Raw genomic sequence first — 42,158 nt, forward strand, 5'->3', positions numbered from 1 at the left:
CGTGAGCTGATCAAGCAGATGGGCGCGATCACTGCGTCAGTGGCCGACGAACTGGCAAACCCTGCCAGCGCGAGTCTGGACATCGACCGCAAGGTGGCTGATGCGATGCGCGGCGAGGGTTTCCCCACCGAGAACTTCGGCGTGCCGCTGGCGGGCAGTCTGATTCCGTGGATCGACAAGGAGCTGCCGAACGGTCAGAGCCGCGAGGAGTGGAAAGGGCAGGCGGAGACGAACAAGATTCTGGGCCGCTTCAAGAGCCCGATTCCGGTCGACGGCATTTGCGTGCGCATCGGTGCGATGCGGTGCCACAGCCAGGCGCTGACCATCAAGCTGAACAAGGATGTACCGATTGCGGACATCGAAGGGATGATCAGTCAGCACAACCCGTGGGTGAAGCTGGTGCCGAACAACCGCGAGGCCAGCATTCAGGAGCTGAGCCCGACGTCGGTGACCGGCACACTGAACATTCCGGTAGGGCGTCTGCGCAAGTTGAACATGGGTTCGCAATACCTGGGCGCCTTCACCGTGGGCGATCAGCTGTTGTGGGGCGCTGCCGAACCCTTGCGGCGGATGCTGCGGATCCTGCTGGAGCGTTAAGCCTGGCGAGGTTGCGGGTCCTGCTCGAACGGGGCGCCCTTATCTGACGGGCTGGATTGCCTGGGCGGCGGCACGCGGGTACAGTGCGTGCCCGCTTTCCTCCAAGGTTGTGTCCATGAATCCGCTCTTCGATATCGCCGTGATCGGCGCCACCGGCACGGTGGGGGAAACCCTGGTGCAGGTGCTTGAAGAGCGCGAGTTTCCCATCGGTACGCTGCATGTGCTGGCCAGCCTCGAGTCAGCCGGGCAATCGCTGCCGTTCAAGGGCAAGAACTTGCGGGTGCGCGAGGTCGATACGTTCGATTTCGCTCAGGTGCGCCTGGTTTTTCTTGCCGCGGGTGAGGGCGCGACGCGCGCCTATGCCGCCAAAGCTCGAGCGGCCGGCTGTTCGGTGATCGACTTGGCCGGCGTTTTGTCCGCCGAACAAGCGCCGCGCATCGTGCCCGAAGCCAATGCGAAGCGTCTGGACAGCTTGCACGCCCCTTATACACTTACCAGTCCGAGTGCCAGCGCTGTGGCCCTGGCGGTGGTGCTCGCGCCCTTGCGCGCCTTGATCGACGTGCAACGGCTGACGGTCACCGCCTGTTTGGCAGTATCCAGCCAGGGTCGGGAAGGGGTGGTGGAGTTGGCCCGGCAAACCACCGAGTTGCTGAACGTGCGACCCCTGGAGCCGCGATTCTTCGATCGGCAAATTGCCTTTAATTTGTTGGGGCAGGTGGGCGCCGCCGACGACTCTGGCCATACTGCGCTGGAGCGACGCTTGGGCGAGGAGCTTAAAGAGATCCTGGCCTTACCAGACCTGAAGGTGGCGGCGACCTGTATTCAGGTGCCGGTTTTCTTTGGCGACAGCTTCAGTCTGTCGTTACAAGCCAAGGCTGCTGTCGACCTGGCGGCGCTGGAGAAGGTGCTGGACGCCGCGGACGGCCTGGAATGGGTCGAAAAAGGCGATTACCCCACCGCAGTCGGTGACGCCGTGGGGCAGGATGTGGTTTATGTGGGGCGGGTACGCGCCGGGTTGGACGATCCAGCCCAGGTCAATTTGTGGATTGCGTCTGATAACGTGCGAAAAGGCGCCGCTCTGAATGCTGTGCAACTCGCTGAGTTATTGATAAAACACTATCTGTAAAAGATACTTACCCGGAAATTTGAAGAATCATTCTAGCTTGGCAATACTGGCTGAGCTGATTGCTGAATGGGGAACCACCGCAAGGTGGAGCAGGCAGCAACTATAAGACCCTCTCGCACGCCGAGAAAAAAAGATAAAACAAGGGATAACGCTATGGTTCGGGTTCGCAAACTGGTGCTGGCAATCGCGGCTGCTTCGGCGCTGACCTCCGGTATGGCGCATGCGCTTGGCCTCGGGGAAGTCACCCTGAAGTCTTCGCTGAACCAGCCGTTGGTGGCGGAAATCGAGTTGTTGGAGGTGCGCGACCTGGGCTCCGCCGAGCTGATCCCGACCCTCGCCACTCCCGAAGAGTTCACCAAGGCGGGTGTTGATCGTCAGTATTTCCTGACTGATTTGAAGTTCACGCCGGTGCTCAAGCCCAGCGGTAAGAGCGTCATTCGCGTCACCTCGAGCAAGCCGGTGCGTGAGCCCTACCTGAATTTCCTGGTGGAAGTGCTCTGGCCCAACGGCCGTCTGCTGCGCGAATACACCCTGTTACTGGATCCGCCCCTTTATTCCACGCCGACCTCGGTGGCCGTGGCGCCGCAAATGCCAGTGGCCGCGCCGCGGACTCAGGCCGGTAGCACGCCTCGGGCGCCGACTGCCGCTACTCCTGCATCGCGGCCTGCTACGCCCGCCGTGGCCAGCACGGCCGGCAAGCTCGAGGGTAACGAGTACAAGACCACGTCCAGCGATACGCTTTGGGAAATTGCCGAACGTGTCAACACCGGTGGCAGCGTTCATCAAACCATGTTGGCGATTCAGGATCTCAATCCCGATGCCTTCCTCGGTGGCAATATCAACCGTCTGAAAAACGGCCAAGTACTGCGTATCCCCGATGCCCAGCAAACCAAGGTCCGTTCGCAGACCGAAGCGCTGGCCCAGGTGGCCGGCCAAAACAGCGCCTGGCGTGAAGGCCGTGGTGTGGCTGGTACAGACAGTCGCCAGATCGATGCGACCAAACGCACCACCGCCGGTGCGGCCCCTGCCGAGGCAACTGCTGCTGATAACCTGAAGCTGGTCTCTGCCGAGTCGGGTAAATCGACTACCGGTAGCGACAAGGGCAACGTGGCTGAGAGCAAGGCGCTCAACGATAAATTGGCCGTCACCAAGGAAAGCCTGGATTCGACCCGTCGTGAAAACGAAGAGTTGAAAGGCCGCATGGGCGACCTGCAGAGCCAGCTGGACAAGCTGCAGCGCCTGATTCAGTTGAAGGACGATCAGCTTGCCAAGCTGCAGGCCGACATGGCCGCGCAGGGCAGCAAACCGACTGAGCAGACACCGGCTGAAACTCCGGCGGCCGTACCCGTGACCCCTGAACCGACAGCGACCCCGGCGGTGGAACCGGGGGCTTCGGCAGAGCCGCCGGCGGCGACCCCGCCGGGTGCTCCGGATTACAACTACGAGGAGCCGGCCGCTAACGCGGCCGACAACACCAACAACCAGCAGCCGGCCAGTGAGCCGGCTGCCGCCGTGCCGCCTGTTGCCCCGGTTGCCGAGCAGCCGGCAGCCGTAGAGCCTGCGCCTGCGCCTGCAACGCCTCCGGCAGCCGCTCAATTGAGCTTGGTGGACGAACTGCTGGCCAACCCGATGATGCTGGGTATCATCGGTGGCGGCGCGCTGTTGTTGTTGTTGGTGGTGTTGATGGTGCTTTCGCGGCGTAATGCCCTGAAAGAAGCCGAGTTGCAAAACAGCTTGTCCGGCCACGACGAAAGCAGCCACTTCGACAATGATATGACGCTGCACGGTGGCGATCATTTCGACGAACTCGACAGCCCGGCGGCGCCCGCCATTGCCGCAGCGGACGAGCGTGTCACTGCCCAGACCGGTGATGCCTTGGGCGAGGCGGATATCTATATCGCCTACGGCCGTTTCAATCAGGCTGCGGAACTGCTGCATAACGCCATTAACGACGAACCTCAGCGCGGTGATCTGCGCGTCAAGTTGATGGAGGTCTATGCCGAACTCGGTGACCGCGACGGCTTCGTCCGTCAGGAGAACGAGTTGCGTGAAATTGGCGGTTCCAGCGCCGCAATCGAATCCCTCAAGGCCAAGTACCCGGCAATGGTGGTGATGGGCGCCGCGGGTGGCTTCGCCGCCGCGGCGGCCACGGATGATCTGGACGCATTCAGCCTGGATGATCTGACCCTGGATGAGCCCGCGTCGCCGCATCTGGCCAAAGCCGACGATTCCTTCGATCTGAGCCTGGATGACCTGGAGGCCGATCTGGATCGTGATCTGCAGGCCGCGGCCACGTCTCAACCTGCCGGTAACCTGGGGGCTGAGCTCGACTTCTCCAAACCCGCGGCGAGCAGCGATGTTCAGGATTTCGACTTCGATCTGGATGCCCCGGGTCAGTCCCTGAGCGATGACCTGTCGGATTTCAGCCTTGATCTTGACGATGGCGCCAAGACCACCAGCTATGAGGAAGACAGCTTCCTGCTCAGTTTGGACGACGAACCTGTTGCCGCCGGTGGCAGTGAATTCTCCTCGGCCCAGCCTGCTGCTCAAGCCGCTGATACTGATTTCGACCTGCCTGCAGACTTCGATCTGTCGCTGGGCGAGGAAACGCCGAAAGCCCCATCGGCCGACAGCTTCTCCGCTCAGTTGGATGATGTGACCGCCGAGCTCGATCAGTTGTCCGACCGGCTGGATCAGCCCGTCGAGCTCGATCCCTTCGATTCCGTGCCGGCGACCGCTTCTTCGGAGCTCGATGGGGATGACGATTTTGACTTCCTCTCGGGTACCGATGAAACCGCGACCAAGCTGGATCTGGCGCGGGCTTATATCGATATGGGCGACACCGAAGGTGCCCGTGACATCCTCGATGAAGTGATGAGCGAAGGCAGCGAGGGCCAGCAAGGCGAAGCGCGCGAGTTGCTTGCCCGCCTTGCCTGATCGGCAGCAGTAGTGATGCGACGGCAGCCAATAGGCTGCCGTTTTTGTTTCTGTGATCGACGCAGCGGCGCGCCCCACGACTGCGGTACGCTGCGTTGTGAGGCTCTGCGGCCCTGACTGCAGGCTTGCTAGGAGTGATGTCGCCGGGGAGAACGGAATGCCTCGTCCAGGGTCAAGTCGTTATGGGGACTGCCTGAATGGCGCCGCGTTTGCCCCGGTACGACTCGAGAGGATGGGATCATGGATACGGAAATCCGCCGGCGCTTGCTGATCAAGGCCGTTCAACACTACCTGCTCCATGCGGTATCACCCGTCCCCCAGGATCCTGATCTGGCGGGAGAGGCTATCTTTGCGGCGTTGCTGGAGGATTGGGAGCGGATGAGCCGTTTCGCTCAAGGCCAGTTGCTGTATGCCGTGGCGATTCTGGCTCGCCATCGGGGTGCCGAAGTGCGGGCCCAGCAGGCCACCCAGCGCATCCTCGAGAGACTGCAAGGTAACGCACGTCGCGCCCGATAAGCCGCCACGACGAACGTCGAGGGGCAGGAGGTGCCGGCGCGCTCGAGCACACTGGGCATGGCGGCCGGGGTGTCGCGCCGTATAATGGGCGTTATCGCAGACGACTTAGGGTCCTTACTCCTTGAATGCTCCAGTCCCAACGGCAGACGAAGTGGCTGCCGCCGGTTTCCATCGAATCGCCCTGGGTGTCGAATACAAGGGCTCGCGTTACCGGGGTTGGCAGCGCCAGGCTTCCGGCGTGCCGACGGTGCAGGAGGTGTTGGAAAAAGCCTTGTCGAGGGTCGCGGATTCGCCGGTTTCCCTGCTCTGCGCCGGGCGTACCGATGCCGGCGTGCATGCCAGCGGGCAGGTGGTGCACTTCGACACCCGGGCTGAGCGTTCGCTCAAGGCCTGGGTGATGGGCGCCAACATCAACTTGCCGCCGGACATCAGCGTGGCCTGGGCCCAAGTGATGCCGGCGCATTTTCATGCCCGCTTCAAGGCTGTCGCCCGGCGCTACCGCTACGTGATCTACAACGATCAGATCCGCCCGGCGCACCTGGCCGAGGAGATCACCTGGAATCATCGGCCGCTGGATGTCGAGCGGATGCAGCAGGCCGCCCGCTATCTGGTGGGTACCCATGATTTCACGGCGTTCCGCGCCGGTCAGTGTCAGGCCAAGTCGCCGATCAAGAAGCTGCATCATCTGCACCTGACACGGCATGGCAAGATGATCGTACTGGATATTCGCGCCAACGCCTTCCTGCACCATATGGTGCGTAATATTGCCGGCGTGCTGATGACCATCGGTAGCGGTGAGCGGCCCGTGGAGTGGATTCAGGAGGTGCTCGAAGGGCGCTGTCGGCGTGCCGGTGGCGTAACGGCGCATCCCTTTGGGTTGTACCTGGTGCAAGTCGAGTATCCGTCGGAGTTCAGCCTGCCGCAGCGGTTTATCGGTCCACATTTTCTCTCGGCCTTGCCGGACTTCATGCCGACCGAGCCGGGTGCGGAGGGGCATGCGGGAGGCCTCGATTTTTAAGGCGCGAGGTGCCGGCGCATTTGCTACCATTCAAGGCCTTTCCCGGTAGGTGCCTGCAACGTGTCAGTGGTTCGGAGCAAGATTTGCGGCATTACCCGTATCGAGGATGCCCTGGCAGCCGCAGCGGCCGGTGCCGATGCGATCGGTCTGGTGTTCTATGCGCCCAGCCCGCGTGCCGTGACCCTGGCCCAGGCGCGGGCCATAGTCGCGGCCTTGCCGCCCTTCGTGACCACGGTCGGCTTGTTCGTCGATGCCAGTCGCTGCGAATTGGGTGAAATCCTGGACGCGGTTCCCCTCGATCTGCTGCAGTTTCACGGTGATGAAACCCCGGCCGATTGCGCCGGCCACGGCCGACGGTACTTGAAGGCGCTGCGGGTGGCGCCCGGTGATGACATTGCCGCGCGCTGCCGTGCCTATCCTGAGGCGGCGGGGATCCTGCTCGATACCTATGTCCCAGGCGTACCGGGCGGTACCGGCGAAGCCTTCGACTGGTCGCTGGTTCCGGCGGATCTGCCGGTGCCCCTTATTCTCGCCGGCGGCTTGACGCCCGCCAACGTCGCCCAGGCCATTCGCCAGGTCCGCCCCTATGGGGTCGACGTCAGCGGTGGCGTCGAGGCCGGCAAGGGCATCAAGGATGCCGACAAGATCCGCGCGTTCCTGCGCGAGGTGCGCGGTGCCTGAGCCATGTGACGGTCGGCGCCCGGTGGCCGTCCATTCACCTATTGCAGTCGCTGCGCTCAGCGCTGGTATTGACCGCGGTCACGGCCGTGGCGCTGCATCCGTGAATTCGCTCGAGGGGCCCGCGCGGTTTAGTCCGCTGGCGGGCCCGGATCAACTGTTCTGGGAGAACTAAGCATGAGTAACTGGCTGGTCGATAAGCTGATTCCTTCGATCATGCGTTCCGAGACGCAGAAAAGTTCGGTGCCCGAAGGGCTCTGGCACAAGTGCCCCTCGTGCGAGGCGGTGCTCTATCGTCCCGAATTGGAAAAGACCCTGGATGTCTGCCCCAAATGCCATCATCACATGCGCATTGGTGCCCGTGCCCGGCTCGATATCTTCCTTGATGTGGACGGCCGTGAAGAAATTGCCGCCGAGCTGGAGCCGGTCGACCGGCTGAAATTTCGTGACAGCAAGAAATACAAGGACCGCTTGAGCGCCGCGCAAAAGCAGACCGGCGAAAAGGATGCCTTGATCGCCATGCGTGGCACCCTGCTGGCGATGCCGGTGGTCGCCTGTGCCTTCGAGTTCTCCTTTATGGGCGGCTCGATGGGGGCGATCGTCGGCGAGCGCTTTGTACGGGCGGCCAACGTGGCCCTCGAACAGCGTTGTCCCTTGGTCTGTTTCGCCGCCTCGGGTGGCGCGCGCATGCAGGAGGCGCTGATTTCCCTGATGCAGATGGCCAAGACCTCGGCGGTGCTGGCCCGTTTACGCGAGGAAGGTGTGCCCTTTATTTCGGTGCTGACCGACCCGGTCTATGGCGGCGTATCGGCCAGCCTGGCCATGCTTGGCGACCTGATCGTCGCCGAGCCCCGTGCGCTGATCGGTTTCGCTGGGCCACGGGTGATCGAGCAGACCGTGCGTGAGAAATTGCCCGAAGGCTTCCAGCGCAGCGAATTTCTGCTCGAGCATGGCGCCATCGACATGATCGTTCATCGCGAGGAGCTGCGCCCGCGCCTGGCCCGGGTACTGGCGCAGATGCAGCACCTGCCGTCGCCGCAACAGGCACCGGCGCTGGCATGACCGCCAGGAGCCTGGCCGAGTGGTTGGCCTACCTGGAGCAGTTGCACCCGTCGGCCATCGACATGGGGCTGGAGCGTTCCCGCCAGGTCGCCGAACGATTGGGTCTGGGACGGCCGGCGCCGCGGGTGATCACGGTCACCGGGACCAATGGCAAGGGTTCCACCTGTGCCTTTCTGGCGGCCTTGCTACAGACCCAGGGCCTGAGTGTCGGGGTCTACAGCTCGCCACACCTGTTGCGTTACAACGAGCGGGTGCAGATCCGCGGTGAGCAGGCCAGTGACGCGGCACTCTGTACCGCGTTCGAGGCCGTGCAGGCGGCGCGCGGCGACATCTCCCTGACCTATTTTGAAATGGGCACCCTGGCGGCGTTCTGGCTGTTTGAGCGGGCGGCGCTGGATGCGGTGGTGCTGGAGGTGGGCTTGGGTGGTCGGTTGGACGCCGTCAACCTGATCGACGCCGATTTGGCGCTGGTCACCAGTATCGGCCTGGATCATGCCGAGTGGCTCGGCGACAGCCGCGAGTCCGTGGCCACCGAAAAAGCCGGTATCTTTCGCGCCGGCAAGCCGGCTTTTTGTGGCGACCTGGACCCGCCCTTGCCCTTGCTCGAGCAAGTGGCGCGGCTCGATTGCCCGTTCCTGCTACGCGGTCGTGACTACGACCTGGCGATCGACAGCCAGGCCTGGCACTGGCGAGGCCTGTCACCCGCGGGCGCGGTACTGGAGTTGCACGGCTTGCCGTTGTTGGACCTGCCGCTGGAAAATGCCGCCTTGGCCTTGCAGGCCTATGCCTGGCTCGACCTGCCCTGGCAGCCGGCAGTCCTGGCCGAGGCGCTGTGCGGCACCCGGATTGCCGGGCGGCTGGACCGGCGCCAGGTAAATTGGTGCGGCAAGTCCCTCACTTTGTTGCTCGATGTTGGGCATAATCCCCACGCGGCCGAGTACCTGGCGCAGCGACTGGCCGAGCGGGTCGAACGGGGCCGTTGCCTGGCGGTCTTCGGGCTGCTGGCCGACAAGGACCTGGCGGGCGTGGTCGGCGCCTTGTGCGGCGAGGTGCAGCACTGGGCTGTGGCACCCTTACCGACCCCGCGCACGCGGCCGGCGGTGGAGCTGCAGACGACCTTGCTGAACCTGGGGGCGTCCGTCACGGTCTATGCCGATGTCGCGGCGGCTTTGCAGGGGCAGTGCGAGCAGGCGACGCCCTATGATGAAATTCTGGTGTTCGGATCTTTTTACTGCGTGGCTGAGGCCCTGGATTGGCTGACTCGGCACGCCAATGGGGACGCGGCGGATGGCTTTGCTGGATAAAGGGCTTAAACAACGTATCGTCGGCGCCCTGGTGCTGGTGGCCTTGGCGGTGATTTTCCTGCCGATGATCCTGTCACGTGAGGATGAGTCGCGTCGGGTGGTGGTCGAGGCGCCGGCCATGCCGGCGGCGCCGAGCATGCCCGAAGTGCAGGTCACTCCAGTTGCGGTGCCCGAGCCGCAGTTATTGCCGGAAGAACCGGTGCCGCTCGATACCGGCGAAGCGGTTGCCGCGACGCCGGCCGCGGACAGTGTCGCGACCCCTGCCGCCACGCCCGCTGTCCCGGCCGCACCAGCGTCGACAGCCAAGCCGGTCACAACCCCGGTCGCGCAGGCTGTACCGAACCCGGTGGCCGTTCCCCCCGCCACACCCGCCGTCACCGCGGCCAGTCGACTGGACCCCAATGGCCTGCCGGTCAGTTGGTCGGTCCAGCTGGCCAGCCTGTCCAGTCGGGCCAGCGCCGAAAAACTGCAGAAAGAATTGCGCAGCCAGGGCTACAACGCCTATATCCGTTCGGTCGACAGCATGAACCGGGTGTTCGTCGGGCCGCTGGTCGAGCGTGCCGAGGCGGAGCGCCTGCGCGATCAACTGACCCGTCAGCAGAAGCTCAAGGGATTTGTCGTGCGTTTCCAGCCCGAACGCGGATGATCGGGTGGGGCTGACGCAGCCTGTGCTTACCCGATGGCACCGGCTCTGTTAAAATACAGCGCCTTTTCCGTCGGTAGGCCGCACCGTGGTATTTAGCTGGGTCGATTGGGCGATCATCGCCATCATCGCCATTTCCTGTCTGATCAGCCTGAAGCGCGGTTTCGTCAAGGAAGCCCTGTCCCTGGTCACCTGGATCATCGCCGGCGTTGTGGCCTGGATGTTCGGTGGTGCGCTGTCGCAGCACCTCACCGAATACATCCAGATGCCCTCGGCGCGAGTCATCGCCGCCTGTGCGCTGCTGTTCGTCGCCAGCCTGATGGTCGGCGCCCTGGTCAATTTTCTGATCAGCGAGCTGGTGCGGGTCACCGGCCTGTCCGGTACCGACCGTCTGCTGGGCATGGTCTTCGGCGCGGCGCGGGGCGGGTTGCTGGTGGTGGTGCTGGTCGGACTGATCAGCCTGGCCCCGGTACAACAGGATCCCTGGTGGCAGGAGTCGAGCCTGGTGCCGCATTTTCTGATGGTCGCCGACTGGTCGAAGAACCTGATTCTCGGCCTCACCAGCCAATGGCTCGCCAGCGGTATTACCGCGCCTGCCGAGTTGCCGTTTCAAGACGCGTTGTTGCCGCCTAAACTGGCGCAATAGACGTTTCGCAAGTTTTGCATTTAGCCGGATTCATTGAGTAGGGGTTGCGCCAGATGTGTGGCATCGTCGGTATCGTCGGTAAGTCGAACGTTAATCAGGCGCTGTATGACGCGCTTACCGTCCTCCAGCACCGCGGCCAGGACGCTGCCGGTATCGTGACCAGCCATGAAGGCCGGTTATTCCTGCGCAAGGACAATGGCCTGGTGCGTGACGTGTTCCATCAGCGTCATATGCAGCGCCTGGTCGGGCGCATGGGCATCGGTCATGTGCGCTACCCCACGGCGGGCAGTTCCAGCTCGGCGGAGGCCCAACCCTTCTACGTCAACTCGCCGTATGGCATCACCCTGGCGCACAACGGCAACCTGACCAACGTCGAGCAGTTGGCCAAGGAGATCTACGAATCGGATCTGCGGCATGTCAACACCAACTCCGACTCGGAGGTGCTGCTCAACGTGTTCGCCCACGAGTTGGCCATGCGCGGCAAACTGCAGCCCACCGAGGAAGACGTGTTCGCCGCAGTCAGCGACGTGCACCAACGCTGCCGCGGTGGCTACGCGGTGGTGGCGATGATCACCGGCTATGGCATCGTGGGTTTTCGCGATCCGAACGGCATTCGGCCGATCGTCTTTGGCCAGCGCCATACCGACGAGGGCGTGGAGTACATGATCGCCTCGGAAAGCGTGTCCCTGGATGTGCTGGGCTTTACCCTGATCCGCGACCTCGCCCCTGGCGAGGCGGTGTACATCACCCAGGATGGCAAGTTGCACACCCGCCAGTGCGCGAGCAACCCGTTTTATGCCCCCTGCATTTTCGAGCATGTCTACCTGGCCCGTCCGGACTCGATCATGGACGGCATCTCGGTGTACAAGGCCCGCCTGCGCATGGGCGAGAAGCTGGCGGAGAAGATTCTCCGCGAGCGCCCCGAGCACGGCATCGACGTGGTCATCCCGATTCCCGACACCAGCCGCACCGCGGCCCTGGAGTTGGCGAATCACCTGGGGGTGAAGTTCCGCGAAGGCTTCGTCAAGAACCGCTATATCGGCCGTACCTTTATCATGCCCGGCCAGGCGGCACGCAAGAAATCGGTGCGGCAAAAACTCAACGCCATCGAGTTGGAGTTCCGCGGCAAGAACGTGATGCTGGTGGACGACTCCATCGTGCGCGGCACCACTTGCAAGCAGATCATCCAGATGGCCCGTGAGGCCGGCGCGAAGAACGTCTACTTCTGTTCGGCGGCACCCGCGGTGCGTTTCCCCAACGTCTATGGCATCGATATGCCCAGCGCTCATGAGCTGATCGCGCATAACCGCACCACCCAGGAAGTGGCCGACCTGATCGGCGCCGACTGGTTGATCTACCAGGACCTTGCCGACCTGGTGGAGGCCGTGCGTGAAGGCAATCCGAGCATCCAGGGATTCGACAACTCGGTGTTCGACGGCCAGTACATCACGGGCGATATCAACGAGGCCTACCTGAACCGGATCGAGCGTGCGCGCAACGACGCGACCAAGTTCAAGGACCAGACTGCCAACACGGTGATCGGCCTGTATAACGATTGACCCTGAGACGCGGCGACGCTGCTGCACTGTCGCCGCGGATGGGGCCGCGCCGTGCAAAGTGGCCGCCGCGGCCCCGATGCTGCAAGGAGTGACGCCTTGGCGACTCCTTCGATCAATCTAACCGCTGGTACTGGAGTAGGGCGCATGACGCAGGAGTGGGATGCCGGTCGGCTGGACAGCGACCTCGAAGGCGTGGGGTTCGACACCCTGGCGGTACGCGCGGGTCAGCACCGTAGCCCGGAGGGCGAGCATGGCGAAGCCTTGTTCCTGACCTCCAGCTATGTGTTTCGCACCGCGGCCGACGCCGCCGCGCGCTTTGCCGGCGAAGTGCCGGGCAATGTCTATTCCCGTTACACCAACCCGACGGTGCGTGCGTTCGAAGAGCGCATGGCGGCCCTGGAAGGCGCCGAGCAGGCGGTGGCCACCGCCACCGGCATGTCGGCGATCCTGGCCATTGTCATGAGCCTGTGCAGCGCCGGCGATCATGTGCTGGTGTCGCGCAGCGTGTTCGGCTCGACCATCAGCCTGTTCGAAAAGTACCTCAAGCGCTTTGGGGTGCAGGTCGACTATGTCGCCCTGTCCGAGCTGGACGGCTGGGCGACGGCTTGCCGGCCGAATACCCGGTTGTTTTTCGTCGAATCGCCGTCCAACCCACTGGCCGAGCTGGTGGATATCGCTGCGCTGGCCGAGGTGGCCCACGCCCAGGGCGCCTTGCTGGTGGTCGACAACTGCTTCTGCACCCCGGCGCTGCAGCAGCCGCTGAAACTGGGGGCCGATATCGTCATGCATTCGGCGACCAAGTTTATCGACGGCCAGGGGCGTGCCATGGGCGGTGTGGTGGCGGGCAAGGCCGAGCTGATGAAGGAAGTGGTGGGCTTTTTACGCACCGCGGGTCCCACCCTGAGCCCGTTTAACGCCTGGCTGTTTCTCAAGGGCCTGGAAACCCTGCGGGTGCGCATGCAGGCCCATTGCGCCAGCGCCCAACGGCTGGCCGAGTGGCTGGAGCGGCAACCAGGCATCGAACGGGTGCACTACGCCGGCTTGCCCAGCCATCCGCAACACGCCCTGGCCCTGCGCCAGCAAAGCGGCTTCGGCGCGGTGGTGAGTTTCGAGGTGAGCGGTGGGCGCGACGCCGCCTGGCGCTTTATCGACGCCACCCGGGTGGTATCGATCACCACCAACCTGGGTGACACCAAGACCACCATTGCCCATCCGGCCACCACCTCCCATGGCCGTTTGTCGCCGGCCGAGCGCGCCGCGGCGGGCATTGGCGACAACCTGATCCGCCTGGCCGTCGGCCTGGAAGACGTGGTCGACCTGCAGGCCGACCTGGCACGGGGGCTGGCTGCGCTGTGAGCGAGTGGGCACTGTCGCCAGCCCCCGAACATAACGGCAAGGTGGCGCTGGTCACCGGGGCTGCCCGTGGCATTGGCTTGGGCATCGCGGCCTGGCTGATCACCGAAGGCTGGCAGGTGGTGCTTGGCGATATCGATCGTGAACGTGGCTCGCGGGTGGCCAAGGCGCTGGGGCCCAACGCCTGGTTCGTCAGCCTGGACGTGGCGCACGAGAGTCAGGTGGTGGTGGGCGTCGCCGAAGTGCTCGGGCAGTTCGGCCGCCTCGACGCGCTGGTCAGCAACGCGGCGGTCGCCGATCCACACAACCCGCCCCTGGACAGCCTGACGCTGGCGCAGTGGAACCGTACCCTGGCGGTAAACCTCAGCGGTCCACTGCTGTTGGCCAAGTACTGTGCTCCGTACCTGCGCGCCCATCACGGCGCCATCGTCAACCTCTGCTCCACCCGCGCCCACCAGTCCGAGCCGGATTGCGAGGCCTATGCGGCGAGCAAGGGCGGGCTGCTGGCCCTCAGTCATGCCCTGGCCATCAGCCTCGGCCCGGACATCCGGGTCAACGCGGTCAGTCCGGGCTGGATCGATGCCCGCGACCCGGGCGCGCGCGGCGAAGCCCCGCTGTCCGCGGCGGAGCATGCCCAGCATCCCGCTGGTCGGGTGGGTGAGGTGGAAGACGTTGCCGCCCTGGTGGCCTGGCTGCTGTCGGACCGTGCGGCCTTCGTCACCGGACAGGAGTTCGTGGTCGATGGCGGCATGAGCCGCAGGATGCTTTATCCGGGCTAAACGCTGGCCGTTCCATCCCTCGCTGAACTCGCGCAGGAGCTGCTGTGCAGGCGTCGCCGGCGAGTTTGCCGGGGGTATCGGCGTTCTCGGGGCTGGCGAGCACGGCTGCGCACCAGACTTTCGATGGGTGACGATCAGAGGGTGCGCGAATCGCCAGGGCGAGGGCTGCCCCGGCGCTATCCTTGGCGTCGCTGGGCGGACCGACCCTAACAATAAAAATAAGCCACAAGGTGTCTGCGCATGGACAGCCGAGAACCGGCCGCAGGATTTCCCGCAGGCGTGCTGCGCGAAGACCTGCTGCACTTGCTTTGCCGCTGTGAGCTGTACCCCCTGACCCTGCTGCTGGCGCCGGCGGGCTCGGGTAAATCGACCCTGCTGGAGCACTGGCGTGCCGGCCATGCCCGGCGCACGGTGGTGTATTACGCGGTGCAGGCGCGGGACAACGAGCCGCTGCGGTTCTTCCGCCGGTTGATCGAGCACATCCGTGCCCAGGTCGCCGATTTCGATTTTTCCTGGTTCAACCCCGTGGCCGCCGACCTCTCGCCACGCGTGGTGGGCGAGTACCTGGCCGAAGCCCTGGAACGTATCGACCCAGGCCTGTGCCTGGTGCTGGACGACTTCCAGCACCTGCGTGACCCGGCCATTCTCGACGTGCTGGCCTGCCTGCTGGAGTGTCTGCCACCCGGCGTCCGGGTGATCATTTCCAGTCGCAATCACCCGGGTTTTTCCCTGGCCCGGCAGAAACTGGCCAATCAGCTGCTCAGCCTGGACCAGCACGATCTGCGCATGTCGGCTCTCGAGGTGCAGCAACTCAATGCCCACTTGGGCGGTCCGCAGCTGTCGGACGGTTATGTCAGCAGCCTGCTGGCGATGACCGAGGGCTGGGTCGCTGGGGTCAAGGTGGCGCTACTGGCCTATGCGCGGTTCGGCACCATCGCGCTTGAGCGCTTCAACGGTACTCAGCCGGAAATCGTCGATTATTTTGGCCACGTGGTCCTGAAGGGGCTGTCCCCCTCGCTGCGGGCGTTCTTTCTGTGCAGTGCCATCTTCGAGAAATTCGACGGTGCGATCTGCGATCACGTGCTGCAACGCAGCGGCTCGGCACTGTTGCTCGAAGAGCTGTCGGCCCGTGAGCTGTTTATGCTGCCGGTGGAAAGCCAGCCGGGCTGGTACCGTTATCACGCCCTGCTGCACGACTTTCTCAGCAGTCGCCTGGCCATCGAGCAACCGGCGCTGATCGGTCCGTTGAATGCGCGAGCGGCGCGTTACTGCCTGGCGCAGCAGGAATACGAGACGGCCTTGCTGCATGCCCAGCGCGGTGCCGAGCCGGGGTTGTTCGAGGCGCTGCTGGAACAGAGCTGCGCGGCCTGGATGCCCAACGGCCAGTTTGCCGAGATCCTCAAGTGGGTCGAGCCGCTGGCCGAGTCGGTGCTGCTGGCCGCGCCGCGCCTGCTGGTGCCCTTGATCGGTGCCCTGACCCTGTCGCGGCATTTTCACCAGGCCCGCTACTACCTGGAAACCCTGCGCCAGCGGGCGGACCAGGGAGACGCTGTGCTGGAGCCGCTGACCCAGCAATTTCTCTGGTTGAACCTGGAGTTGTTCCAACACGACCAGGCGTTCGCCTTCGACCACCGCTGGCAGGCCCTGCTGGAGCCGGGGGTGGCGGGTAATATCCGCGCCATCAGCCTGACCATTATCGCCTACCACCACCTGATGGACGCCCGTCTCGAATCGGCGATCCGTTGCGCCAGACAGGGCAAGGCCCTCCTGGCCCAGGCCGGGCAGAGCTTTTTCGAGAGCTACGCCGACCTGATAATCGCCCTGTGCAACCGCAACGCCGGTCGCGCCACCAGCGCGCGCAAGGATGTCTACAGCGACTACCAGCGTACCGACCCCGCGTCGCCGGCCTGGGTCAACCGGGCCACGGCGATGGTGGTAGCACTCTACGAGCAGAACCAGCTGGCCGCAGCCCAGCAACTGTGTGAGGACCTGATGGCGGTGGTCAACAGCTCCTCGGCCACTGAAGCCATCGCCACGGTCTATATCACCCTGTCGCGGCTGTTGCATCGGCGTCAGCTGGCGGTGCGCGCCAGTCGCCTGCTCGACCAGCTGTCGAGCATCCTGCAACTGGGCAACTACGGCCGCTTCGTCAGCCAGCTGGCCCAGGAACGCATGCGCCAGGCCTATGTCGGCGGCAAGCTGGCGGTGATGGCCAGTTTGGCCCAGCACTACCGCCTGGGCGCGCGGCTGGCGGAGGGCGAGTGGGACAGCGCCCGGCGTTATGACGAGGCCTGGGAGCGTTACGGCCTGGCCACCGTGCACTGGCTGCTGGCGCGCGGCGCGCGGGTGCGGGCCTGTCGCCTGTTGAGTGTACTGGTCGAGTCGGTGCGCCACAGCGAGATGAAGGCGCGGGCGTTGGTCATCGAAGCCAACCTGTTGGTGGCCCGCAGCCCGCAGCTGGACAAGGCGGCCCAGCGTCAGGAACTGGGGCGGCTGGTCGATGCCTACGGGCTGGTCAATATCAGCCGTTCGGTGTTCGACGAAGCCCCCGGTTTTGGTGCCGGGGTACTGGGGCTGACCCTGGCCGACCTGCAGGACGTACCGGAAAAATACCGCGCGTCCTACGCCGAATTTATCTCCGGCGAGCCCCTTGAGGGGCCGGCGGGCCTGGACCTGTCGGTGCTGCTGACCGACAAGGAACTGCAGATTTTCGCCTTCCTGCTCGATGGCCTGTCCAATACCCAGATCAGTGCCCGGACCGGCGTGGCGCTGTCGACCACCAAATGGCACCTGAAGAATATCTACTCGAAACTCAACGTCTCGAACCGCACCGAAGCCATCCTCCGCGTGCAGCCGCGCACCTCCCGGGCCTGACGAACGGAAGGCTTTTCCGTCCCTTGCCCCTCCCCAGGAGGGGGGGCAGGGGGGCATCGACTCCTTAAGCTCCCGACTGCCGTCGTTTGGCAATTCCGGGTGTACAACAATAAAAAAGGAGAAAATGCCATGTCTATCTGGGTTACTTGGCCAGCGTTGACCAAGCTGGGAACCTTGGGCGTCGTCGCCGGGCTGCTTGCACTGAGCATGGAGCGTGAGGCGCTGCTGAAGAACAACCTGTTCGATGTCGATGATTATCCGCGGGCCAACCGCGATATCGTCTGCGACGCACGCAGCCTCACGGCCCGTACCGAAGATGGTACCTGCAATATTCTCAGTAACCCGGCCGAAGGCTCGGTGTACCGGCGTTTTGGCCGCAACGTCAATCCGGCCGTGACCCAGGGCGAGACCGAGGCCGATACCCTGCTCACCCCCAACCCACGGGACGTCAGCAACAGCCTGATGGCCCGCGGTGAATTCAAGCCCGCCACCAGCCTCAATTTTATCGCCGCCGCCTGGATCCAATTTATGATCCACGACTGGGTGGACCATGGCCCGAACGCCACGGGCGATCCGATTCAAGTGCCGTTGCCGGCCGGCGACGTGCTCGGCTCGGGCAGCCTGTCGATCCAGCGGACCCAGCCGGACCCGACCCGTACCGGCGCCGAGGCCGGCCGCCCGGCGACCTACCGTAACCACAACACCCATTGGTGGGACGGCTCGCAGCTGTATGGCAGCAACAAGGAAACCAACGACAAGGTGCGCGCCTTCGTCGATGGCAAGCTGAAGATCAATGCCGACAACAGCCTGCCGACCGAGCTGCTCAGCGGCAAGCCGGTCACCGGTTTCAACGAGAACTGGTGGGTGGGGCTGAGCATGCTGCATCAGCTGTTCACCTTGGAACACAACGCCATCGCCACCCGGCTCAAGCAAAAATACCCCGGGCAAAGCGACCAGTGGCTGTACGACCATGCGCGCCTGGTGAATGCCGCGCTGATGGCCAAGATCCACACGGTGGAATGGACCCCGGCGATCATCGCCAACCCGGTGACCGAGCGCGCCATGTACGCCAACTGGTGGGGCCTGCTCGGCTCGCGCGGCCCGCGCGATCAGTACCAGGCGGAGGTGCGCCAGCTGCTCGAGGACCTGGAGAAGTCGGACTCCTTTATCAAACGCGTGCTTGGCTTCGACCCGCGCCTGTCCAACGGTGTCGGTGGCTCGACCCTCGACCATGCCCTGGCCGGGCTGGTCGGTTCGGCCAAGTCGAACAACCATGGCGTGCCCTATACCCTCACCGAGGAGTTCGTCGCGGTTTACCGTATGCACCCCCTGCTGCGGGACAAGGTGGATGTCTACGACATCGGCTCGAACCTGGTGTCGCGCGCGATCCCACTGCAGGACACCCGCGATCGGGATGCGCAGAACGTGCTCAGCGACGAGCGCCCCGACCGCCTCTGGTACTCCTTCGGCATCACCAACCCGGGCTCGCTGACCCTGCACAACTACCCCAATTTCCTGCGCAACCTGTCGGTGCCGCTGGCGGGGAATATCGACCTGGCGACTATCGACGTGGTCCGCGACCGTGAGCGTGGAGTGCCGCGCTACAACGAGTTTCGCCGGCAGATCGGTCTGAACCCGATCACCAAATTCGAGGACCTGACCAAGGACGCGGCCACCCTGGCCCAGCTCAAGCGCCTGTACAACAACGACATCGAGCAGATCGACACCCTGGTCGGGCAATTGGCCGAAACGGTGCGTCCGGAGGGCTTCGGGTTCGGTGAAACGGCATTCCAGGTATTTATCCTCAATGCCTCCCGGCGGCTGATGACCGACCGCTTCTTCACCAAGGACTACCGTCCGGAAATCTACACCGCCGAAGGCCTGGACTGGGTGGAAAATACCACCATGGTCGATGTGCTCCAACGTCATAACCCGCAACTGTCGGCCAGCCTGGTCGGGGTGGAAAACGCCTTCAAGCCCTGGGGGCTGAACATTCCCGCCGATTATGAGAGCTGGCCGGGGGCCAATAAGCTGGAGAACCTTTGGGTCAATGGCGCCTTGCGCACCCAGTTTGCCCCGGCTCAACTGCCGGCCCTGGAGAAGGTGGATGTCGGTGGGCTGATCGGTGCGATCCTCTGGAAGAAAGTCAAGGAACGTAACGACGTCGCGCCGCCCGGGTACCAGAAGCCGTTGCACGCCCATGGCGCGATGGCCAAGGTACGTTTTCTGCCGTTGGCCGGCCATGCTTACACCGGGTTGTTCCAGGGCGCCGACAGCGGCTTGCTGCGCCTGTCGCTGACCGAGGATCCGAGCAGCCGTGGCTTCGCCCCCGGCCTGGCCTGGAAGGCCTTCGTCGACGGCAAGCCCTCGGAAAACGTCTCGGCGCTCTACACCCTCAGTGGCCAGGGCAGCAATTACAATTTCTTCGCCAACGAGCTGTCGCAGTACGTGGTGCCGGAGGTGAACGACACCCTGGGCACCACCATCCTGTTTTCTGCGGTAAGCCTCAAGCCGACCCTGCTGCGCGTGGACGACCTGGCCAAGGTGGCCCAGAACGGCACCCCGGTGGCCAAGCCCAAGGCACCGACCCAGCTGTATTTCGTGCCGCGCAGCGAGCTCAGGACGCGCTTCTCCAGTGCCCCGCACGATTTTCGTACGGACCTGCTGAGCCTGACCGCGGGTACCACGCTGTATGACGTGTACGCGACCTCGATGGAGATCAAGACCTCGCTGATCCCCTCCATCAGCCGCGGCTATGCCAGCCAACGGCGCAGCAGTGCGCAGAAGATCGGCGAACTGCAGCTGACCTCGCCACTGATCGCCTCGGCCTTTGGCGACAACGGGGTGTTTTTCAAACACCAGCGCAACGAGGATAAATAGAGACTGGTCTTGCTAGCGTGTTTCGCGTCACGTCACGCAATGCCGGCCTGAGGCGTGGGGCGCAACGCGCTGCAGGCCCACCTGCAACGCCAGTCTTCACCGTTGTTCCCCCAGGCGGGAGCAACGGTGCGACAAGGACCCTGGATACCCGCCTGCGCGGGTATGACGGCTGTCTGAGGGCGGCGTGAGGGTCGTATGCCTTTCGGCCCGAGGGTGCTCGGCGCTGTAGGTTCACCAATAGCGCCAGTCTTCACCGTTGTTCTCGCAGGCGGGAACCCAGAACCGCCAACGCTGCAGCCCCGGCCCAGGCCGGGGCTTTTTTGTACCTGTCGTGCGCGGGGCCGGGTGTCGTCATCCTCGTCATAAAAAAAGCGGCGGGCCGTCAGGCGCGCCGCTCCGGAAGCTGGCGTCCTTCACTCGCGCAGATCGACCTCCGGGCCGGGCAGGCCGGGGCGCTCGAACAGCAGCTCACGGTTCGCCGGCAGCAGGTTCTTGTCGCCCGCCAAGTCGTTGAGAATGCGAATGTCGCTGTATTTTTTCCCGGACAGCGCGGCCAGGCCGGCAGCGTCGCGCACCACGCTGGGGCGCAGGAACACCATCAGGTTGCGTTTGACGTGGGATTCGGTGGTGGAGCGAAACAGCCTGCCTAACCAGGGAAGATCCCCCAGCCATGGAACCTTGGAGACCGAGGAGGTGACGTCGTCCTGGATCAGCCCGCCCAGCACTATGACCTGGCCGTCTTCGGCGAGAATGGTGCTTTTGATCGAGCGTTTGTTGGTCACCAGGTCCACGGCCGAGGCGCTGAGCGAGGCGGTGGGCGCGATGGAGGAAATTTCCTGTTCGATTTCCAGGCGCAGGGTGGCACCTTCGTTGATATGCGGCGTGACCTTGAGGGTGACGCCGATGTCCTTGCGCTCGATGGTGGTGAAAGGGTTGCCGGCACCCGCCGAATCGGTGGTGTAGGAGCCGGTCTGGAACGGCACGTTCTGGCCCACCAGCATCTCGGCTTTCTGGTTGTCCAGGGTCAGCAGGCTGGGGGTGGACAGCAGGTTGCTCTTGCCGTTTTTCGACAGGGCGGTGATCAGGGCACCAAAACTGTCGGTACCCACGCCGATGATGGCGCCGTCCGGCAGCTTGTCCGGAATCTTTTCGGCCTGGGCGGCCTGGAGCAGAGTACCCACCGACAATCCGGTGCCGGCGAAGTTGACGCCACCCAGGCCGCCCTTGCCGCCTCGGGCATCGATGGCCCACTGAACGCCCAGGGCATCGCTGATATCACCGGAGACTTCGACGATGGCGGCTTCGACCATCACCTGCGCCCGAGGCACATCGAGTTGGCGGACGATATCTTCCAGGGTCGCCACGGTGTCCGGCTCGGCCAGCAGCACCAGGGCGTTGAGGCTTTCATCCGCGCGAATCAGGATGTTCTGCTGCGGTTTGCCGGCGGCGGCCGCTTCGCCTCCGCCCTCCGGCGTCTTCAGGCCCTCGGAGATCTCGCCGAGGGTTTCCGCCAGTGCCTTGGCATCGTTGTGCCGCAGACGGATCACCCGGGTATTGGCCGAGCGGGTGGTCGGGGTGTCGATGGACTGGGCCAGGGCCACCAGTTTGGCCCGGGCGTCCGGAGGGCCGAGCAGGATCAGCCGGTTGGTCCGCGCATCGGCGATCACCTGGGTACCGCTGCCGCCTTTGGCCTGGCCACGGGCGAGGGCATTGTTCAACACCTCCGCGGCGTCCATGACCCAGGCGTACTGCAGGTTCAGCACGCTGTAGTCGCGATCGCCCTTCTGGTCGAGCTGGCGCACCAGGTCCTCGATACGGGCGATATTGGCACTGCGGTCGCTGATGATCAGCGCGTTGGCTGAGGTCACCGCGGCCAGGTGGCCGTACTGCGGCACCAGCGGGCGAATCAGCGGAATCAGTTCGGCCACGGCACTGTGCTGCACCTGGATCAAGCGGGTTTCCAGGCGATCCGGTGCGGCGGGGCCGTCACCTGCGTCGGCCTTGGCTTCGGCGTTGGGAATAATGCGCGCCTGCTCGCCCTGGGTGATCAGGGTAAAACCGTGGGTGGCCATCACCGACAGAAACAGCTGGTAGACCTCACTGAGGGTCAGCGGGGTTTTCGACACCACGCTGACCTGGCCCTTGACCCGCGGATCGACCACGAAGGTTTCGCCGGTGATCTCGGCCACCTGGTCGATAAACTCGCGGATGTCGGCATCCTTGAGGTTGATGGTCCAGCTGTCTTCCTGCTGGTTGGCGCCGGCGGGCGTGGGGGTGATCGCCGCGTGCAGGGTCAGGGGAGTCACCACGAGGCCGGCGGCCAGCAGGGCAAGGGTCAGGCGCGAGAAAATGGGGAACATCAGTCAGTCGCTTTCCATGGGCTGATCGGTGGGTTCGGCGCCTGGCATGCTGCCGGCGGCCTCCATCTGTTGACGCAAGGCGTCCATGCGTTCACGCAGCAGCGCGGCGTTTTCTTCTTCCAGGCTGTCCATTTGGCCGACGGGCATCTCGTAGGCGTTCGGGTCGGAATAACTGGTCTGCGCCGGGTTCGAGCTGCGCGTCGGGAAGGGCAGGGTTTCCAGTCGCCCGTCACGCTCCAGCTCGATGCGATCGCGGTAGACCGCGTGCAGACGAATGCCGTCCTGCAGTTCGGCGCCCACGGCGAAGCGCTGGGGTTTGCTGCCCTCGAGTTGCACCAGGGCGCTGGAGCGCTGGGGGTCGGCATTGACGAAACTGCCATTGAGCGTCAAGCGCAGGTTGGTGGCCGGCGGTGCGCTGTCGCCGGCGGCCGGAGCGCCTGCGCCAAATAACGGGGTTACCTGGCCGCTGGTGGGTGTGGCCTGGGTGGGCGGGCTGTCGACACTGACAGTCGGTGTCGGGGCGCTTACGAGGCGCATCCAGTCCACGGTCTGCCAGGCCAGGCTGACGCTCATAAGGACAATCAGCAGCAAGCCGATCAGTAGCGGCGCATGCCGCTGGAGTCTGCGTGGGGCGACGGAAAGGAGCAAAAGCGTGACTCCGGTAAAATCTTGTAATTATGGTGCTGCACAATGCGCCGCCGATCATAACAGTTAGCGGGTAGCCGGCCGCAACCTGTCTAGATGGTTCGTTTCTGGGTTATTCAGCGCCACGGGCAGGGTTCAGCACGGGCCCTTCAGGTCATCCGGGTCCACGCCACGCCTTCGTCTACCGGTAACTAACCGCCAAACGGTCGTTATCCACGGCGCCCTTGCGCAGCGCGTCTGGCCTGGGGCCTGCCAGCGGCCCCGAGTATGCCTGATTGTCGTTTCATGCAAGTTATCGGTGGTTCGGACCGACCCCGAACTTTGGACTGGCGTGCATTGTGTGACGTCGCTCGCCTTATTGCATACAAAGCCGCTCAGCCCCCTGGCCAGGCCGCGCAAATGTGACCTGCGCAGCGAAATTCCCAGGGCCGCTCCCTACACTGCGGGCTGATTGAAACGCGGCAATCATGCCGGCAATGAGGAGATGTTATGTCCAAGCTTTGGTGGATGGGCGGCGCGGTTGCCCTGACCGGTGCGGTCGTCGGGTTTGTGCTGTTGCCGTCGATATCGGCGCCCGTCGTCGCCCCGGCAACGGCCGCGGCGCCGACCCCGCCGGTGCTGAACCAGCCAGTGGTAGCGCCCGCCGTGGCCATGCCAAGCCCCGCCAAGGTCCCCGTCAGCCAGGGATTGCAGCCAGCGCCGGTGGCGGCTGCGACGCCCGCGGCCGAGGTCAGCCTGTGGCGTGACGACCAGCTCAGTGAAGGCACGGAAGATGGTGTGGCGGTGCACTATGCGACGCTGCAACCCGAGGCGTTGCACGACTTGAATGTCGGTCAGACCCTCGAATTGGCTTTGCCTGGCCGCAGTCAACCGCTGCGCGCGCGGCTGGGTGAAACCCGCAACGGTGACGGTGTGGCCATTTGGCAAGGGTCGCTGATCGACGGCGACCCGGCGGAGACCCTGACCGTGGTACGCGGTGCGATCGAGACTCACCTGACCGTAGCGACCCTGCAAGGCAGCTACTCGGTGATCGTCGATAACCAGACCGGCAAGGCGGTGATTACCGATGAAAACGACCTGGCCGCGCGGGCCAACCCCCATGGCGACACCGTGAATTTCCAGGACGGCGAACAGCCGCGGCCGCCGATTCCGGGCTGACCCCCACTTCATTAACGACTTTTGCCTCGGCCCCACCCCGTGTGAGGGCTGTCAGGCCCGTTTTGCTTCATTATTCAAGGTGACCCCATGCGTAACACCCTTTTGCTCACCGGCCTGACACTCGGTCTGGCCAGTCAGGCCGTCCAGGCCGCCCCGCAGACCGTCGATATCATGGTGCTCTACACCCAGGGCGCAACGGCCAATCGCAGTGGCAAGGACATCGATGCGCGGATTGCCAGCTACATCGAATATGCCAACACCGCCTATGCCAAGAGTGGCGTCGACTTGCGTCTGCGTCTGGTGCACAAGCAGCTGCTGAACTGGGCCCAGTACCCGGACGTGACCGACAGCAACCTGGACCGCTTCAAGAGCGATACCCAGGTGCAGCGCCTGCGTGAGCAGTACGGTGCGGACGTGGTTAGCCTGATCAACCTGGCGGCCGACGCCGGCAATGGCTACATCACCTGTGGCATCGGCTACATGGGCTCGGGCGACAAGAACACCGATCGCTTCTACAGCTGGGCCAAAGACGTGCCCTACAACCTGGTCGGCGTCGACTGTGGGCTGAATACCTTCGCTCACGAGGCGGGGCACAACATGGGCCTGCGCCACTCCTACGAGCAGGACCAGCAGGAAGGCTATGGCAGCGGTGGCGGTCACAGTGGCACCCACGAGTGGAGCCGCGGTTACGGCGTCAACGGCCAGTTCAGCACCATCATGGCCTACCCGCACGTGTTTAACGCGCGCACCCAGGCACCGTTCTTTTCCAGTCCCAAACTGGTGAATGCCGAGTGCTCTAATCAACCGTGCGGCATGAATGGACGGGCCGACGCGGTCCGTGCGTTGAACAGCATGGCGGTGCAAATTGCCGGTTTCCGCGCGACCAAGGTGCCCGATACCAGCAACCCGAACACGCCCGGCACCACCCCGCCGGTGATCCCGCCGGTCACACCGACCCTGCCTTGGTGTGCCAAGACGGCGGCGGGCGGCTTGCTGGCCAATGGCGAATTCAAGACCCTGGACGGTTGGCGTGCGCTGTTCAATCAGGCCGATTTGAGCCTGGTCAACGTCGCCACGGCCTGTCGGGATAACGCCGTGCAACTGGACAGCCGCGGGTTCGACCTGCTGGCCACACCGGTCTCGGGCCTGAGAAGCGGTGCGCAGTACCGTCTCAGCGGCAAGGTGATGCTGAAAGCCAAGGGCAGTCGCGAGAATGTGCGCCTGGCGATTCTGACGGAAAGCAGCACCGGTGGTTTTGCCTATGCCGCCGATCAGACGGTCAGCCTGTCGGTGACCGGCAATGAATTCAGCCGTCTGGAAAAAAGCTTCACCTTCAAGCCGGCCGCCGATACCCGCACCCTGTATGTCGCGGTGTGGAGCGACAGCGGCAGCAGCCTGCTGGCGGATGAGCTGAGCCTGACCGAAGTGACCGCCACGCCGCCGACCGTACCGCCGGTTCCCCCGGTGCCGACCCGGGTGATGTCTGATTTCGAGAATGGCATCGCCGGCTGGGCGGGTATGCATGGCAGCGTGCGTCCCAGCAGCTTCGCCCGTGGCGGTCGTCAGGCACTGGAAAGCTACAACCGGGTCTACGACGGCAGCGGTGTGACCACCAGCCTGGTGGGCAATGTTACCGCGGGTCAGCGTTATCGCATGAACGCCGACGTGGCCCTGGGCCGTGACAACCGCGTCAGTGGCCTGGTTTACGCCTACCTCTATGTGGAAACTGCCGGCAGCCCCGGTCGTTACCTGTCACTGGGCCAGCGCACGGTGCAGGGCGGTACCTGGGTCAACCTGCAGGCCGACGTGCAGTTGCCAACCGGTACCCTCAAGCGTGTCGATCTGTTGATCCTGGGCAACCAGCGTGCGCAATCGTTGTTTATCGACAACGTGGCCTTCAGCAAGCAGTAGCCGCGCCCTGGGGCTGCCCCGCCAGGGGTGAGCCGCTCGCCTGAAACCGGCAACGCCTTGAGGCGTTGCCGGTTTTTTTGTGCCTGGGGAAACTGTGAGCGGCCCCTCACCCTGGCCCTCTTCCCAAGGAGAGGGAACAAAGTCGCCTCGTCTGGGTACAGGGGCCAGTAATGAGGGTCTGGATCCTCAGGGACTCAGGTCCAACGCAAACTGCCCCCTCTCCTCAGGGGGAGGGAACAAAACAGTTTGTCCGGGAGGGGGGGGCGAGGGTAAGGGTCTGGATTGTCCTGGCCTCAGGCCCGCCACAGTCTGCACCCTCTCCCTTTGGGAGAGGGTTGGGGTGAGGGTGGTGCAGGGCGATCGCGAAGAGCCCCCTCACCTTGGCCCTCTCCCCAGGGAGAGGGGACAAAGCCGCCTCGTCTGGGAAAGGGAGCCAGCAGTGAGGGTCTGGATCCTCAGGGACTCAGGCCCAACGCAAACTGCCCCCTCTCCCTCCGGGAGAGGGTTTGGGGTGAGGGCAAGGCCCGCGGTTATCGCGACTGGGGGATCACGCTGGCGGTGCGTTGCGGCAATTCGGCCGGCAGCTGCGTCAGGGCTTGCTGGGCCGCCTGTTTGTCGACGAAGTCGCCAAACACCAGGGTGAACCAGGGCTGGCCGTCTTTTTCGCCGCGTAGCAGGCGCAGGGAGTGCTGCGGATTGCGACTGATCAACGCTTGCATAAAGGCTTCGCTGCTGCCATCGACCAGGCGGATGCTGTGGCGGACAGCGGGCGCCGCAGGGGCGGCGACCGTCGGGGCAGAGGCCAGCAGGAGCGGCGCCACGGCCGGATCCTCGCCGCCCTGGCCATTGCCCAGTTGCTCGGCGGGCACCGGCTTGGGTTTTTCGATCAGGGTCTTGCTCGGCGCGGCATGCACCTGCACGGCCGGGGGCGCCGCCGGCACCGCGGGTGCCGGGACGAATGCCGGCTCCGGGGTGGCAGTGGCCAGTTGGGTGGGCGCGGCACGCAAGTCGATGCCCGCCACCGGTACCTGCTGTGAGTCGAACAGCTGACCCGGTGTTTCGGGCAGGCTGTTGGGCAGGTCCGGATCGGGTTGGCCGAGCACGCGGATATCGTTGAACTTGCGCTGGCTGAGGGCGTGCATGCCATTGGCATCGCGCACCACGGTGGGTCGCAGGAACACCATCAGGTTGCGTTTGACCTTGGTGTCCTGGGTGGAGCGGAACAGCCGGCCCAGGAACGGAATGTCCCCCAGCAGCGGCACCTTGCTGTCGCTGCTGCTGACGTCGTCCTGGATCAGGCCGCCGAGCACTATGACCTGGCCGTTGTCAGCGAGGATGGTGCTTTTGATCGAGCGTTTGTTGGTGACCAGGTCCACCGCCTTGGAGGCCGCGCTGGTGGCGGCGGTCGGGGCCAGGGAAGAGATCTCCTGCTCGATTTCCAGGCGCAGGGTGGCGCCTTCGTTGATATGCGGCGTGACCTTCAGGCTGACCCCGATGTCCTTGCGTTCGATGGTGTTGAAGGGGTTGCTGGCCCCGGCGGCATCGGTGCTGTAGGAGCCAGTCTGGAAGGGCACGTTTTGCCCCACCAGGATTTCCGCTTTCTGATTGTCCAGGGTCAGCAAGCTGGGCGTGGACAGCAGGTTGTTCTTGCTGTTGCTCGACAGGGCGGTGATCAGCGCGCCGAAATTGCCGTTGCCGATGCCGATGATCGCGCCGTTGGGCAGGTTGGTCGGTACCTTTTCGTCCTGCAGGGCGGTCAGCAGGGTGCCGACCGACAGGCCGGTATTGCCGAAGTTGACCCCGGCGACGCCGCCGCTGGAGCCGGTGGCGTCGACCGCCCACTGCACGCCGAGGGCATCGTTGATATCGCCGGAGATCTCGACGATGGCGGCTTCCACCAGTACTTGCGCGCGGGGCACGTCGAGCTGGCGAATGATGTCCTCCAGCAGGTTGACCGTCTCCGGGTCAGCCATCAATACCAGGGCATTGAGGCTTTCGTCGGCGCGGATCATCAGTTGCCGGGGTTTGCCGCCGGCCTTTTCACCGTCGGCGGCCTGGATCGTCTCGCTGACCTCGCTGAGGGTTTCGGCCAGGGCTTTGGCGTCGTTGTAGCGCAGGCGGATGACCCGGGTATTGGCCGAGCGCGACGAAGGAATGTCCAGCGATTGCGCCAGTTTCATCAGTTTATTGCGGGCGTCGGCCGGCCCCAGCAGGATCAGCCGGTTGGTGCGGCTGTCGGCAATCACCTGGGTGCTGCTGGTGGCCCCCTGGGCCTGGCCGCGGCTAAGGGTGTGGTTCAGCGCCTCCGCGGCGTCCTGCACCCAGGCATGTTTCATGTCGTAAACGCTGTAATCGTCCTGGCTGGCCTGGTCCAGCTGGCGCAGGATGGTTTCGATGCGTTCGATATTGGCGCTGCGGTCACTGATGATCAGGGCATTGGCCGAGACCACGGCGGCCAGGTGGCCGTATTGCGGTACCAGAGGTCGAATCAGCGGGATCAGTTCGGTAACGGCGTTGTGCTGCACCTGGATCAGGCGGGTTTCCAGCGCATCGGGTCCGGTTCGCGGGCCACCTGTGGCGCCCTCGGACTTGGCATCGGCGTTGGGCACGATACGCGCCTGGTCACCCTGGGGGATCACCGAAAACCCATGGGTGGCCATGACGGAGAGGAACAGCTGGTACACCTCCGACAGACTCAGCGACGCTTGCGACACCACGTTGACCTGGCCCTTGACCCGCGGGTCGACGACAAAGGTCTGGCCGCTGATGCTCGACACCTGTTCGATAAAGTCACCGATATCGGCGTCCTTCATATTGATGGTCCAGCGTTCTTCCTGTTGCGGCGCCGTGGCCACCGGCGCGGCGGCCTGCACGTAAGGGGGCGCCACGGGAAGGCTGGCGATGGCCAGCAGCAGCGCGAGGCACAGGCGGGTCGGTATTGCGAAAGGCAACTGCATCATGGTGTTCTCGGTGTGTCGGTGGCCGACGTCCCGGTCTGGGTGGCTCCCGTCAAGGCAAAGGAGGAGGGCGTGGACTGCCAATGTGCTGCCGCGGCCGCGTCGTCGGCCAGCGTATGGTTGGCTTCGGCCGTGCTGACGAAGGTGGCCGGTCGACTCGCGCGAGTGAATTGCAGGCGTTCTTCGTGGCCGTCGCGCAGCAACAGCACATGGTCCTTGTGCACGGCTTGCAGGCTCACCCCGGGGCTGATTTCAGCGCCGACCGTGACCCGTCTGGCCTTGCTGCCCAAGGCCGCGATCAGGGCGGCGGACTGCTCCGCTTGAGGGTTGACGAAACTGGCCAGCAGGCTCAATTGCAGGTCGGTGTCCGGTGTGACCTGGCCCTGGGCCACCGCGGCTGGATTGCCAAACAGGTAACTCAGGTACGGGCTGGTCGGTACTGGTACTACGGGCGCCTGAGGCGCCGGCGCTTCCTGGGGCGCCGCGTTGACCAGGGCGATGGCTTGGGACGCTTGCCACGCCAGGCTCAAGCTCATGGCCAGTACCGCCAGAAAAAACAGGGCGATGGCCGCTTGCTGCTGCAGACGCTGCGTGTGCAGGCTAACGGTGGCTGGCACGGCTGAGCTCCAGTACGAAAGATTCAATGAAGGGGGCGGCGAGCTCACGCGGGCCCAGTGGCACCAGCGTACAACGCGTGCGCAGCATACCCGCTGAATCTGGCCTGTGCTTGTCCGGGCAGTGGAAGTGTTAAGGCAGTCAAAGAATAAATAAGGCTTTTTGCCATCAGATGAGGCGGGTGAGCACGCCGAGTGCCGGATCGAGCCGGTAGCGGCGGTGGCCCGTGACCGTTCGGCAGTAATCTGGTACATCAGTGCTAAAAAATGCCGCTGCTGGGCAAGCTGAGTAGAAACCACGACTAGAGTACGGCGCGACGCCACATTCGAGGTATCGCACATGTCTCCATTTTCCCCGCTACGCCCCTGGTTGTCCTGCGCGCTGGTCGTTGCCCTGGCCCCTTGTGGCCTAACGCTGGCCCAAGCCAACCAAGCCAACCAAGCCAACCAAGCCAACCAGGCCCCCGAGGTCCGCGGCCACAGCGAGCAGATCGCCGCTGGCCAGCCGCACAGCAGTTGGCTCTGGGCCCGTGACGCCGAGAGCGATCACATTACTTTCGCCATCACCCGTGCGCCGCGCTTTGGGCGCATCGACCTGAACTGGAACACGGGCCGTTTCGACTACCGGCCCACGGCGGGCGCCACGGCAGCCGAGGACGTTTTCGAATACCGTGCCACCGACGGCCAGGGCTGGTCCGGGGTCGCTCGGGTGAGCCTGCGCTTGCTGCCCGCCGACGGCAGTGCGGGCAATCGCGCGCCCGTGGCGGCGGGGGGGCAGCAGGCCATCGATGCCCGCGTGGAGCAGGTCGGCCAGTTGGCGGGGCGGGACGCCGACGGCGACCGGCTGACCTATTCGATCATCGATTGGCCACGCCTGGGCCGGCTGGACCTGGATGCAGGTACCGGCCAGTACCGCTACCGGGCGTACCGCAATGAAAACGCGAGCGACAGCTTCGCCTATCGGGTGCGCGATGCCAGCGCCCATTCGAGTATCGCCCGGGTGCAACTGAGCCTGCATGCCGACGGCCTGGGTATGGAGCCGCCTGCCGATCCGCCGCTGGACCCCAACCTGGGCAGCAAGGCGGATTTCTCGCCGCTGGTCACCGAAGTGCTGGAGAGCGAGTTTTTCGTTGAGGATTTCGACCACCGCAAGGCAGGACGCCTGGAAGCGGTACTGGCCGCCATCGATTTTCTGGCGCGCCAGCAGGCGTTGCAGGACCCGGACCTGGACCGGTTGTTGTATTTCCTGCGGGCCTACAACTATTACCACGGCCTGGGCCGGACCAGTCCGGTACAACAGCTGATGACCGAACAGGCCCTCTTCCGGGTAGCCCTGATGGAGCAGTTGCTGGTCTACCAGCCGGCCGCGGGGGCCGTGATCGAAGGCTACGTAGTCGCCCTGGGCGGTTTGCTGCAAGCCCCGGACGTGGGTGGACGCATCGTGCGTCATTTGCCGCGGGTGCTGCAGCTGGTGCAAAGCCTGGATGCTGCCGAGCAACTGAGCCAGGCTGCCAGTTATGGCGATGCGGTGTTCGAGACGCTGAACCTGTTCGATCGCTTGGGGTATGTCCAGGGCGAACTGCGCCAGGCGGTGGCCGCCACGCCGGCCCTGCTCGATGCCATCGGTCAACTGGGCAGCGGGCGTAACGCACTGTGGCGCGACAAGGACGGCTTTATCGTGTTCAACGCCATCGAGGCCCTCGGCAAGCTGGCCCCCTTGGGCGACGGGGCCTGGCGTGCCCAGGCCGACCGTAATGCGTTGCGCGTGATCGACGCGCACCTGGGTCAGGGACGCCTGGATGACCTGGAGCTCAAAAGCAATTTCCGCCAGTACTACGTCGAATACGCCTACCGTGCCGACCCGGAGAGCGCCTGCAGCGGCCCGTTCAATGGCTATTGCCATAAGTTCGAGATCGGCAGCGTGCTGCCGCAGACCCACAGCTGCGGACCGACCCTGGGTATTCGCAGCTTTGGCTTGCCGGCGGCGCGCCTGGAGGCCATCTGCAGCAGCCTGGGCCAGCAGGAACAGGATTTTCACCGGCTCCTGCAGACGGATTGGCAACCGGTGGCCGACGACCATAACGAGCGCCTGGAGCTGGTGATCTTTGCCAGTCCCGAGCACTACCGCAAGTTCGGCGGCCTGCTCTATGGCATCAGCACCGACAATGGCGGCATCTATATGGAAGGCGATCCCAGCCGTTTGGGCAATCAGGCGCGTTTTTTCGCCTATGTGCGCGAAACGCCGACCTGGCAGGTGTGGAACCTGCGCCATGAGTACGTGCATTACCTGGACGGGCGCTTCAACCAGTACGGGCCCTTCGCGCATTACCCGCTCGATCGCACCACCTGGTGGGCGGAAGGCCTGGCGGAGTACCTGGCCTGGGGCACGGACTTCCCGCGCGGGCTGGACGATATCAGTGCAGTTCCGCAGGGTCAGCGGCCCAGCCTGCTGTCGATCGTGCGGCTGTCCTATGACAGCGGCAGCAGCATGGTCTACCACTGGTCCTACAGCCTGCACCGCTACCTGCACGAGCGTGATCCGTCCCGTGAGCTGGCCTTGGCCCGGCACCTGCGCGGCAACGACCTGGCCGGTTACAGCGCCGCACTGGACGACCTGCAGGCAGCCCATGGTCGGGCGTACCCGGGCTGGCGCGACCAGTTGATCGCGGACTGGCTGGCGCGTCCGCGTAGCCCGCTGCAGCGGCATCACAGTGCCAGCCAGACCCAGGAGCTGAGGCATGCCAGTGCCGAGCAGCGCCGCCAGGACCCGGGCTTGAGCCTGGCGCGTCCGCCACAGCGCTGAGAGGAGGGGCTCGGGACGGCGCGTTCGACGACGTTCCGAGCGCCGGTCGGCGCTGTCGGTGCCGGGCCAATCCATTGCATTTCAGAATAAAACCAAGTTTTTTATGCCTTAGTTAGGGGTGCCGGTCGGCGGATCCTGTTCCACTGAAGGGTCATCGCCGCCGCCGGTACGGCGCAGGTCGATGATAAAAATTATGAATAGGTTTTGAGAACCCGAGGTGCCCCGCCTGCGGCGTTCGCGGTTAGTATGTGGCCCGGCCCTGGTGCCATGTTTACCGGTGTTTTCTTTATCGCTGTTGCGGATCCAAGCCCATGTCTTCTGCCGAACTGAACGAAATGGACGTCGTGTTAGCCGAGCCTCCGGGGCTGCGTCGCGTGCCCTTTGCCTTTGCCAAACGCCATGGTGTGCTGGTGCGCGAGCACCTCGGCCAGCTGCAGCTGTGCGCGCGGGAAGGCGCGTCGTTGACCGCGGTGCAGGAAGCCCAGCGTTTCTCCGGTAGCCTGCTGCCCGTCAGCTGGCTGGCCGTCGAGGCCTTTGAGCAGGCGCTGAGCCTGACCTATCAGCACGACTCGTCTGCCGCCATGCTGATGGTCGAGGGCCTGGGCAACGACATGGACCTGGCCAGCCTGGCCGACCAGATCCATGAAACCGAAGACTTGCTGGAGCAGGAGGACGACGCACCGATCATCCGCCTGATCAACGCCATCCTCGGCGAGGCGATCAAGGAAAACGCCTCCGATATCCATGTCGAGACCTTCGAAAAGCGCCTGGTGATCCGCTTTCGCATCGACGGCATCCTGCGCGAGGTGGTGCAGCCCAAGCGCGAGCTGGCGGCCCTGCTGGTTTCGCGGATCAAGGTCATGGCCAAGCTGGATATCGCCGAAAAACGGGTTCCCCAGGACGGGCGTATCTCCCTGCGGGTCGGTGGCCGTGAGGTCGATGTGCGGGTCTCGACCCTGCCGTCGGCCAATGGCGAGCGGGTGGTGCTGCGTTTGCTCGACAAACAGGCCGGCCGCCTGACCTTGACCCACCTGGGCATGAGCGCCCGCGATCGCGGTCTGATGCAGGAAACGGTCAAGAAGCCCCACGGCATCATCCTGGTCACCGGGCCTACCGGGTCGGGTAAGACCACCACCCTGTATGCCAGCCTGGTGACCCTGAACGACCGCACGCGCAATATCCTTACGGTCGAAGATCCCATCGAGTATCACCTGGAAGGCATCGGCCAGACCCAGGTCAACACCAAGGTCGACATGACCTTCGCCCGCGGCCTGCGCGCGATCCTGCGCCAGGACCCGGACGTGGTGATGGTCGGTGAGATCCGCGACCAGGAAACCGCGGAAATCGCCGTGCAGGCCTCGCTCACCGGTCACCTGGTGCTGTCGACGCTGCACACCAACAGCGCCATCGGCGCGGTGACCCGCCTGGTGGACATGGGCATCGAGCCGTTTCTGCTGTCCTCCTCGCTGCTCGGCGTGCTGGCCCAGCGGCTGGTGCGGGTGCTGTGCTCGGCCTGCAAACAACCCTACCTGGCCGATGCGGCAGAGTGCGCGCTGCTGGGCATCGCGCCGCAGAGCCCACCGCCGACCCTCTACCACGCCATCGGCTGCGAGGAGTGCCGCAGCCTGGGCTACCGCGGCCGTACCGGTATCTACGAACTGGTGGTGTTCAACGACGCGCTGCGCTCCCTGATCCATAACCGTGCTTCGGAGCAGGAGATGACGCGCCAAGCGCGCCAGCTGGGGCCGAGCATCCGCGATGACGGCATGCGCAAAGTGCTGGAAGGGGCGACCACCCTGGAAGAAGTGCTGCGCGTGACCCGGGAAGAATAAGCATGGCCGCCTTCGAATACGTCGCGCTGGATGCCGGTGGGCATCAGCGCAAGGGCCTGATCGAGGCCGACAGCGCCCGCCTGGCACGCCAGTTGCTACGTGACAAGCACTGGTCGCCGCTGGAGGTCAAACAGGCCAAGGCTCGCGAGGAGAAAGGCGCCGGCGGCTTCAGTTTCGGCCAGGGCTTGTCCGCCCGCGACCTGGCGTTGGTCACCCGGCAACTGGCGACCCTGGTGCAGGCGGCGTTGCCGATCGAAGAGGCGCTGCGCGCCGCCGCCGCGCAATCCACCTCGCAGAAGATCAAGTCCATGCTATTGGCCGTGCGGGCGCGGGTCATGGAAGGCCACAGCCTGGCCGCGGCGCTCAAGGAGTATCCCTCGGCGTTTCCCGACCTGTACCGGGCCACCGTGGCGGCCGGTGAGCATGCCGGGCACCTGGGCCTGGTGCTCGACCAGCTGGCCGACTACACCGACCAGCGTCAGCAATCGCGCCAGAAAATCCAGCTGGCCCTGCTGTACCCGGTGATCCTGATGGTCGCCTCCCTGACCATCGTCGGTTTCCTGCTGGGCTACGTGGTGCCGGACGTGGTCAAGGTGTTCGTCAACACCGGCCAGGAGCTGCCGGCCCTGACCCGCGGCCTGATCGCCACCAGCGACGTGGTGAAGAACTGGGGCTGGCTGATGGTGCTGGGTGGCATCGCCGGCGTCATGGGCTTGCGCCTGGCGCTACGCGACGAAAAGCGCCTGCGCCTGTGGCACAGTTTTGTCCTGCGCGTGCCGCTGGTGGGCGGGCTGGCACGGGCCACCAACACCGCACGCTTTGCTTCGACCCTGGCGATCCTCAACCGCAGCGGCGTGCCGTTGGTGGAGGCCTTGGGCATTTCCGCGGCGGTGATCGCCAACCTGCGCATTCGCGACAAGGTCATCGAAGCGTCGCAGAAGGTGCGCGAGGGTAGCAGCCTGACCCGTGCCCTGGACGCCACCCAGGAATTTCCGCCGATGATGCTGCACATGATCGCCAGCGGAGAAAAATCCGGTGAACTGGATCAAATGCTGGCGCGCACGGCACGCAATCAGGAAAACGACCTGGGTGCCCAGGTGGCGCTGCTGGTCGGGTTGTTCGAGCCCTTTATGCTGGTCTTTATGGGGGCGGTGGTGCTGGTCATAGTCTTGGCCATCCTGCTGCCGATTCTGTCTCTTAACCAATTGGTGGGGTAAACAAGTGAAGCAACGTCAGGCAGGTTTTACGCTGATCGAAATCATGGTGGTGGTGGTGATCCTGGGCATTCTCGCGGCCCTGGTCGTGCCGCAGGTGATGAGCCGGCCGGATCAGGCCAAGGTGACCGTGGCCAAGGGCGATATCCGCGCGGTGGGCGCGGCGCTGGACATGTACAAGCTGGACAACTTCGCTTACCCGAGCACCCAGCAAGGCCTCGATGCCTTGGTGCAGAAGCCCAGTGGCAACCCGCAGCCGAAGAACTGGAACCGCGACGGCTACTTGAAAAAGCTGCCGCTGGATCCCTGGGGCAATGCCTATCAATTCCTTTCGCCGGGCAGCAAGGGACCGTTCGACCTGTACTCCTTCGGTGCCGATGGCAAGGAAGGCGGGGCCGACCTGGATGCCGATATCGGCAACTGGGACCAGTAAGCCTCCATGCAACGGATGCGCGGTTTCACCTTGATCGAGCTGCTGGTGGTCATGGTGATCCTCGGCTGCCTGATCAGTCTGGCCGTGTTTTCCACCGGCAGTGCCAGCACCTCCCGCGAGCTGCGGGAAGAAGCCCAGCAGCTGGCCGCCGTGATCGGCCTGCTGACCGACGAAGCGGTGCTGGAAAACCGCGAGTACGGCTTGTTGATCCGTGCCGAGGGCTACCGGGTGCTCAGCTACGACGAGCTGAACAACAGCTGGGCACCGTTCAACGACCAGCCCGAGCACAAGGTGCCGGCCTGGGCGCGCCTGGAACTGGAACTCGACGGGCAACCGCTGAAGCTGGCCGTGCCGGTGAAAAAGAACGATGACGAGCCCGGTCTGAACACGGCCGCGTCCGACGAAAAGAAACAACAGAAGACCCTTTTGGAGCCGCAGTTGCTGATCCTCTCCAGTGGCGAGCTGTCGCCCTTTCGCCTGCGCCTGAGCGAGCGGCTGCCCAAGGGCAGTGCCTTCGAACTGGCCAGCGATGGCTTCCAGTTGCCCAAGGCCGAAGTGCCCAAGGACCAGCGATGAAACGGCGGGCCGCCGCGCGCGGTTTTACCCTGCTGGAAGTGCTGGTGGCACTGGGCATCTTCGCCACCGTCGCCGCGGTGGTGCTGACCGCCGCCGCGCGCAGCCTGAGCAACGCGGCGCGCCTGGAAGAAAAAACCCTGGCCGGCTGGATGGCCGACAACCGCATCACCGAATTGCAGCTGGCGCGGCCGACGGCCAGCGAAGGGCGTGACACCCAGGAACTGGAGTTCGCCGGGCGGCGCTGGGAAACCGAAAGCCAGGTCGAGGCCACCAGTGACCCCGCCTTGCGTCGCGTCACCCTGTGGGTGGCGCTGCGGCCCACGCGCGGCGACAGCGCGCCGGTGCGCGAGCGCGCGGTGCTGAGCCTCACCGGCTTTCTGATGGTGCGCGAATGAGGACCCTGCGCATGGCGCCCCTGGTTGCGCAGGCCCGGGCCAGTCGCGGCTTTACCTTGCTCGAGTTGCTGATCGCCATCTCCATTTTCGCCCTGCTGGGCTTGGGCACCTACCGCATGCTCGACAGCGTGCTGCGCACCGACGAGGCCACCCGTAACCAGGAGCAAGTGTTGCGGGAAGTGGCGCGAGCGGTCTGGACCTTGGAGCGCGACCTGCTGCAGGTGGTGGCGCGGCCGATCCGCGACGGTTATGCCGAGCCGCGCCAGGCCTTTCTCGGGGAAAGCGAGGCGCTGGAAGGCGGTGCCGCCTTCGAGCTGACCCGCAGTGGTTGGCGCAACCCCACCGGGATCACCCGTTCGCAGCTGCAGCGGGTGCGTTGGCGCTTGTCCGGGGAAACCCTGGAGCGGGTCTACTGGGTGGTGCTGGACCAGGCGGTCGACAGCCAGCCGCGGGTGCAGAAGGTGCTGACCGGGGTCAGCGCATTGACCGTGCGCTATATGGATAAAGAGAACACCTGGCTCAACGACTGGCCGCCCGAGGGCGGCAACAGTCCAGGCAACAGCGACGGCAGCGGCGGCGAGCAGAAACCATTGTTGCCCCAGGCCGTGGAAGTGACGCTGGAGCACCAGCGCTATGGCAAGATCGTGCGCCTGCTGCGCCTGCCGGACGGTCCCGCCGAGGCCGCGCCAACGCCGGGGGGGGGCGAGGACGGGGAAACCCCGCCTCCCGCGGATGGCGAAACTGACACCCCGCCGCCGGAACAGCCGCCCCGGGAGGGTCTGTGAACGGGCGGCAGCGGGGCGTGGCCCTGATCACCGTATTGCTGGTGGTGGCAATCGTCACCGTGGTTTGCGCCGGGCTGATCGCTCGCCAGCAGCTGGCCATTCGCGCCTCGTCCAACCAGGCCCAGGCGCGCCAGGCCTATCAGTACGCCCTGGGCGGCGAAGCACTGGCCCAGGGCATCCTGACCCGCGACCTGAAAACGCCCAGTGCCGGCGGCAGCGACAGCGAGGGCTCGGCGGACGAGGCGGGCGGTGGCGTCACAGGCGGGCTGGGTGCCCAGGTCGACCACCTGCAGGAAGCCTGGGCCAAACCCCTGCCGACCTTCCCCATCGACGAAGGGGCGATCACCGTGCGCATCGAGGACCTCTCGGGGCGCTTTAACCTTAACAGCCTGGTAAAGACGCGCGCCGCTGGGCAGCCGCAGATCGATCCGGACAACCCGGGTGGTGCCAAGGCCAATGGTAAGGCCAAGGTACGTTTCGAACGTCTGCTGACCTTTCTGGAAATCAAAAACAACGGCTATGCCGACCGCCTGATCGACTGGCTGGACACCCAGCCCGAACGTACTGGCGACAACGGCGCCGAAGACAACGAATACCTGTTGGCCGATCCACCGTACCGCGCCGGCAATCGGCGCCTGGAGGATGTGTCCGAGCTGCGCCTGCTGCTGGGCATGAAAGACGAGGACTACCGGCGCCTGCTGCCCTATGTCGCCGTGCTGCCGGCCGATGCCAAGTTGAATATCAACACCGCCAGCGCCATGGTGCTGGCCAGCTACGTCGACGGCCTCGATCCGGCCAGGGCCCAGGCCCTGGTGCAGGGGCGGCCGCCAGCGGGCTACCGCACCGTCCAGGAATTTAAAAGCAGAATCCCCGGCGGAGGCGCGACCCCACCCTCGACGCCGACCGGAGACGGCCTGGCGCCCGATGATGGGCTGGGCACCGCCCCGGGCGGTGGGGATGGCAGTGGCGGCGGCAGCGGGGACGAGGGCCTGGGCGTCAGCAGCCAGTATTTTCAGGTGATCAGCGAAGTCCGGGTCGGCGACCGCCGCCAGGTGCTGGTCAGCACCCTGCAACGCCAGGCCGCCAGCCGCGATGGCCGTGCGGCCTCGGTGCGGGTATTGCAGCGCAATCTGGGCCAGTCGGTGCGTCTGACACCGGCGGCCGCTCGAGACGATAAAGGATAACCATGATGGATTGCCTGTTTCTGCCACCCACGGGTGGCGCCGAGTTCGATGCGCGCACGCGCTTCTATTGGCTGCCCAGCGAGGGCGACGGGGCGTGGTTGGCCCTGGAGGACTGTGTCGAGGCCAGTCAGGACCGGCCTTTGTCCCTGGTGGTGCCCGCCGAGGCCTGCAGCGCCTTTGCCGTCAGCCTGCCGACCCAGAAGGAACGCTGGCTGCGCCAGGCGCTGCCCTTCGCGGTCGAGGAATTGCTGGCCGAGGATGTCGAGCAGACTCACCTGGCCCTGGGCGAACGCATGGCCGATGGCCGTTATCGGGTCATCGCCCTGCGCCGCAGCCTTCTGTCGGCTTGGCTCAAGCAGTTGCAAGCGGCCGGCCTGACGGTCCTGACTATCTACCTGGATGCCGACCTGTTGCCTCGCGAGCACAGCCAGCTGTTGCTGCTCGAGGACCGCGCGTTGCTCGGCGGCGCCGACGAGGCGCGGCTGGCCTTCGCGGCGGACGCCTGGCCCAGCGTGCTGGGGCATTTCCCCGGGGCGCTGCAGGTGCATGGCCAGGCGCCGCAGGCGCCGACCGGCATCGACGACTACCAGTGCCTGGAAGACCCCTACCGTTGGCTGGCGCAGGGACGGGCCAAGGCGGTGAACCTGGCCCAGGGCGATTTCGCGGTCAAGGCTCCCAGCAGTGGCGCCGGCCCCTGGAAACCGCTGTTGGCGGTGGCCGGGTTGTGGGCGCTGTTGCAATTGGGCTTCAACCTGGGGCAGAGCTGGTACCTGGAGCGTCAGGCCGATGCCTACGCCGCCGCCAGTCGTGCGCTGTACCAGGAGCTGTTCCCCCAGGACACCCGCATCGTCAATCTGCGCGCCCAGTTCGCCGAGCACCTGGCCCAGGGCAACGGCGGTGGGGTCGGGGGGTTCCTGCCCTTGTTGAACCAGACGTCCAGCGTGCTGGGCGGCGAGCCCGGCCTGTCGGTGGAGCAGCTGGACTACAGCCAGACCCGCGGTGACCTGGCACTGCAGGTGCGGGCGGCGGACTTCGCTGCGCTGGAACAGCTGCGTCAACGGTTGAGCGACGCGGGTATGGCGGTCCAGCTGGGCTCGGCCAACCGTGAAGAAAACGGTGTCACCGCCCGTGTCGTGATAGGAGGATAACCATGCAGGCCCTGATGAATTTCAAGCAGCAACTGGCTTCCCGGGCCGGCGCTTCGCCGCTCTGGAGCCGCTGGCAGCAACTGGCGCCCCGTGAGCGGGTCCTGTTGGTGGTGATGGCAGCTTTTGTGCTGTTGGCGTTGCTGTACCTGGTGGTCTGGCAGCCGGTCAGCCGCGAGCTGAAAAGTGCCCGCACCTACTACCAGGAGCAGCGTGAGCTCAACGCCTACCTGTTGCAGAACGCCGACCAGGTGCGTCAGCAGGTGGCCCGGCCAGCGGTCAACCTGGCACCCGAACAACTGCAAGGCCTGGTCACGCAAAATGCCCAGCAGCACGGCCTGGTGGTCGAGCGTTTCGACAGCGACGGTGATGGCCTGCTGGTCAGCCTGGCCAAGGCGCCGTTCGAGGCGCTGCTGCGCTGTTTTACCGAGCTGGAGGCCCAGGGGGTCATCCTCGGTGAGGTCAACCTGGACCGCGCCGGAGAAGGGCTGGTCGACGCCCGGGTAACGCTGAAGACCGCGGCGCAGTGATGCGGCGGCTCCAGGAGGGACCCACTGTGACCGTTATTTTGAAAAAAATCCTTGTGGTGTATTGACTTAGCGGTGGGTGGCGGGTAAATTGCGCGCCTCACAAGCAGTCGGGTGATTAGCTCAGCTGGGAGAGCATCTGCCTTACAAGCAGAGGGTCGGCGGTTCGATCCCGTCATCACCCACCACTCTTGTGAATGCAATACCGGACGAAAGTCCACCGACGCGCAGCGGTAGTTCAGTCGGTTAGAATACCGGCCTGTCACGCCGGGGGTCGCGGGTTCGAGTCCCGTCCGCTGCGCCATATTCGCTTCCATCAGACCGCTCGAAGGTCGGAAGCTACAAAAAAAGCGACCTTAGGGTCGCTTTTTTTGTGCCTGAAATTCACGCCCCCCTGCCTCTACTTCCTGACGACGCCTGACGCCAAGGACGTGAGCTCGTTCCCCCGCACTAGGGCTTGGCGCGCACGGGCTTCTGTGTGTACCTGCGCAGCGCCTTCGCCCGTACGGGCTGGGGTAAGAATCACTGCGCCAGCACGCTCACCTTCTTGTACAGTCGTTTGCGTGGCGGTATGGCTAGCGGTACAAAGGGTGCCTGGCCAAAGCGAGCAGGTTGAGTGGCGAATGGAGTTTCTATGTTCGGATTCGGCAAGGACAATGGGGTGGTAGAGGTCAGGTTTTTTGAGGAGCAGGGTGATGCCCCCTTTGCAGTGTCCACTGTGCCTGTTGAGCGGCTGCCTGATACCTTTGCAGTCGATACGGTTCTGCACCTGAATAATGAGGACTGGTTGGTCCTGGGTGCGGATCCGTTTGAAAAAAGACAATTTAAACTAAGTGGCAAATTGAGTCTGTATTTGGCCAGGCGGACGGTTACCCAAATGGATCCGCAGGAGCTGCTGTACAGCTTGCCCACGCTCAATAACGAGATAGCCACTGTCGAGCATGCCGACAGTTTGGAAGGCGTAGCGGTGCTGCACGAAGATGACTGGAGGCAGTGCGAGTTCCTGGAGCAGGTGAACGAATCGCTTATTCATGAAGAGCTTGCCGGTGTCCACAGCGTTTGCGAGGAACAGCGGGTAGGGTCTGCGTTCAAGACAATGCACCTCAGGCAAAAAATAGTATCGCCACTGGCGCGGGCGACGATAGGGCTTGCTGTGCTCGAGGAAAGTTTCGCGGTTTCCAGGAGGTTTTCCGGGGTGGCATTTAATAATGCTGCAGTGACCATCGTCGGTGGTTTTGCGCTGCAAACCACGTCCGGTTGGCTGCTCTGGGGACAGATAAACCAGCAGGGCCATATCACCGCCCTTAACCTCGCTCGAACCCAGGCGTCGGATGTGGATGCGATTGCAGAGGATATTGACAATTTTACCAGGCGCTATGCCTTGTATCTGGTCGATTGGCCACGGCTGTTCTGGTGCGGGCCGTCAAAATTGAATTTCGCTGCGTACGGGGAGCAGGTATCCGATTAGGCGCTCCTTTCGTGCATCTGTGCGCCGACGGTTTGAAGTATTGGGTCGGAACTTGAAGTGGACATGGAAAATGCAGGCGGAGCCTTTAAAGGCGCTCTTCGTTTTTTTTTTTTTTTTTTTTTTTTTTTGTTGTTTTTTGTAGGTACAAAAAAAAAATTAATACCCGGCGATATTGAAAA

General features: G+C 64.4%; 32 protein-coding genes and 2 tRNA genes. 30 read left to right on the forward strand and 4 right to left on the reverse strand.

Features of this window, described 5'->3' with window-relative positions:
* The 15 genes from ABWY06_RS14040 to ABWY06_RS14110 all read left to right on the forward strand — a co-directional run.
* A partial coding sequence (locus ABWY06_RS14040) for an aspartate-semialdehyde dehydrogenase (protein WP_353926178.1) occupies positions 1-597 on the forward strand: 597 nt, incomplete at its 5' end.
* A 115-nt stretch (positions 598-712) separates the two neighbouring features.
* A complete protein-coding gene (locus ABWY06_RS14045) occupies positions 713-1,723 on the forward strand; it encodes an aspartate-semialdehyde dehydrogenase (RefSeq protein ID WP_353926179.1) in 1,011 nt (336 codons plus the stop codon).
* 153 nt (positions 1,724-1,876) lie between these two features.
* Positions 1,877-4,660 carry a FimV/HubP family polar landmark protein gene (locus tag ABWY06_RS14050; RefSeq protein WP_353926206.1) on the forward strand — a complete coding sequence of 928 codons (2,784 nt, stop codon included), beginning with the start codon at positions 1,877-1,879 and terminating at the stop codon, positions 4,658-4,660.
* A 240-nt stretch (positions 4,661-4,900) separates the two neighbouring features.
* The gene (locus ABWY06_RS14055; RefSeq protein WP_353926180.1) at positions 4,901-5,176 is read left to right on the forward strand and encodes a hypothetical protein; all 276 of its coding nucleotides are present in this window, start codon (positions 4,901-4,903) and stop codon (positions 5,174-5,176) included.
* 151 nt (positions 5,177-5,327) lie between these two features.
* Entirely contained in the window at positions 5,328-6,194 is an 867-nt protein-coding gene (gene truA / locus ABWY06_RS14060; RefSeq protein WP_502948202.1) for a tRNA pseudouridine(38-40) synthase TruA, read from the forward strand.
* A gap of 60 nt (positions 6,195-6,254) precedes the next feature.
* Complete coding sequence (locus ABWY06_RS14065) at positions 6,255-6,875, forward strand: phosphoribosylanthranilate isomerase (protein ID WP_353926182.1); 621 nt, start codon at positions 6,255-6,257, stop codon at positions 6,873-6,875.
* 174 nt (positions 6,876-7,049) lie between these two features.
* Positions 7,050-7,934, forward strand: a complete 885-nt coding sequence (gene accD, locus ABWY06_RS14070) for an acetyl-CoA carboxylase, carboxyltransferase subunit beta (protein ID WP_353926183.1) — start codon at positions 7,050-7,052, stop codon at positions 7,932-7,934.
* Positions 7,931-9,238 (forward strand): bifunctional tetrahydrofolate synthase/dihydrofolate synthase, encoded by a 1,308-nt coding sequence (gene folC / locus ABWY06_RS14075; protein ID WP_353926184.1) that lies wholly within the window; start codon positions 7,931-7,933, stop codon positions 9,236-9,238. Before accD ends, folC begins: the two co-directional genes overlap by 4 nt.
* Positions 9,222-9,884: an SPOR domain-containing protein gene (locus ABWY06_RS14080; protein ID WP_353926185.1), complete on the forward strand. Its 663-nt coding sequence runs from the start codon at positions 9,222-9,224 to the stop codon at positions 9,882-9,884. The genes folC and ABWY06_RS14080 overlap by 17 nt, the downstream gene beginning before the upstream one ends.
* Positions 9,885-9,969: 85 nt before the next feature.
* Positions 9,970-10,527 carry a CvpA family protein gene (locus tag ABWY06_RS14085; RefSeq protein ID WP_353926186.1) on the forward strand — a complete coding sequence of 186 codons (558 nt, stop codon included), beginning with the start codon at positions 9,970-9,972 and terminating at the stop codon, positions 10,525-10,527.
* Positions 10,528-10,580: 53 nt separating this feature from the next.
* On the forward strand, positions 10,581-12,086 hold the full coding sequence (gene purF, locus ABWY06_RS14090; protein ID WP_353926207.1) for an amidophosphoribosyltransferase: 1,506 nt from the start codon (positions 10,581-10,583) through the stop codon (positions 12,084-12,086).
* Between the two features lie 144 nt (positions 12,087-12,230).
* The gene (locus ABWY06_RS14095) at positions 12,231-13,442 is read left to right on the forward strand and encodes an O-succinylhomoserine sulfhydrylase (protein WP_353926187.1); all 1,212 of its coding nucleotides are present in this window, start codon (positions 12,231-12,233) and stop codon (positions 13,440-13,442) included.
* Positions 13,439-14,218, forward strand: coding sequence for an SDR family oxidoreductase (locus ABWY06_RS14100; protein ID WP_353926188.1), 780 nt, complete (start codon positions 13,439-13,441; stop codon positions 14,216-14,218). The genes ABWY06_RS14095 and ABWY06_RS14100 overlap by 4 nt, the downstream gene beginning before the upstream one ends.
* A 240-nt stretch (positions 14,219-14,458) precedes the next feature.
* Positions 14,459-17,092 (forward strand): winged helix-turn-helix domain-containing protein, encoded by a 2,634-nt coding sequence (locus ABWY06_RS14105; protein WP_353926189.1) that lies wholly within the window; start codon positions 14,459-14,461, stop codon positions 17,090-17,092.
* Between the two features lie 129 nt (positions 17,093-17,221).
* Complete coding sequence (locus tag ABWY06_RS14110) at positions 17,222-19,972, forward strand: peroxidase family protein (RefSeq protein WP_353926190.1); 2,751 nt, start codon at positions 17,222-17,224, stop codon at positions 19,970-19,972.
* Between the two features lie 413 nt (positions 19,973-20,385).
* Here ABWY06_RS14110 and gspD (ABWY06_RS14115) read toward each other — a convergent pair whose 3' ends face one another.
* The gene (gene gspD / locus ABWY06_RS14115) at positions 20,386-22,332 is read right to left on the reverse strand and encodes a type II secretion system secretin GspD (RefSeq protein ID WP_353926191.1); all 1,947 of its coding nucleotides are present in this window, start codon (positions 22,330-22,332) and stop codon (positions 20,386-20,388) included.
* A gap of 3 nt (positions 22,333-22,335) precedes the next feature.
* Complete coding sequence (locus ABWY06_RS14120) at positions 22,336-22,980, reverse strand: type II secretion system protein N (RefSeq protein ID WP_353926192.1); 645 nt, start codon at positions 22,978-22,980, stop codon at positions 22,336-22,338.
* Between the two features lie 486 nt (positions 22,981-23,466).
* On the opposite strand from ABWY06_RS14120, the gene bamI reads away from it, so the two are divergent.
* Positions 23,467-24,135 (forward strand): biofilm-associated metzincin protease inhibitor BamI, encoded by a 669-nt coding sequence (gene bamI / locus ABWY06_RS14125; protein WP_353926193.1) that lies wholly within the window; start codon positions 23,467-23,469, stop codon positions 24,133-24,135.
* An 87-nt stretch (positions 24,136-24,222) separates the two neighbouring features.
* Complete coding sequence (gene mep72, locus ABWY06_RS14130) at positions 24,223-26,046, forward strand: biofilm-associated metzincin protease Mep72 (protein WP_353926194.1); 1,824 nt, start codon at positions 24,223-24,225, stop codon at positions 26,044-26,046.
* Positions 26,047-26,576: 530 nt separating this feature from the next.
* Here mep72 and gspD (ABWY06_RS14135) read toward each other — a convergent pair.
* Both gspD (ABWY06_RS14135) and ABWY06_RS14140 read right to left on the reverse strand, forming a co-directional pair.
* On the reverse strand, positions 26,577-29,006 hold the full coding sequence (gene gspD, locus ABWY06_RS14135; RefSeq protein WP_502948201.1) for a type II secretion system secretin GspD: 2,430 nt from the start codon (positions 29,004-29,006) through the stop codon (positions 26,577-26,579).
* Positions 29,003-29,620 (reverse strand): type II secretion system protein N, encoded by a 618-nt coding sequence (locus ABWY06_RS14140; protein ID WP_353926195.1) that lies wholly within the window; start codon positions 29,618-29,620, stop codon positions 29,003-29,005. Before ABWY06_RS14140 ends, gspD (ABWY06_RS14135) begins: the two co-directional genes overlap by 4 nt.
* Positions 29,621-29,957: 337 nt before the next feature.
* On the opposite strand from ABWY06_RS14140, the gene ABWY06_RS14145 reads away from it, so the two are divergent.
* The 13 genes from ABWY06_RS14145 (at position 29,958) to ABWY06_RS14205 (ending at position 41,979) form a co-directional block, all read left to right on the forward strand.
* The gene (locus ABWY06_RS14145; RefSeq protein ID WP_353926196.1) at positions 29,958-32,420 is read left to right on the forward strand and encodes a collagenase; all 2,463 of its coding nucleotides are present in this window, start codon (positions 29,958-29,960) and stop codon (positions 32,418-32,420) included.
* Positions 32,421-32,755: 335 nt separating this feature from the next.
* Complete coding sequence (gene gspE / locus ABWY06_RS14150; protein ID WP_502948203.1) at positions 32,756-34,252, forward strand: type II secretion system ATPase GspE; 1,497 nt, start codon at positions 32,756-32,758, stop codon at positions 34,250-34,252.
* Between the two features lie 2 nt (positions 34,253-34,254).
* A complete protein-coding gene (gene xcpS / locus ABWY06_RS14155) occupies positions 34,255-35,469 on the forward strand; it encodes a GspF family T2SS innner membrane protein variant XcpS (protein ID WP_353926198.1) in 1,215 nt (404 codons plus the stop codon).
* Positions 35,470-35,473: 4 nt separating this feature from the next.
* Positions 35,474-35,899, forward strand: a complete 426-nt coding sequence (gene gspG, locus ABWY06_RS14160; RefSeq protein ID WP_353926199.1) for a type II secretion system major pseudopilin GspG — start codon at positions 35,474-35,476, stop codon at positions 35,897-35,899.
* A gap of 6 nt (positions 35,900-35,905) precedes the next feature.
* Complete coding sequence (gspH, locus tag ABWY06_RS14165; protein ID WP_353926200.1) at positions 35,906-36,475, forward strand: type II secretion system minor pseudopilin GspH; 570 nt, start codon at positions 35,906-35,908, stop codon at positions 36,473-36,475.
* Positions 36,472-36,870, forward strand: coding sequence for a type II secretion system minor pseudopilin GspI (gene gspI, locus ABWY06_RS14170; protein ID WP_353926201.1), 399 nt, complete (start codon positions 36,472-36,474; stop codon positions 36,868-36,870). Before gspH ends, gspI begins: the two co-directional genes overlap by 4 nt.
* Before the next feature lie 11 nt (positions 36,871-36,881).
* Complete coding sequence (gene gspJ / locus ABWY06_RS14175; protein WP_353926202.1) at positions 36,882-37,655, forward strand: type II secretion system minor pseudopilin GspJ; 774 nt, start codon at positions 36,882-36,884, stop codon at positions 37,653-37,655.
* Positions 37,652-38,839: a type II secretion system minor pseudopilin GspK gene (gspK, locus tag ABWY06_RS14180; protein WP_353926203.1), complete on the forward strand. Its 1,188-nt coding sequence runs from the start codon at positions 37,652-37,654 to the stop codon at positions 38,837-38,839. Before gspJ ends, gspK begins: the two co-directional genes overlap by 4 nt.
* Positions 38,840-38,844: 5 nt before the next feature.
* A complete protein-coding gene (gene gspL, locus ABWY06_RS14185) occupies positions 38,845-39,987 on the forward strand; it encodes a type II secretion system protein GspL (protein ID WP_353926204.1) in 1,143 nt (380 codons plus the stop codon).
* Positions 39,988-39,998: 11 nt separating this feature from the next.
* Positions 39,999-40,514, forward strand: coding sequence for a type II secretion system protein M (locus ABWY06_RS14190; protein ID WP_353926209.1), 516 nt, complete (start codon positions 39,999-40,001; stop codon positions 40,512-40,514).
* Between the two features lie 109 nt (positions 40,515-40,623).
* Positions 40,624-40,699 (forward strand) — tRNA-Val (locus tag ABWY06_RS14195).
* A 39-nt stretch (positions 40,700-40,738) separates the two neighbouring features.
* Positions 40,739-40,815 (forward strand) — tRNA-Asp (locus tag ABWY06_RS14200).
* Positions 40,816-41,145: 330 nt separating this feature from the next.
* On the forward strand, positions 41,146-41,979 hold the full coding sequence (locus tag ABWY06_RS14205; RefSeq protein WP_353926205.1) for a hypothetical protein: 834 nt from the start codon (positions 41,146-41,148) through the stop codon (positions 41,977-41,979).
* Positions 41,980-42,158 lie beyond the last annotated feature (179 nt).

It is taken from the genome of Pseudomonas sp. (assembly GCF_040514055.1).
Classification (GTDB): domain Bacteria; phylum Pseudomonadota; class Gammaproteobacteria; order Pseudomonadales; family Pseudomonadaceae; genus Aquipseudomonas.

What these genes read in the sequence shown, in the direction of transcription:
- ABWY06_RS14045 (WP_353926179.1), top strand. Translation starts at nt 713, where the DNA reads ATGAATCCGCTCTTCGATATCGCCGTGATCGGCGCCACCGGCACGGTG.
- ABWY06_RS14050 (WP_353926206.1), top strand. Translation starts at nt 1,877, where the DNA reads ATGGTTCGGGTTCGCAAACTGGTGCTGGCAATCGCGGCTGCTTCGGCG.
- ABWY06_RS14055 (WP_353926180.1), top strand. Translation starts at nt 4,901, where the DNA reads ATGGATACGGAAATCCGCCGGCGCTTGCTGATCAAGGCCGTTCAACAC.
- accD (WP_353926183.1), top strand. Translation starts at nt 7,050, where the DNA reads ATGAGTAACTGGCTGGTCGATAAGCTGATTCCTTCGATCATGCGTTCC.
- folC (WP_353926184.1), top strand. Translation starts at nt 7,931, where the DNA reads ATGACCGCCAGGAGCCTGGCCGAGTGGTTGGCCTACCTGGAGCAGTTG.
- ABWY06_RS14080 (WP_353926185.1), top strand. Translation starts at nt 9,222, where the DNA reads ATGGCTTTGCTGGATAAAGGGCTTAAACAACGTATCGTCGGCGCCCTG.
- purF (WP_353926207.1), top strand. Translation starts at nt 10,581, where the DNA reads ATGTGTGGCATCGTCGGTATCGTCGGTAAGTCGAACGTTAATCAGGCG.
- ABWY06_RS14095 (WP_353926187.1), top strand. Translation starts at nt 12,231, where the DNA reads ATGACGCAGGAGTGGGATGCCGGTCGGCTGGACAGCGACCTCGAAGGC.
- ABWY06_RS14105 (WP_353926189.1), top strand. Translation starts at nt 14,459, where the DNA reads ATGGACAGCCGAGAACCGGCCGCAGGATTTCCCGCAGGCGTGCTGCGC.
- ABWY06_RS14110 (WP_353926190.1), top strand. Translation starts at nt 17,222, where the DNA reads ATGTCTATCTGGGTTACTTGGCCAGCGTTGACCAAGCTGGGAACCTTG.
- gspD (WP_353926191.1), bottom strand. Translation starts at nt 22,332, where the DNA reads ATGTTCCCCATTTTCTCGCGCCTGACCCTTGCCCTGCTGGCCGCCGGC.
- bamI (WP_353926193.1), top strand. Translation starts at nt 23,467, where the DNA reads ATGTCCAAGCTTTGGTGGATGGGCGGCGCGGTTGCCCTGACCGGTGCG.
- mep72 (WP_353926194.1), top strand. Translation starts at nt 24,223, where the DNA reads ATGCGTAACACCCTTTTGCTCACCGGCCTGACACTCGGTCTGGCCAGT.
- gspD (WP_502948201.1), bottom strand. Translation starts at nt 29,006, where the DNA reads ATGATGCAGTTGCCTTTCGCAATACCGACCCGCCTGTGCCTCGCGCTG.
- ABWY06_RS14145 (WP_353926196.1), top strand. Translation starts at nt 29,958, where the DNA reads ATGTCTCCATTTTCCCCGCTACGCCCCTGGTTGTCCTGCGCGCTGGTC.
- gspE (WP_502948203.1), top strand. Translation starts at nt 32,756, where the DNA reads ATGGACGTCGTGTTAGCCGAGCCTCCGGGGCTGCGTCGCGTGCCCTTT.
- xcpS (WP_353926198.1), top strand. Translation starts at nt 34,255, where the DNA reads ATGGCCGCCTTCGAATACGTCGCGCTGGATGCCGGTGGGCATCAGCGC.
- gspH (WP_353926200.1), top strand. Translation starts at nt 35,906, where the DNA reads ATGCAACGGATGCGCGGTTTCACCTTGATCGAGCTGCTGGTGGTCATG.
- gspI (WP_353926201.1), top strand. Translation starts at nt 36,472, where the DNA reads ATGAAACGGCGGGCCGCCGCGCGCGGTTTTACCCTGCTGGAAGTGCTG.
- gspJ (WP_353926202.1), top strand. Translation starts at nt 36,882, where the DNA reads ATGGCGCCCCTGGTTGCGCAGGCCCGGGCCAGTCGCGGCTTTACCTTG.
- gspL (WP_353926204.1), top strand. Translation starts at nt 38,845, where the DNA reads ATGGATTGCCTGTTTCTGCCACCCACGGGTGGCGCCGAGTTCGATGCG.
- ABWY06_RS14205 (WP_353926205.1), top strand. Translation starts at nt 41,146, where the DNA reads ATGTTCGGATTCGGCAAGGACAATGGGGTGGTAGAGGTCAGGTTTTTT.